The 54,669-nt window shown below is 70.4% G+C and carries 58 protein-coding genes (2 of these 58 cut by a window edge); 25 read left to right on the top strand and 33 right to left on the bottom strand.

Going from position 1 to position 54,669, the window contains the following annotated elements:
* The 5 genes from BMH31_RS03835 to BMH31_RS03815 form a co-directional block, all read right to left on the bottom strand.
* On the bottom strand, positions 1-246 hold the beginning of the coding sequence (locus BMH31_RS03835) for an SDR family oxidoreductase (RefSeq protein WP_099724368.1). Its footprint begins 405 nt before the window's first position; only the first 246 of its 651 coding nucleotides appear in the window; the start codon lies at positions 244-246; the stop codon falls past the left edge of the window.
* Between the two features lie 74 nt (positions 247-320).
* Positions 321-884 (bottom strand): dihydrofolate reductase family protein, encoded by a 564-nt coding sequence (locus BMH31_RS03830; RefSeq protein WP_099724369.1) that lies wholly within the window; start codon positions 882-884, stop codon positions 321-323.
* Positions 885-934: 50 nt separating this feature from the next.
* Positions 935-1,540 (bottom strand): hypothetical protein, encoded by a 606-nt coding sequence (locus BMH31_RS03825; RefSeq protein WP_099724370.1) that lies wholly within the window; start codon positions 1,538-1,540, stop codon positions 935-937.
* A gap of 16 nt (positions 1,541-1,556) precedes the next feature.
* Positions 1,557-2,063, bottom strand: a complete 507-nt coding sequence (locus tag BMH31_RS03820; protein ID WP_158234945.1) for a PACE efflux transporter — start codon at positions 2,061-2,063, stop codon at positions 1,557-1,559.
* 200 nt (positions 2,064-2,263) lie between these two features.
* A complete protein-coding gene (locus BMH31_RS03815) occupies positions 2,264-4,342 on the bottom strand; it encodes an MDR family MFS transporter (RefSeq protein ID WP_241898120.1) in 2,079 nt (692 codons plus the stop codon).
* Positions 4,343-4,568: 226 nt separating this feature from the next.
* Between BMH31_RS03815 and BMH31_RS03810 the strand changes: the two genes are divergently transcribed.
* A complete protein-coding gene (locus tag BMH31_RS03810; protein WP_099724372.1) occupies positions 4,569-5,033 on the top strand; it encodes a DUF3817 domain-containing protein in 465 nt (154 codons plus the stop codon).
* A 123-nt stretch (positions 5,034-5,156) separates the two neighbouring features.
* Here BMH31_RS03810 and BMH31_RS03805 read toward each other — a convergent pair whose 3' ends face one another.
* The 3 genes from BMH31_RS03805 to BMH31_RS03795 all read right to left on the bottom strand — a co-directional run bounded on the left by BMH31_RS03805 (position 5,157) and on the right by BMH31_RS03795 (position 8,074).
* Entirely contained in the window at positions 5,157-5,396 is a 240-nt protein-coding gene (locus BMH31_RS03805) for a hypothetical protein (protein WP_099724373.1), read from the bottom strand.
* 632 nt (positions 5,397-6,028) lie between these two features.
* Positions 6,029-6,223, bottom strand: coding sequence for a hypothetical protein (locus tag BMH31_RS03800; protein ID WP_099724374.1), 195 nt, complete (start codon positions 6,221-6,223; stop codon positions 6,029-6,031).
* A gap of 69 nt (positions 6,224-6,292) precedes the next feature.
* On the bottom strand, positions 6,293-8,074 hold the full coding sequence (locus tag BMH31_RS03795; protein ID WP_099724375.1) for a 2-isopropylmalate synthase: 1,782 nt from the start codon (positions 8,072-8,074) through the stop codon (positions 6,293-6,295).
* Between the two features lie 174 nt (positions 8,075-8,248).
* On the opposite strand from BMH31_RS03795, the gene BMH31_RS03790 reads away from it, so the two are divergent.
* Both BMH31_RS03790 and BMH31_RS03785 read left to right on the top strand, forming a co-directional pair.
* Positions 8,249-8,932, top strand: a complete 684-nt coding sequence (locus BMH31_RS03790; protein WP_099724376.1) for an FCD domain-containing protein — start codon at positions 8,249-8,251, stop codon at positions 8,930-8,932.
* A 212-nt stretch (positions 8,933-9,144) separates the two neighbouring features.
* Positions 9,145-10,218, top strand: a complete 1,074-nt coding sequence (locus tag BMH31_RS03785) for an FUSC family protein (protein ID WP_099724377.1) — start codon at positions 9,145-9,147, stop codon at positions 10,216-10,218.
* Positions 10,219-10,283: 65 nt separating this feature from the next.
* On the opposite strand, the gene BMH31_RS15465 is transcribed toward BMH31_RS03785, so the two are convergent.
* Complete coding sequence (locus BMH31_RS15465) at positions 10,284-11,864, bottom strand: DUF4822 domain-containing protein (RefSeq protein ID WP_158234944.1); 1,581 nt, start codon at positions 11,862-11,864, stop codon at positions 10,284-10,286.
* A gap of 182 nt (positions 11,865-12,046) precedes the next feature.
* On the opposite strand from BMH31_RS15465, the gene BMH31_RS03770 reads away from it, so the two are divergent.
* On the top strand, positions 12,047-13,327 hold the full coding sequence (locus BMH31_RS03770) for a threonine/serine exporter family protein (RefSeq protein ID WP_199068181.1): 1,281 nt from the start codon (positions 12,047-12,049) through the stop codon (positions 13,325-13,327).
* Between the two features lie 37 nt (positions 13,328-13,364).
* Here BMH31_RS03770 and BMH31_RS03765 read toward each other — a convergent pair whose 3' ends face one another.
* Both BMH31_RS03765 and BMH31_RS03760 read right to left on the bottom strand, forming a co-directional pair.
* Complete coding sequence (locus tag BMH31_RS03765; protein WP_099724379.1) at positions 13,365-13,991, bottom strand: response regulator transcription factor; 627 nt, start codon at positions 13,989-13,991, stop codon at positions 13,365-13,367.
* Positions 13,988-15,157, bottom strand: a complete 1,170-nt coding sequence (locus tag BMH31_RS03760) for an ATP-binding protein (protein ID WP_099724380.1) — start codon at positions 15,155-15,157, stop codon at positions 13,988-13,990. Before BMH31_RS03760 ends, BMH31_RS03765 begins: the two co-directional genes overlap by 4 nt.
* Before the next feature lie 79 nt (positions 15,158-15,236).
* On the opposite strand from BMH31_RS03760, the gene BMH31_RS03755 reads away from it, so the two are divergent.
* Together BMH31_RS03755 and BMH31_RS03750 are read left to right on the top strand one after the other, a co-directional pair.
* Positions 15,237-16,052 (top strand): tyrosine-protein phosphatase, encoded by an 816-nt coding sequence (locus tag BMH31_RS03755; protein WP_099724381.1) that lies wholly within the window; start codon positions 15,237-15,239, stop codon positions 16,050-16,052.
* 85 nt (positions 16,053-16,137) lie between these two features.
* Positions 16,138-17,031, top strand: a complete 894-nt coding sequence (locus tag BMH31_RS03750) for an AfsA-related hotdog domain-containing protein (protein ID WP_099724382.1) — start codon at positions 16,138-16,140, stop codon at positions 17,029-17,031.
* Here the strand turns inward: BMH31_RS03750 and BMH31_RS03745 are convergent.
* Positions 16,962-17,660 (bottom strand): ScbR family autoregulator-binding transcription factor, encoded by a 699-nt coding sequence (locus BMH31_RS03745; RefSeq protein ID WP_158234943.1) that lies wholly within the window; start codon positions 17,658-17,660, stop codon positions 16,962-16,964. The two genes, BMH31_RS03750 and BMH31_RS03745, sit on opposite strands and share 70 nt — an antisense overlap.
* Before the next feature lie 92 nt (positions 17,661-17,752).
* On the opposite strand from BMH31_RS03745, the gene BMH31_RS03740 reads away from it, so the two are divergent.
* Positions 17,753-18,676 (top strand): NAD(P)-dependent oxidoreductase, encoded by a 924-nt coding sequence (locus tag BMH31_RS03740; protein WP_099724384.1) that lies wholly within the window; start codon positions 17,753-17,755, stop codon positions 18,674-18,676.
* A gap of 33 nt (positions 18,677-18,709) precedes the next feature.
* Here the strand turns inward: BMH31_RS03740 and kdpC are convergent, their stop codons facing one another.
* The 5 genes from kdpC to BMH31_RS03715 form a co-directional block, all read right to left on the bottom strand.
* On the bottom strand, positions 18,710-19,330 hold the full coding sequence (gene kdpC / locus BMH31_RS03735) for a potassium-transporting ATPase subunit KdpC (protein WP_099724385.1): 621 nt from the start codon (positions 19,328-19,330) through the stop codon (positions 18,710-18,712).
* A gap of 13 nt (positions 19,331-19,343) precedes the next feature.
* Positions 19,344-21,479 (bottom strand): potassium-transporting ATPase subunit KdpB, encoded by a 2,136-nt coding sequence (gene kdpB, locus BMH31_RS03730; protein WP_099724386.1) that lies wholly within the window; start codon positions 21,477-21,479, stop codon positions 19,344-19,346.
* Positions 21,476-23,149: a potassium-transporting ATPase subunit KdpA gene (kdpA, locus tag BMH31_RS03725; RefSeq protein ID WP_099724387.1), complete on the bottom strand. Its 1,674-nt coding sequence runs from the start codon at positions 23,147-23,149 to the stop codon at positions 21,476-21,478. Before kdpA ends, kdpB begins: the two co-directional genes overlap by 4 nt.
* The gene (kdpF, locus tag BMH31_RS15460) at positions 23,149-23,241 is read right to left on the bottom strand and encodes a K(+)-transporting ATPase subunit F (protein WP_158234942.1); all 93 of its coding nucleotides are present in this window, start codon (positions 23,239-23,241) and stop codon (positions 23,149-23,151) included. The genes kdpA and kdpF overlap by 1 nt, the downstream gene beginning before the upstream one ends.
* 97 nt (positions 23,242-23,338) lie before the next feature.
* The gene (locus BMH31_RS03715; RefSeq protein ID WP_241898119.1) at positions 23,339-23,920 is read right to left on the bottom strand and encodes a TetR/AcrR family transcriptional regulator; all 582 of its coding nucleotides are present in this window, start codon (positions 23,918-23,920) and stop codon (positions 23,339-23,341) included.
* A 110-nt stretch (positions 23,921-24,030) separates the two neighbouring features.
* Between BMH31_RS03715 and BMH31_RS03710 the strand changes: the two genes are divergently transcribed.
* From BMH31_RS03710 to BMH31_RS03700, 3 genes are all read left to right on the top strand, one after another.
* On the top strand, positions 24,031-25,032 hold the full coding sequence (locus BMH31_RS03710) for an SDR family NAD(P)-dependent oxidoreductase (protein WP_099724389.1): 1,002 nt from the start codon (positions 24,031-24,033) through the stop codon (positions 25,030-25,032).
* Positions 25,033-25,126: 94 nt separating this feature from the next.
* Positions 25,127-25,513 (top strand): MmcQ/YjbR family DNA-binding protein, encoded by a 387-nt coding sequence (locus BMH31_RS03705; protein WP_099724390.1) that lies wholly within the window; start codon positions 25,127-25,129, stop codon positions 25,511-25,513.
* The gene (locus BMH31_RS03700) at positions 25,510-26,100 is read left to right on the top strand and encodes a hypothetical protein (protein ID WP_099770472.1); all 591 of its coding nucleotides are present in this window, start codon (positions 25,510-25,512) and stop codon (positions 26,098-26,100) included. Before BMH31_RS03705 ends, BMH31_RS03700 begins: the two co-directional genes overlap by 4 nt.
* Here the strand turns inward: BMH31_RS03700 and BMH31_RS03695 are convergent, their stop codons facing one another.
* Positions 26,101-26,649, bottom strand: coding sequence for a hypothetical protein (locus BMH31_RS03695; protein WP_099724392.1), 549 nt, complete (start codon positions 26,647-26,649; stop codon positions 26,101-26,103).
* 69 nt (positions 26,650-26,718) lie between these two features.
* On the opposite strand from BMH31_RS03695, the gene BMH31_RS03690 reads away from it, so the two are divergent.
* Positions 26,719-27,303 carry a TetR/AcrR family transcriptional regulator gene (locus BMH31_RS03690; protein ID WP_199068183.1) on the top strand — a complete coding sequence of 195 codons (585 nt, stop codon included), beginning with the start codon at positions 26,719-26,721 and terminating at the stop codon, positions 27,301-27,303.
* 4 nt (positions 27,304-27,307) lie between these two features.
* On the opposite strand, the gene BMH31_RS03685 is transcribed toward BMH31_RS03690, so the two are convergent.
* Positions 27,308-28,420 carry a DNA alkylation repair protein gene (locus BMH31_RS03685; RefSeq protein ID WP_099724393.1) on the bottom strand — a complete coding sequence of 371 codons (1,113 nt, stop codon included), beginning with the start codon at positions 28,418-28,420 and terminating at the stop codon, positions 27,308-27,310.
* Complete coding sequence (locus BMH31_RS03680; protein WP_241898118.1) at positions 28,404-28,892, bottom strand: MarR family transcriptional regulator; 489 nt, start codon at positions 28,890-28,892, stop codon at positions 28,404-28,406. Before BMH31_RS03680 ends, BMH31_RS03685 begins: the two co-directional genes overlap by 17 nt.
* Positions 28,893-28,947: 55 nt before the next feature.
* On the opposite strand from BMH31_RS03680, the gene BMH31_RS03675 reads away from it, so the two are divergent.
* The 5 genes from BMH31_RS03675 (at position 28,948) to BMH31_RS15685 (ending at position 33,719) form a co-directional block, all read left to right on the top strand.
* The gene (locus tag BMH31_RS03675) at positions 28,948-29,673 is read left to right on the top strand and encodes a hypothetical protein (protein WP_099724395.1); all 726 of its coding nucleotides are present in this window, start codon (positions 28,948-28,950) and stop codon (positions 29,671-29,673) included.
* Positions 29,674-29,678: 5 nt separating this feature from the next.
* On the top strand, positions 29,679-30,038 hold the full coding sequence (locus BMH31_RS03670) for a Fe-S protein (RefSeq protein WP_199068185.1): 360 nt from the start codon (positions 29,679-29,681) through the stop codon (positions 30,036-30,038).
* Between the two features lie 224 nt (positions 30,039-30,262).
* Positions 30,263-31,300: a glutaminase A gene (gene glsA / locus BMH31_RS03665; RefSeq protein WP_099724396.1), complete on the top strand. Its 1,038-nt coding sequence runs from the start codon at positions 30,263-30,265 to the stop codon at positions 31,298-31,300.
* The gene (locus tag BMH31_RS03660; RefSeq protein WP_241898117.1) at positions 31,297-32,967 is read left to right on the top strand and encodes an MFS transporter; all 1,671 of its coding nucleotides are present in this window, start codon (positions 31,297-31,299) and stop codon (positions 32,965-32,967) included. Before glsA ends, BMH31_RS03660 begins: the two co-directional genes overlap by 4 nt.
* A complete protein-coding gene (locus BMH31_RS15685) occupies positions 32,964-33,719 on the top strand; it encodes an META domain-containing protein (RefSeq protein ID WP_241898116.1) in 756 nt (251 codons plus the stop codon). The genes BMH31_RS03660 and BMH31_RS15685 overlap by 4 nt, the downstream gene beginning before the upstream one ends.
* A 34-nt stretch (positions 33,720-33,753) precedes the next feature.
* On the opposite strand, the gene BMH31_RS03650 is transcribed toward BMH31_RS15685, so the two are convergent.
* The 6 genes from BMH31_RS03650 to BMH31_RS03625 form a co-directional block, all read right to left on the bottom strand.
* Complete coding sequence (locus tag BMH31_RS03650) at positions 33,754-34,353, bottom strand: hypothetical protein (RefSeq protein WP_143469787.1); 600 nt, start codon at positions 34,351-34,353, stop codon at positions 33,754-33,756.
* A gap of 61 nt (positions 34,354-34,414) precedes the next feature.
* Complete coding sequence (locus BMH31_RS03645; RefSeq protein WP_241898115.1) at positions 34,415-35,188, bottom strand: ATP-binding cassette domain-containing protein; 774 nt, start codon at positions 35,186-35,188, stop codon at positions 34,415-34,417.
* Positions 35,185-36,252 (bottom strand): iron chelate uptake ABC transporter family permease subunit, encoded by a 1,068-nt coding sequence (locus BMH31_RS03640; protein WP_241898114.1) that lies wholly within the window; start codon positions 36,250-36,252, stop codon positions 35,185-35,187. The genes BMH31_RS03645 and BMH31_RS03640 overlap by 4 nt, the downstream gene beginning before the upstream one ends.
* On the bottom strand, positions 36,245-37,231 hold the full coding sequence (locus BMH31_RS03635) for an iron chelate uptake ABC transporter family permease subunit (protein WP_099724398.1): 987 nt from the start codon (positions 37,229-37,231) through the stop codon (positions 36,245-36,247). Before BMH31_RS03635 ends, BMH31_RS03640 begins: the two co-directional genes overlap by 8 nt.
* A gap of 58 nt (positions 37,232-37,289) precedes the next feature.
* Complete coding sequence (locus BMH31_RS03630; protein WP_099724399.1) at positions 37,290-38,285, bottom strand: ABC transporter substrate-binding protein; 996 nt, start codon at positions 38,283-38,285, stop codon at positions 37,290-37,292.
* A 240-nt stretch (positions 38,286-38,525) separates the two neighbouring features.
* On the bottom strand, positions 38,526-39,449 hold the full coding sequence (locus BMH31_RS03625; protein WP_099724400.1) for a LysR family transcriptional regulator: 924 nt from the start codon (positions 39,447-39,449) through the stop codon (positions 38,526-38,528).
* Positions 39,450-39,587: 138 nt separating this feature from the next.
* Here BMH31_RS03625 and BMH31_RS03620 point away from each other — a divergent pair, with 138 nt between their 5' ends.
* Positions 39,588-40,151, top strand: a complete 564-nt coding sequence (locus BMH31_RS03620) for an HPP family protein (protein WP_241898113.1) — start codon at positions 39,588-39,590, stop codon at positions 40,149-40,151.
* A 60-nt stretch (positions 40,152-40,211) separates the two neighbouring features.
* On the opposite strand, the gene BMH31_RS03615 is transcribed toward BMH31_RS03620, so the two are convergent.
* Positions 40,212-41,153 (bottom strand): Dyp-type peroxidase, encoded by a 942-nt coding sequence (locus tag BMH31_RS03615; RefSeq protein WP_099724401.1) that lies wholly within the window; start codon positions 41,151-41,153, stop codon positions 40,212-40,214.
* 9 nt (positions 41,154-41,162) lie between these two features.
* The gene (locus BMH31_RS03610) at positions 41,163-42,404 is read right to left on the bottom strand and encodes an MFS transporter (RefSeq protein WP_099724402.1); all 1,242 of its coding nucleotides are present in this window, start codon (positions 42,402-42,404) and stop codon (positions 41,163-41,165) included.
* A gap of 103 nt (positions 42,405-42,507) precedes the next feature.
* Here BMH31_RS03610 and BMH31_RS03605 point away from each other — a divergent pair, with 103 nt between their 5' ends.
* The gene (locus tag BMH31_RS03605) at positions 42,508-43,389 is read left to right on the top strand and encodes a LysR family transcriptional regulator (RefSeq protein WP_158234941.1); all 882 of its coding nucleotides are present in this window, start codon (positions 42,508-42,510) and stop codon (positions 43,387-43,389) included.
* A gap of 24 nt (positions 43,390-43,413) precedes the next feature.
* Here BMH31_RS03605 and BMH31_RS03600 read toward each other — a convergent pair whose 3' ends face one another.
* A complete protein-coding gene (locus BMH31_RS03600) occupies positions 43,414-44,295 on the bottom strand; it encodes a 3-hydroxyacyl-CoA dehydrogenase family protein (protein ID WP_099724404.1) in 882 nt (293 codons plus the stop codon).
* 89 nt (positions 44,296-44,384) lie between these two features.
* Between BMH31_RS03600 and BMH31_RS15305 the strand changes: the two genes are divergently transcribed.
* From BMH31_RS15305 to BMH31_RS03580, 3 genes are read left to right on the top strand one after another with little or no spacing between them, the layout of a single operon-like run.
* On the top strand, positions 44,385-44,996 hold the full coding sequence (locus BMH31_RS15305; RefSeq protein ID WP_143469786.1) for a TetR/AcrR family transcriptional regulator: 612 nt from the start codon (positions 44,385-44,387) through the stop codon (positions 44,994-44,996).
* Positions 44,997-45,017: 21 nt separating this feature from the next.
* The gene (locus BMH31_RS15680) at positions 45,018-46,778 is read left to right on the top strand and encodes a 3-hydroxyacyl-CoA dehydrogenase NAD-binding domain-containing protein (RefSeq protein WP_241898112.1); all 1,761 of its coding nucleotides are present in this window, start codon (positions 45,018-45,020) and stop codon (positions 46,776-46,778) included.
* 8 nt (positions 46,779-46,786) lie between these two features.
* Entirely contained in the window at positions 46,787-47,620 is an 834-nt protein-coding gene (locus BMH31_RS03580; RefSeq protein WP_099724405.1) for an endo alpha-1,4 polygalactosaminidase, read from the top strand.
* Between the two features lie 27 nt (positions 47,621-47,647).
* On the opposite strand, the gene BMH31_RS03575 is transcribed toward BMH31_RS03580, so the two are convergent.
* Positions 47,648-48,478, bottom strand: a complete 831-nt coding sequence (locus tag BMH31_RS03575) for an ATP-binding cassette domain-containing protein (RefSeq protein ID WP_099724406.1) — start codon at positions 48,476-48,478, stop codon at positions 47,648-47,650.
* Positions 48,479-48,667: 189 nt separating this feature from the next.
* On the opposite strand from BMH31_RS03575, the gene BMH31_RS03570 reads away from it, so the two are divergent.
* Positions 48,668-50,338: an ATP-binding cassette domain-containing protein gene (locus BMH31_RS03570; protein WP_099724407.1), complete on the top strand. Its 1,671-nt coding sequence runs from the start codon at positions 48,668-48,670 to the stop codon at positions 50,336-50,338.
* A 2-nt stretch (positions 50,339-50,340) separates the two neighbouring features.
* Entirely contained in the window at positions 50,341-50,844 is a 504-nt protein-coding gene (locus tag BMH31_RS03565) for a YbaK/EbsC family protein (RefSeq protein WP_099724408.1), read from the top strand.
* Between the two features lie 146 nt (positions 50,845-50,990).
* Here the strand turns inward: BMH31_RS03565 and BMH31_RS03560 are convergent, their stop codons facing one another.
* Both BMH31_RS03560 and BMH31_RS03555 read right to left on the bottom strand, forming a co-directional pair.
* Positions 50,991-51,557, bottom strand: coding sequence for an NADPH-dependent FMN reductase (locus BMH31_RS03560; RefSeq protein WP_099724409.1), 567 nt, complete (start codon positions 51,555-51,557; stop codon positions 50,991-50,993).
* A gap of 83 nt (positions 51,558-51,640) precedes the next feature.
* Complete coding sequence (locus BMH31_RS03555) at positions 51,641-53,194, bottom strand: Ig-like domain-containing protein (protein WP_099724410.1); 1,554 nt, start codon at positions 53,192-53,194, stop codon at positions 51,641-51,643.
* A gap of 194 nt (positions 53,195-53,388) precedes the next feature.
* On the opposite strand from BMH31_RS03555, the gene BMH31_RS03550 reads away from it, so the two are divergent.
* The gene (locus tag BMH31_RS03550) at positions 53,389-53,949 is read left to right on the top strand and encodes a dihydrofolate reductase family protein (protein ID WP_099724411.1); all 561 of its coding nucleotides are present in this window, start codon (positions 53,389-53,391) and stop codon (positions 53,947-53,949) included.
* Between the two features lie 7 nt (positions 53,950-53,956).
* Here the strand turns inward: BMH31_RS03550 and BMH31_RS03545 are convergent, their stop codons facing one another.
* The gene (locus BMH31_RS03545) at positions 53,957-54,529 is read right to left on the bottom strand and encodes a TetR/AcrR family transcriptional regulator (RefSeq protein WP_099724412.1); all 573 of its coding nucleotides are present in this window, start codon (positions 54,527-54,529) and stop codon (positions 53,957-53,959) included.
* Between the two features lie 87 nt (positions 54,530-54,616).
* Here BMH31_RS03545 and BMH31_RS03540 point away from each other — a divergent pair, with 87 nt between their 5' ends.
* Positions 54,617-54,669, top strand: partial view of a siderophore-interacting protein gene (locus BMH31_RS03540; RefSeq protein WP_099724413.1) — the 5' portion only. It continues 694 nt past the right edge of the window; the window shows 53 of its 747 coding nt (coding positions 1-53); its start codon is at positions 54,617-54,619; the stop codon falls past the right edge of the window.

The raw sequence follows: 54,669 nt of genomic DNA, 5'->3' as shown, positions 1-54,669 counted from the left end.
GGGATCGCCCCCGCCCGCACCCGCGGACCACACGACGGCGTCGTTCCCCACGAGGATCTCGGCGATGCCGTGCGCGTCGAGCTGTTCCACGTCGGCCACGTGCGGGATCGCCCCCGTCGCCGCGACCTCCGTCGCGTGCTGCGGATTGCGGATCACCGCGGTGACCGTGTCGCCGCGCGCGGTCAGCAGGGGCGCCGCGAGCAGCGCGATCTTGCCGTGTCCTCCGAAAATCACGATGCGTGCCATGCCCTCACCCTACGCTCGCCGCGCGGAGCTGGGAACCGCCGTGCGCACGCTCACGGCGAACCCGCCCGAGGCGGTCAGCCCGTGATCGGCCGCACGTCGTAGACGAGCCGGGCGAACTGGCCGACCGCGCGCGCCGAACGCAGGCGCAGGCGGTCGGAGTCGAGCCGTCGCGGCAGCAGCGGGGCACCGCCGTCGAGTGCGACCGGCGCGACCGAGAGCGCGATCTCGTCGAGCGCGCCCGCATCGAGGAACTGGCCGGCGAGCTCGCCGCCACCCACCACCCAGATGTCGCCGTCGCCCGCGGCCGCGCGGATCTCGGGTAGCGCCGCGGAGACGTCGCCCGAGAGGAAGCGCACATCGGCGCCCGCGGGCACGGGGAGCTCGCGCGAGGTGAACACGAAGGTGACCTTGTCGCCGTAGAGCTCCGCCCAGCGTTCGGGCTGCTCGAGCAGCCGTTCGTGCTCGAGCACCCACTCGTAGGTGGTCGAGCCCTCGACGAGCACCTGCGCACTGGCGGGCCAGAGCCCGTCGGCGGGTGCATCGCCGTTCTCGACCGCGAAGAGCCAGTCGAGCGAGTTGTCGCGGTCCGCGATCCAGCCGTTGAGTGCGGTCGCCGTGTCGAAGATGATTCGTCCCATGAGCGCAGGGTATGCGGGACCACCGACATCCGCCCGGCCGAGGCCTCGCGTCACCGGCGCCGCGGACGCCAATCCGTGACGCGGACCCCGCGCCGCACCGCGGTTCCGCCGACGAGCCCCGCGTTCCGCAGGCGTTCGACGAGCGGCCCAGGCAGCTCGTCGATGAACGGTTCGACGCGGTTGTGCCGATAGAGCTGGCCGATCGTCCAGCGGCGGGTCCCCGCGTCGGTCGCGATGCGGATCCGCGTCGGTGCGCCGTCGTGGGCGATGAGCAGCCGGCGCAGTTCCCGGTACGGGATCGCGGTCGTGCCGCTCCTCGCGCCGCCGGACTCGCCCTCGTGTTCGGTTCCGACGCGCACCGCGTCGGGACCGAACGCGAGCTCGAGGATGCGCCTCTGGGTCCGCAACGTCGCCAGGTAGAGCACGATGCCGGTCGACGCCCCGATGAACACGGCGGTTCCGAACGCCACCGCCCAGTCCCCGCCGGGGAGGCCGATCACGAGCGCGAGCAGCAGCGTCGCGAGGAGCACCCCGGCCCAGGTCGCGAGACGGCGCGGGGCGCGCAGCACCCCGAGGTCCACCGCGCTGATCCGCAGGACGAAATCGTCTCCGCGGTCCGTCCAGGGCGCGGGCAGCTCCAGTGGGGTCGGCGTCACGCCGACCCATCGTAGTTCACGCGGCTTCGCCGCCGAGCGCGGAGGCGGGCAGACCGAAGACCCGGTCGAACGCCCAGGCGTACACGACCGTGAACACGAGGAAGAAGACCAGCATGCTGGCCTCGATGACGACGGCCTCGAGCAGGGTCACGCCCAGCACGATCGTCACGATGGGCACCGTGAACAGCAGCGCACCGCCCTCGTAGCCGATCGCGTGGATCGCGCGTGCGGCAGGTCCGCGTCCCTCGGTGCCGACGCGGCGCTCGAGGCTCTCGAAGATCGTGTTCCAGATGTAGTTCCACACGGTCGCCGTGGTCGACAGCAGGATCGCGGTGAACGTGGACTGCCCGCCGCCGTGGCCGAGCAGGCCGTTCAGCACGAGCACCGTGCAGAGCACGCTGAGGCCCTCGTAACCCGCGACGTAGACGAAGCGGCGCAGCCGCGGACGCTGCTGGAAGTAGCGCAGCCGACGGGTGGGACGGGTCGACGCCGGGGCGTCGGAGATGTGGCCGGTCGCGGTCACGGGTATCACTCCAAATGATTGCCGGCCCGCTGAGAAGTCGCTTCGGACCCGCCTCGTTGCACGCGGTTACGCCAGCCATTCGAGCATATCGCAACCGATCCGGTTGTCAAACGATGGATTCGCAACCAATATCGAAGACGATGCGCCGAGGGGCAGTGGATCCGCGATCCACTGCCCCTCGGTGCGAACCGGAGCCGGGTTCAGACGCCCTGCACCCGGATGGTCCCGGTCTCGGTCCTCCCCGCGGCGTCGGCCTGCTCCTGCAGAGCCGAGGTGCGCCGCAGCGGCGGGGCCTTGAAGAACCAGCTGAGCACGAACGCCAGCAGCAGCACGCCGAAACCGATCCAGTAGATCACGACGATCGCCTCGGTGAAGCCGACCATGAAGGGCTTGCTCAGCCGCGGGTCGGCGCCGTTGAGGAACGAGGTGTCGCTCGTCGAGGCGCTGGACCCGTTCGACCCGCCGGAGGCCTTCTTGTCGATCTCCTTCGAGAGGGTCTTCGAGAGCTGCGCGCTCCAGTAGTCGCGCTGCGAGGCATTGCTCCAGTCGACCGACACCTTGCCGTCGGCCACGCTGGCGTGCGCCTTGTCGGCGACCGCCTGCAGCGCCTGCTCTTCCGCGGCCGGGGTGGCCGCTGCGACCTGCTGATCGATGACCGTCTGCGCGGCCTCCGCGGGGATCGCTCCGGCGGAGACGCCCTGCTGCACCTTCTCGGTGACCGCCTTCGTCACGGCCTCGCCCGCGGCGGCCTTCGCCTTCGCGGAGCCCTCATCGAGCTGCGCCTGCACGTTCTTCTTGATCGGGTCGACGATCGGGTTCCACATCTGGTCCATGATCGCCCGGTTCGCCGGGGCGCTCGCCACCGTGGGGTTCAGGGCGGCATTGAGTCCGGCGTCGAGCGTGTGCCGGTCGGCGGTCGCGTGCTGGATATTGGTCGGCAGCAGCGTGAACAGCACCGACAGCATGATCGCGGTGCCGAGCGTGCCGCCGATCTGACGGAAGAAGGTCGCGGCGCTGGTCGCGACGCCCATGTCGGGCGCCTCCACCGCGTTCTGGCTCGCCATGGTCAGCGACTGCATGAGCTGGCCGAGGCCGAGGCCGACCACAAACATGCCCGTCATGAGGTACCAGACCGGAGTCGTGTCGGTGACGAACGCGAGCACCAGGAAGCCCGCCGCCGTGACGATCGTGCCGGTGCGCGGGAAGAAGCCGTACTTCCCCGTGCGCGCCGTGATCTGGCCGGCGGCCATCGAGGAGATCATGAGGCCCAGCACCATCGGCAGCATCGCGAGGCCCGACTCGGTCGGGTTCAGCCCGATGACGATCTGCATGTAGAGCGGGATCGTCATCATGGCGCCGAACATGCCGAAGCCGACGAGCACGCCGATGACGGTCGCCATCGAGAACGGGCTGGAACGGAACAGCCGCATCGGGATGATCGCGTCGTTCTTCATCGCGATCTCGATGAGGACGAAGGCGATCGCGCCGACGCCGCCGATCACGTAGCAGGCGATCGCACCCGCGGATGCCCAGCCCCACTCGCGCCCCTGCTCGGCGACGAGCAGCAGCGGCACGAGCGCGACGATGACCGCGGTCGCGCCCCACCAGTCGATCCGCGGATTGTCGTGCTTCGCGACCTTGGGCAGGTGCAGGAAGGCGATGACCATCGCGAGCGCGATGATGCCGATCGGCAGGTTGATGAGGAACACCCAGCGCCAACCGGCGATCCAGAGGATCTGGTCGGCTCCCGCGAAGAGGCCGCCGACCAGCGGGCCGATGAGCGAGGAGACGCCGAACACGGCGAAGAAGTAGCCCTGGTACTTGGCCCGCTCGCGCGGAGCCAGGATGTCGGCCATGATCGCGAGCGGCAGCGACATGAGGGCGCCCGCCCCGATGCCCTGGAAGGCTCGGAACCCGGCGAGCATGATCATCGAGGTCGAGAACGTCGACAGCACCGAGCCGAGGATGAACACCGAGATGCCGAAGATGAAGAGCGGCCGGCGTCCGAAGATGTCGGAGAGCTTGCCGTAGATCGGCACGGAGATGGTCGAGGTGATCAGGTAGGCCGTGGTCACCCAGGCCTGCTGATCGAGCCCGTGCAGGTCGTCGCCGATGGTGCGGATGGCCGTACCGACGATGGTCTGGTCGAGCGACGACAGGAACATGCCGGCCATGAGGCCGTAGATGACGAACAGGATCTGCCGGTGCGACATGATCGGCTTCGGCGCATCGGCCGCGCCGGCCTGAGCGGCCGGTGCCTGCGCTGAGGTTTCTGACATTGCCAGTCCTTCTGATGGGGGTGCGGAAACGGTCGGCGCCCGGCACCGCTGGCGCGGGACGGGCGCCGACACTGGCGTGCAATTGCTTGCGAGCGATCAATAGTGACACCGCGGTAAATGGTTGTCAAGTGTCAATCAATCGCGTGTCGAGCTTCCCAGCGGTTCGTGAGGATCGGGCGGTTCGGCGGGATAGCGTTGGGACACTGCCGAGACTCGAGGAGCCCCGTTGTTCACCGCACCAGCCCGCCTGTTCCGCTCGCTCGCGATCGCCGAGGCGATCACCTGGACCCTGCTGATCGGGGCGCTGATCTCCCGGGCCTCGGGCGTCAACCCGGTGGTGGTGACGATCGCCGGTGGCATCCACGGTTTCGTCTTCCTGTCCTACGGCGCGATGGCGATCCTCGTCGCGATCCATCAGCGCTGGAACCCGGGCGTCGCGATCCTCGCGATCGCGAGCGCAGTGATCCCCTACGCGACGATCCCCACGGAGATCTGGCTGCACCGTTCGGGCCGCCTCGCCGGCTCCTGGCGCCTGGAGCAGACCGACGATCCTCGGGACGATCGCTGGTACGACCGTCTCATGCGCTGGTTCCTGCACCGCCCGTGGGTGCTCGCGGCGCTGATCCTGCTCGCGGTCGTCGCCCTCTACGCGATCCTCCTCACCGCCGGCCCGCCCGGCGGATCGCGCTGAAACCGACACGCACCGGGCCCCCGGACGGGAACGGCGAAGGCCCGTCCGGGACCCTCGGGTTCCCGGACGGGCCTTCGCCGTTCCGGCGACGATCCTCGGCGTCGCGCCGTCGGACCGTTCGGATCAGAAGAGGTGCAGGCTCGGCGCGTAGCCGTCGCGGAGCGCCTCGTGCTCGGCCCGCGCCCGCTGCGCCGCGAGCTGAGCCTCCCGGCGCTCGAGCGCCCGGCGCCGCGCGGACTCAGCGCCCGAACAGACCTCCGGTGTCGCGGCGCCCTGCCGAGGCGGGGCGCGATCGGGTTCGACCGCTCGCGCAGCCGATTGCGGCTCAGCGGGTCGATCGGTGGTGAGAAGAGTGGAATTCACGATCGTGACTTTCTTTCGAAGAATGCGTGGAGTATTTGGAAATCGGCGCGACGAATAGACCCTTTTCGGGTCGGCGATATCGCGCAGCAGCGAATTCGCCGGAACGGATCATCGATTCGAGATTCGATCCGGGGACCCGGCGAGCCGGGTCAGGTTCCCGGCGCGGACGCCCCGATCGAGCGGGACGCCCGCGCGGTCAGCGGGAGCAAGAGCTCACCGCCGCCCGGTCCGGCGCCACCTGCACCCCGCGCGCATGCGGACGAGGAGTGCGGCGCGCACCGGAAGGTCCGGGATCACGGAACCCGACGGTTCCCAGCCGATCTCGGTGACGAGTCGCCTCGCGGCCCCGGAAGCGGAGCGGCGGCCGACCTAATCTGCCATGCGGCAGAAGGAGCCACAGGGAGCGGCGGAGCCGAAGGAGTTCCCGACGAATGGAACTTTGATATCAAACTTAGGCATCTTACGCACCTCCCTCTCGTGACTTGATTCATACAGACACTATTGAATGATCGCTCCGGCTGTCAAGCGATTCGCGCAAAAGAATGGCGATGGGCGAAATCCCCGGCACGACCCGAGAACGCAGAACACCCCCGCTCCCGAAAACGGGAGCGGGGGTGTTCGCACGATCAGGTTCAGTCGCGGAGCTGATCCTTGGCCTCGTTGCGGGCCTTCACCGAATCGCGCTCGGCCTCCGCCTTCTTCACCTCGGCCTCGGCCTTCAGTTCCTCGGCCTTGTCCTTCACCTTGTCGACGGTGTCCTCCACCGCGCGTCCGGCCTGCTTGGCCGCCTCGCCGATGGTCTCCTTGGCGTCATCGAGAATTCCCATGTTCGCCCCTCTCTGTCGGTGTTCGGGTCTTCAGCCCACCAGACGAAGCTGCGCGTCCGGTGAGTGCGCTCAGGATCCGGAGCCGACCGCATTCGCCGCTGCGATCACCGCCGCAAGGCTCGCCGAGAGAACCGATTCCGCCCGCCCACCGGCCCAGCCGGCCCCTCCGGCGTGCCGATACTCGATGAGCGTGAGCGCCTCGCTGTCGGTCCCCGAGCGCACGCTGGCCTGGTGCAATTCCAGCACCTCTAGCGCGGTTCCCCGCTCGGCGAGCGCGGATACGAGCGCCTCGACCGGACCCTCGGCAGTCCGTTCGTGAACGGAGCGGGTCTCCCCCACGCGGATCGACATCCGGGCTCGCGCCGCTCCCGCGACCTCTGCGACCTCGTACTCCTCCAGTTCGATGCCCCGGTCCGCCGCTCCCGTACCGAGATAGACCCGTTGGAAGATCCGGTGGACCTCGGCCGCGGTCACCTCGGTGCCGGTCGCGTCGGCGTGCAGCTGCACGTACCGCGCCAGGTCGATCTGCATCCGTCGCGGCAGCTCGATCCCGAACTCGGACTCGAGCAGGTGGGCGATCCCGCCCTTGCCGGACTGCGAGTTGACCCGGATGACCGCATCGTAACTGCGTCCGATGTCGGCCGGGTCGATCGGCAGGTAGGGCACCCGCCACGCGATCTCGCGCTCGGCCCGCCCCTCGGCCGCGGCCCGGGATCGGTGCTCCGCGAACCCCTTCCGGATCGCGTCCTGGTGGGTTCCGCTGAACGCCGTGTGCACCAGGTCCCCGACGTAGGGGTGCCGCGGATGCACCTCGATCCGGTTGCAGTACTCCACCGTCCGCCTGATCTCGTCGATATCCGAGAAGTCGATCATCGGATCCACACCCTGGGCGTGGAGGTTCAGCGCGAGGGTCGCGATGTCGACGTTCCCCGTGCGCTCGCCGTTCCCGAAGATGCACCCCTCGACGCGCTGCGCCCCGGCCAGCACCGCGAGCTCCGCGCAGGCGATGCCCGTGCCGCGATCGTTGTGCGGGTGCACCGACAGGATCACGCCGTCCCGGCGTGCGAGGTTCCGATGCATGTACTCGATCTGATCCGCGTACACATTCGGCGAGGCGATCTCGACCGTGGCCGGCAGGTTCAGGATCACGGGCCGCTCGGCCGTCGCGCCCCACAGCTCGGTCACCGCGTCGCAGATCTCCAGCACGTAGTCGGGTTCCGTGAGGTTGAACACCTCGGGAGAGAATTGGAACCGCACGTTCGGCAGCTCGCCCGCGAGCTCCAGCAGATCGCGCGCGCCGTCGAGGATCATGCGCTTCAACTCCGTGCGCCCCTTCCGCAGCACGGACTCCCGCCAGGTCGGCGCCGTCGCCGCGTACATATGGATCACGATCGGGTTCGAGATCCCACGGATCGACTCGACAGTGCGCTCGATGAGGTCGCGCCGCGCCGGCGTGAACACCACGACGGTCACATCGGCGGGCGCGATATCCGCATCGGCGATCAGCCGCACGAAGTCGAAGTCCGTCTGGGACGCCGAGGGGTATCCGACCTCGATCTCGGTGTACCCCATCGCCACCATCAGCTCGAAGAACCGGCGCTTGCGCTCCGGATCCATGGGCTCGGCGAGCGCTTGGTTCCCGTCGCGCAGATCCACCGGCACCCACAGGGGCGCGCGGGTGAGCCGGCGGCCCGGCCATTCGCGCTCGAGCTCGGGAACCTCGACCCTGGAATAGGCGTCGCGGTACCGATGCGAGGGCATCTGGGAACGGCGCTGCCGATTCCAGTGGGGCGCATCGGCGGGTACGGGCCCGGCGGGCGTATCGATGCGGTTGAATGTTGACGTGGACATGGCGTCTGGGCTTCCTTCTTCGATCGGTCTGGTCGATCGGCGCAGCGCATCACTCCGCAGCGGGGTGCCGATCGCACAGGTCCCCGCCGCGGCGGCGAAGAAGGAGGAACCCGTGGAACGTCATGTGCCGAGAGTAGCACAACTCCTCAGACAAGCAGAAGAGATGAGAAGATCATGGCCCAGGTGAAACGCACACCCCTGGCCGATCAGGCGGCGGAACTGCTGCTCGAACGGATCCGCTCGGGCGAATGGGCCCTCGGTGAGAAGCTCCCCGGCGAGACGACGCTCGCTCCGCAGCTGGGCGTCGGTCGATCGACCGTCCGCGAGGCGATCCGCCAGCTCGCCGGCCGCGGCGTCCTCGCCTCCCGCCAGGGATCGGGCGTGTTCGTCACCGCCCTCGACGCCCCCGAGGGCTGGGACGCCGTCGTCCGCCGCAGCGACATCATCGCGGTGATCGAAGCACGGATCGCGATCGAGGGCGAGGCGGCGGCACTCGCCGCCGAACGCCGCACCCCGGGCGAGCTCCGCGCGATCCGCCGGGCCCTCGGCCTGCGCGCGGAGCGTCGCAGCGAGCTCGCCGCGCACGTCGACGCCGACACCGGGTTCCACCGCAGCGTGGTCGCCGCCGCCCAGAATCCCATCCTCGCCGAACTCTTCGACGGATTCACGCCCCGTCTGCGGGACGCGATGATCGAGATGCTGCGCACCCGAGGAGCGTTCGGAGACGACGCGGACCACGAAGCGCACGCCCGCCTCGTCGAGGCGATCGCCGACCGCGATCCGGACCGCGCACGAGCCCTCAGCCGCGCGCACCTGCGAGCCCTGGCCGAGACGCTCGAAGGCACCACGGGGAAATAGCTCTCGAAGAGTGGTGGCCCATGCGGATATGCAGACTGGGGTCCTCGTCGCCACGCATGGGCCACCCTGCCGGAGCCCCAGGGGGGGTTGAGGCCTCACGACTGGAGATCGCCGAACCGCGATCCCAGATCCACTGTAACCGGTTACCGCCTACGACGCAAGTCGTTCCCCGTCCGGTCTTCTCGTCCGCGCGTTCACGGAAGAATGGACGGGTGAGTACGCGTCAGAAGGTCCAGAGGTGGCTCCCTCGCGCGCACGGCGCGGAGGTCGCCCTGCGCACCGCGCTCTCGCTCGGCATCGCGCTCTGCGCCCTCGCGCTCTTCGGGCGACTCGACCTCGCCTCGTACGCGATGTTCGGGTCGTTCTGCGCGGTCTTCGGGTTCAACGAGCCGTATCGGGTGCGAGCCCGGACCGTCGGTCTCGCGGGGATCGGAATCCTCGCTGCGATCAGCACGGGAATCCTGCTCTCCGCAACCGACGCACCGATCGCGGCGGTCGGTGCCGCCACGCTGATCGTGCTGGCGGTCGCGGTGCCCGCGAACGTGGTGATCGGGATGATCCCCGCTCCCCCGTTCTTCCACATCATCGCCTTGCTCGTCTGCACGGCGATCCCGGTTCCGGAGTCCGAGATCCTGCTCCGCATCGCGGTCGCGGCGGGAGCCACGGTGCTCGCCTGGCTGATCAGCCTCTCGGGCTGGGCGGTCCGGCGCGCGTGGCCGGGGCACGCGCGCGTATCGCACGCGCTGGCCCGTCCGTTCTTCAAGGACCTGAGCCGCACTCCCCGCATCGACTTCTCGGCGCTGCGCGACTCCCGAGTGTGGCGCAGCGTCGCCGAGAATCTGACCGGCGCGGTCCTCGCCTACGCCCTCGCGTCGGCGTTCGGCGGTTCACGACCCTACTGGGCGGTGCTCACGGTCGTGTGCGTGATCGCGCCCGCGCGCGCCCGACCATCGGCCGGACACGCGATCGAACGAGTGATCGGCACCGCCGTCGGGCTGGTCATCGTCTGGCTGCTCGAGCCGCTGCAGCTCGGAGCTCCCGTCGTGATCGCGATCATCGTCGTCTGCCAGTTCTTCACCCAGCTGTTCGTCGTACGGGCCTACGCCGCGGGACTGGTCTTCATCACCGTCATGGTGTTCGCCAGCCTCTCGTTCGTGATCCCCCTCGACGGACCGATCCTCGTCGAGCGGTTCGTCGAGACGGTCATCGGTTCGATCGCCGGCCTGCTGGTCATGCTCCCCGGCTGGATCCTCGACCGTCGGGCAGCTCGGCGGCCGGAAGCGTAGCCGGGCGAACGCCTCGGCCCGCTCCCCACGGACGCGATACCGGAGGAGCGGGCCGAGCACCGCGATCAGCCGCGGAGGCGCCGCATCAGGACGCGACCGCCGAGCAGCCCGCCGCCCGTGATCGCTGCGATCGCCGCCGCCACGATACCGGCGCCCCCCGACTGGCCGCCGGTCACGGCGAGGCGATCCTTCGCACCCTGCGCGCTCCCGCCCTGTCCGTTGCCGCCGCCGTTCGACCCGCCGTTCGCACCGCCATTGGCGCCGCCGTTCGCACCGCCGTTCGAACCGCCGTTCGCACCACCGTTGCTCCCGCCGTTCGAACCGCCGGTCCCGGTGCCGGGCTCGGGGTGCGCGGTCGGAGTGTGCACGATGTCGACCCACTTGCTCGCGTCCGTCGCGTCCACCACCCGGTAGGTGAACTCGGCATCGGTGAGCGCGACGATCGGAACGATCCGCTCGAACAGCACCGCACCCGCGTCGTTCTTCGCCGCGATCCAGCGCGCGAGCTTGCCGTCGACGACGCGCATTTCCCAGTCGCCGTGCATCTTCGGGCTGTCGTCCAGGTTGAACATCGTGAACGTGCCGTCGGACTTGAAGTAGGCGTTGCCGACGAAGTTCGCGGCCCGAGCGTCGTCGAGCGCGACGGGCTTCCCGTCCTGGTCGACGGCACCCGTCGTCTCCCACGGGGTCGCTGCGAGCGCTGCGGCAGCGGCCGCGAGATCGACCGTTCCGGGCTCCGCGTGGTCGGTCGGCGTGTGCACGATGTCCACGTACGCACCTCCGGCGCCGGCGACGCGGTAGGTGAACTCGGCACCGTCGAGCTTCACGATCGGGACCTCACGCTCGAACAGCACGTTGCCGTCGGCGTCCTTCGCGTTGATCCAGCGCACCAGCTGCCCGCCGACGACGCGCATCTCCCAGTCGCCGCGGAGCTTGGGCGAGTCGTCCAGGTTGAACATGGTGTACGTGCCGTCGGCCTTGAAGTACGCGTTGCCGACGAAGTTCGCCGCGCGCGGGTCGTCGAGTGCCACCGCGGCGCCGTCCTGATCCACAGAGCTCGTGGTCTCCCACGGGGTGGCGGCGAGCGCCGCGGTCGCCGCGGAGATCGTGGCCGCCTCCGTGCCCGGCTCGATATGAGTGGTGGGCGTGTGGACGATGTCGACCCACTTGCTCGCGTCCGCCGCATCGACGACCCGGTAGGTGAAGTCGGTGCCGGTGAGGGTGACGATCGGCACGGTGCGCTCGAACAGCACGTTGCCCGCAGCGTCCTTGGCGTTGATCCAGCGCGACGAGCCGTCGGCCGCGACGGTCCAGTCGCCGCGGAGCTTGGGCGAGTCGTCCAGGTTGAACATCGTGTACGTGCCGTCGGCCTTGAAGTACGCGTTGCCGACGAAGTTCGCCGCGCGCGGATCGTCGAGTGCCACCGCGACGCCGTCCTGATCCACCGCGGCCGAGGTCACCCACGGGGTCGAGGCCAGCACGTCGGAGGGCGTCGAGGCGGCGGGAGCGAGCTCCGACACCGCGGCCGTCGGCGCCGGGCCGCCGACGGCGAGCGCCGCGCCCGCGGGCAGCAGGCAGGCCGCGGCGACGGTCGCGGTCGTAGCGGCGAGCATCCATCCGCGTGAGGTCGAAATACGAGCGGTCATATGCGGGTTCCTTTGCAGATTCGGTCCGGGAGCGGGTCGGAGCCAGGGAGGGCTCTGCGACACCTTCCACGCTAGGAATCGGCACACCGACCGGGCATCAACCGATCGGTTGAAGCTCGCCCGCACCGCTAGAATCGCAGCATCGGCAGAGCCGCTGCGGCTCCGGGAGAACAGGGCTGAAGGTGGCTGAAGACATCGTGCTGGGCGAGCTCGGTGCGCTCCTCCTCGACGGAGGATCCTCCGTGACCGACGTGCGCGGTTCGCTCGAACAGGTGCAGCGACGCAGCGGCACCGGCTCGGATCTCCGCTTCGCGGTGCTGCCCGAACTCGTGCTCGTCAGCCGCGCGGGCATCTCGGCGTCCACGAGCATCGCGTACGCCGGGGCGAAACCGCTCACCTTCCGGCAGTCCGCCCACGCCAACCGGTTCGCCCGGGATCTGGAGGCCGGACGCCAGGCGCTCTCGGACGCGCCGCGACGCATCGCCGAGATCCGTTCGATCCGCGAGCGTCTGCCCGCCGCGGCGAACATCGTCGGGATCGCGATCCTCTCGATGGGTCTCGCAGCTCTCGTGCGCTGCCCGTGGTGGGCGATCCTGCTGGCGTTCTTCGTCGGCGCACTCGTCGGCACGATCACCAACGCCATGTCGCGGGTCCGGTCCGCCGCAGCCATCGCCCCGTTCGTCTCGGCGCTCGTCTCGACGGTCGCCGTCGGCGCATTCGCCGGCTGGCTGGGGCTCGGCCCGGTCCCCTTGTTCGCGGTCTGCGCCCCCATCGCCATCCTCGTGCCGGGGGCGATCATCACCAACGGTCTCCTCGAGCTGACCTCCACCGACATCGTCACGGGCGCCTCGCGTCTCGTGTACGGCCTGATCATGCTCGCGTTCATGGCCGCGGGCGTCTTCGCCGGCGCGCACCTCACCGGGCTCCGGATCGATTCCGGATCCGCTGCGCTCGTCGCCGAAGCCGCTCATTCCGTGAGCGAACGATCCGGGTGGGAGGCGCTGCCGCCGCTCTGGCTCTCCTGGATCGGGGTCGTCCTCCTCGCCGTCGGCATCGGTCTCGCGTTCGGTGCCGGGCTCCGCCTGACGCTCGTGAGCGCCGCGGTGATGACGGGGACCTACGCGGTGCTCGTGCTCCTCACTCCGGTCCTCGGAAACGCCGTCGCGACCGGATTCACCGCAGCGTTACTGTTCGTCGCGGCTCGAGCGCTCGAGCGCCTCACCCTCGCGATTCCCGCCACCGTGTCGTTCCAGTCCGCCTTCTTGCTGCTCGTACCGGGGACCGTGGGCCTCGTGGCGCTGGCGAGCTTCGACGCGTCGGCTCTCGCATCCGCGCCGATGATCTTCCTCAGCCTCTGCATCGGGACCAAGGTCGGCGCCCTCACGGCGGACCTCGCGCACATCACCCGCACGGCGCTGCGGTCCCGGCGACGAACCCCGGTGGTGCCCTCCGCCGGAGTGTGACCCTCGCCGGAGCCAGACGCCCGGGGCCGGAACCGGCTCAGATCCGGATCAGCCCGCGCTTCACGGCCGTGGCGATCGCGGCCTGCCGGTTCTCGGCTCCGAGCTTCGTGAAGGCATGGTGCAGGTGGGTCTTGACCGTCGCCTCGCTGACCACCAGCGCCTGCGCGAGCTCCCGGTTCGAGAGCCCCGACGCCGCGAGCGCGAGCACTTCGAGCTCGCGCGCGGTGAGGATGTCGTCGGGGTGCCTGCTGCGATCGCGCAGCCGCTCCGAGATCCGGCCCGCGAGCGCGCCTTCCCCGGCGGCCGCGGATCGGATCGCCCGGAAGAGTTCGGCCGGACGGCTGTCCTTGACCAGATAGCCGGCGGCTCCCGCGTCGATCGCGCGCACGATGTCGGCGTCGGAGTCGTACGCGGTGAACACGAGCACGTGCGTCCCCGGACTCGCGCGCAGAATGCCGCGGGTGGCCGCGATCCCGTCGGGGAGGTCATCGCCGAGGTCGAGGTCGACGAGCGCGACATCGATCTCGGCTCGGCCCGCGAGGTCGACGGCCTCGTCCGCCGAGCCCGCGTCCGCAGCGATCTCGAAGTCGGGCTGCGTGCCGAGCAGCGCGCTCAGTCCGTGGCGGAGCACCGGATGATCGTCGAGCAGCAGGATCCGGATCATGATGGAGTTCCTCCGGACGGGGTCGGCAGGATCGCGGCGACGACCGTTCCCCGCTCGGGCCCGGATTCGATCGTGAGCGTTCCGCCGAGGCTCTCCGCGCGCCAGGTCATCGCGCGGAGCCCGAAGCCGTCGCCGCCCCCGCCCGCGTCGAAGCCTTCACCGTCGTCCGAAACGTCCACGCCGACCTCGCCGGCGAAGTAGGTGAGCGTCACCCGCACGGTGCGCGCGGATGCATGCTTCCTCGCGTTGATCAGCGCTTCCTGAACGATCCGCTGCAGCGCGTGCGCCACCGCCTCCGGCACCGCCCGTTCGTCCCCGACGACTCCGAATCCGGCGCCCGAGGCGTTCGCCTGCGCGCTCAACGCGGCAGTGAGCGAGGCCGCGGTCTCGCGGGGGTCCGCCAGCCCATGCAGCAGCTGCCGGGTCTCGACCAGCGCCTCGCGCAGCGTCTCCCGAGCCTCCTCGACCGATGAAGATGAGCCCTCGGGCCGCAACCCGTCGGTCTCGAGCAGCAGGAGGGCGCTCGCGGTCCGCTGCACGACGGTGTCGTGCAGCTCGCTCGCGACCCTTCCGCGCTCGGCCAGCGCGCCGGCCTCGCGCTCGCTGCGCGCGAGTCTTTCGCGAGCCTCGATCAGTTCGCGGTTGAGGCGGCGCTGCTCCGACAGCGCGCGATCGAGCGCGGCGTAGGCCGATGCGAGCACGAGCCCGCCGAAGAACGGGCCGAGCACGAGACCCGGATCCTGCCCGTTCGACATGATGAGCAGGCCGAGACTCACCGCGATGACGATCACTGCCGAGAGCCACCGCGCCGCCCGGCCCCGCAGCACACGATGGACCGCGACGAACAGTGCGAACGCGCACCAGCCGAACGACGGGGCGACGATCGTCAGCGGCAGCCAGAAGCCCGTGGCGAGCAGGAGCCCCGCTGACTGGCGCGCCCCGGTGCCTCCGCGCCCGAGGACCGCGGCCGCGTAGCTCACGCCGGTGCCGATCGCGAGCAGCAGCACGAAGGTCCCCTCACCGGCGAGCTCGTGCCGGGAGAAGTAGCGCAGGCCGCAGACCAGGAGGAGCAGTGCGAAGCCGACGTCGACCGCGCGATCGACGCCCCTCCGTTGAACGGGCAACGGTTCGACTGTTCGGTACCCCGGCCGCTTGGTTTCGGTCATGATGGGCTCAAGTATCTCCGATCCCCCGCGGCTCGAGCCTCAATCGATAGGCTGAGTTCAGCGACGAAAGCTGGTGCACATGAACCTCACAGACGTTCTTCCGGTCACCCACAATGCCCGCGGCCTCGGTGGTCTCTCGACCGAGCACGGCGGACGGATCGCCCCGGTCATCTTTCGCGCCGACGCACTCGCCGGGCTCACCGACACCGGCCTCATCGGTCTCGCGGAGCTCGGCATCGGCACCGTCGTCGATCTGCGTACCGACCATGAGCGCGCCCGCTCGGCCGATACGCTGCCGGACGACGGCAGCGTCGCGTTCGTCGCGCTCCCGGTGCTCGGCGGCGCCATGGACGAGATGGCCAAGAGCCTGATGCCCGCCGAGGGACTGCCGAACGGCGCGGGCATCGATCCCGAGCGGCTGACCGCGCTGCTCGACGCGGTCCCGACGCTCGACGAGCTCTATCTATCGATCCTCACCAGCAGCCCCGCGCAGTTCGCGACCCTGGCCCGCGCCGTCGTCGATGCCGCGGGCACCGACCGGCCGGGCGTGCTCTTCCACTGCACGGCAGGCAAGGACCGCACGGGCCTCGCCGCGGCGCTGCTGCTCTCGGTCGCGGGCGCTTCGCGCGAGACGATCGTGGCCGATTACGTGCTCACCGAGCACAATCTCGCCGGGCCGTTCGCTCAGACGCTGCTGGGATACATCTCCGCCACCGGGATCCCGCTGACTCCGAAGCTCGAGGAGCTCGCCACGAAATCACCCGAGCGCGCGATCACCGCTGCCCTCGATTGGATCGAGCACGAGCACGGCGACGCCGGAGCGTACCTGCGGTCCGGTGGGCTCTCGGAGGACGAGCTGCTGCGGCTCCGCGGTGCGCTCGTCGCGACTTCCTGATTCATCGCACCGGAGATCCGGTGGTTCCCACGCACCATCTCGAGCCAGACGAACCGCGGGAACCCATTCACCGAGGACGGCACTCATGTCTTTCGCTTCCCGATCCGGCCCCGTCTCGCCAGACCTGGTCCACAAGCACAGACCCGATGGCGTCCTCTTCTCGGAATACCGCCTCCCGCCGGATGGTGATCCGCTGAGCCTGACCCCGCACCGACGGTGGGACGCGGACGAGCACTGGACCTCGCGCGCCGACGCGGGGCTGCACACGGCCGAGGCGCTTCGCCAGGCGGTGATCGCCTACGCGCATCTCGCTCACGCCGTTCCGCACGGCACGGCCTTCATCATGGATCGGATGGTGCTCGAAGCGGGACTGGGCCGTGTCCGATCCGCCTCGTCCGTCGAGGTCATCACTCGAACGCTGCAGGCTCGCGGCGAACGCCTCTCCTCGCTGATCGCCGAAGTCAGATTCATCGGGCCCGAAGGCGAGGAACTCACGGTCGGCGAGGGGCATCTGCGCGTGGTCCAGGAGTCGGTCTACCAGCGGATGCGCCGCGACCGCGCACGTTCCGATGCGCTCCCACGGGTTTCACTCCCCCGCGGTTTCGAGGTCGTGCCCGCGAGCGAGCGCACGAGCCTGCTCCGCTACGGCACCGTGGATCCGCTGTTCTTCGATCACCCGGTGGATCACGTGCCCGGCATGCTGCTCATCGCTGCCGGGCTCCGCACCTACTTCGCGGACGACCGAGCTGCCGGGGAACGGTTCCGCATCGACGCGAGATTCGGCGGGTTCCTCGACCTGGACGAGTCGCGCACGGTCTTCATGCGCGTCGTCGAGGACGAAACGCACCGCGGGGGCGGCCTCCGCACCGAATTCGGTGCGGAGGCCGACCCCGCGGCAGTGATCGAGCTCTATGCCCCTTCGATGACGGAGGACGATTCGGCCTCCGCAGGAGTCTCGGCGACGATGAGGCCGGCATGACGATCGAGCAGTTCCTGCACCACCGGCGTGCTGTAGTCGGCGTCGACCACCTGCGAGAACAGGATCGGCCACAGCTTCGCCAGCCGCTCGGGCAGGTCCTGGCTGCCCGAGACCGCGGACGACATGAACTGGGTCCCGGTGAAGGCCGAGTTGATGACCTCTGCGAAGTGCTCGAGGTTCACGCCCTCGGCGACCTCGCCGGCCGCCCGCGCCTTCTCGAGCAGATGGATGCACTGCCGTGTCCAGTCGAGGTAGGGCTGGGCCGAGCTGATGCCGAGATCGTCGACGGACTCGGTGCTCAGTCGGAGCCCGGCCCGCACCGTGGGGTTCGTCGAGATGAGATTCGCCAGCTTCGCCGACACCACGATGATGTCGTCGATACCGCTGGGCGAGTTCATCTCTTCGACCGCGGTGGCCGCCTCCATGACGATGCGATGCTGCTGCTCGATGACCGCGTTCGCGATATCGGTCTTCGCCGGGAAGTGGAAGAGCAGGGTGCCGAGCGCGGCCCCGGCACGTTCGGCGACGTCGGCGACACGGGTCGCCCGGTAGCCGCTCTCGGAGAAACACTCGCCGGCCGCGGCGATGATACGGGCGCGAGTCCTGATCGCGCGCTGCTGTCGTGCCACGGGTTCCTTCCCAGGGGTCCAGGCGGTTCCGATCGGAACCGCGTGATGCAATCCAGACGAGTCTATCCATCACAGCCGGAAAAGGAACGAGTATGAGGATTCTTGTCACCGGGGGCACGGGTTTCCTCGGTTCCCACGCCGTCGCGGAGCTCTCGGCACGCGGGCACGAGGTCGTCTCGCTATCGCGATCCGACGCCGCCCACCCCCGCACGGCCGCCGGCGACGACAGGGTCGAGCACGTCTCGGCCGATCTCTCCGGCGAGCTCCCGGTCGCGCGCATGGGAGCCGACGTCTACCTGCTCTGCGCCGCGTACGTCGGCGCCGACGCACGCACCGCCGAAGCGGTGAATGCCGGCGGTGCCGAGCGGCTGGTACGGGCCGCGCGGACGCACGGCGCCCCCGTCGTCGCGCTCAGCACGCTCTCGATCTACGGATCGGGACCCCACCGGGGCCAGGCCGAGGGCGCGCTCGAACCGCATCCGGAGTCCGTCGCCTCGCGCACCCGGGTCGCGGCGGAGGAGATCGTGCGCGCGTCCGGCGGCGCGGTGCTGCGCACCGCGCTCACCACGGGCGCGGGCGACCGCTGGGTGGTCCCGACCCTGTCGAGGGTCGCGTCGCGGCTCGGCGCACCCGACGAACTGCGCGCCGTGCGCAGCTCCGTGATCGCGGCACCCGCGCTCGCCCGGGCCGCGGCGGGAGCCGCCATCCGGTTCGCCGAGGAACCCGATGGGGCGTTCCGCGCGCGGACCTTCCACCTCGCCCACCCGGATCCCGTGAACCTGATCGAGCTCTGCGAGCGTTTGACCGGGATCGAAGTGCCCCGTGTCTCGTCCGAAGCGTTCGCGCGTGGAGTGGAAGGGCTGGGTCTCAGTCCGCACCAGACGCGCCTGCTCACCGACGATCACTGGTACGAATCCTCGGCCATCTGGGCGGCTCTGGGCGAGGATCCCGGTCCGGCCACCGACGCGAGTCCCGACGCGGTCGCCTGGTACCGGGAGCGCCTCGCCGAGCCGTGACCCACGGCCCGGGTCGTCGTCCCCGCGCTCCCGCTACGGCTGCTCGGCCTCGTCGAGCGCGAGGTTGAGCTCGACCACGTGGACTCGCGCCTCGCCGATGAACCCGAGGTCGGGCCCGGACGTGTGCCGGGCGACCAGCCGCTCCACCTCGGCCTGCGGCAGCCCGCGGGCCTCGGCCACGCGCCGCACCTGCAATCGCGCGTACGCGGAGCTGATGTCCGGGTCGAGACCGGAACCCGATGCCGTGACCGCGTCGACGGGCACCCGGGATTCCGGTACGCCGTTGAACTCCGCCACCTGCGCCTTCCGCTCGCCGATCAGCTGCACCAGCTCCGGACTCTCGGGTCCGAGGTTCGAGCCGCCCGACTGAGCGGCATCGTAGCCGTTCCCCGCCGCGGAGGGGCGCGGTTGGAAGTACTGCCGCAGCGGTTTCCCGTCGGCGTCCGAGAAGCTCTGTCCGAGCAGCGCCGAGCCGACGACGCGGTCGTCCTCGCCGCCGCGCAACGGCGAGCCGTTCGCCTGCCACGGGAATGCGAGCTGGCCGATCCCCGTGACGAGGAGCGGGTAGGCGACGCCGAGCAGCACCGTGAAGATCAGCATGAGGCGCAGCGCGATCCAGGTGCCGCGCGCGGCGCGGTTGATCGGTCGTGGCATATCCGGTCCCCTCTCAGTATCCCGGCAGCAGGCTGACGACGAGGTCGATGAGCTTGATGCCGATGATCGGCACCAGCAGGCCGCTGAGCCCGCAGTAGATCAGGTTGCGGGTCAGTGCGGAACGCAGGTTCTCGGTGCGGTACGGCACACCGATGAGCGCGAGCGGGATCAGGACGCCCATGACGAGACTGCTGAAGATCACGGTCGACAGGATCGCCGATGCCGGCGAGTGGAGGCGCAGGATGTTGAGCGCGTCGAGGCCCGGGAAGGTGCCGACGAAGAGCGCCGGGAAGAGCGTGAAGTACCGCACCGCGTCGTTCGCGAAGTTGAAGGTCATGAGCGCGCCGCGGGTCGCCATCTGTCGGCGTCCCACCTTGATGATGTCGACGAGGTGCGTGGGGTCGTCGTCGAGGATCACCATGTTGGCCGAGGACTTCGCGGCGGCCGTCGCGGTGTTCATCGCGATCCCGATGTCGGCCTGGGCCAGCGCGGGCGCGTCGTTGATGCCGTCGCCGCTCATCGCGACGACGTGCCCGTCCTCCTGCTCCCGCTGGATGAGGGCGAGCTTGTCCTCCGGCGTGGAATCCCCGACGTACTCGTCGATCCCCGCCTCGGCGGCGATCGCCTTCGCCGTGAGCCGATGGTCGCCCGTCACCATCACGGTGCGGACCCCGAGGGCGTGCAGCGTCGAGATCTTCTTCGGCACCGAGTCCTTGACCACGTCCTGCAGGTGGATGAGCCCGAGCGCGTGGCCGATGCCCGACGCCGGCTTGACCGCGACGACGAGCGGCGTGCCGCCCGACTGCGCGATGCGCTTCGTACCCGCCTTCAGATCGAGGATGATCTGCCGCTGCGGCTGGGTCCCCTGCTGCTTCAGCCACGCCACGACCGCCGAGACCGCGCCCTTGCGGATGCTCGTCCCGTCGGGCAGGTCGATGCCCGAGATCCGCGTCGCCGCACTGAAGTGCACGGTGCGCCCTCCGGCAGCCTCGTCGGCGGCGATCCGCACCCCCTCCTCCTCGGCCAGGCGCACGGTCGAGGCACCCTCGGGAGTCGGGTCGCCGATCGAGGCGAGGGCGGCGGCGCGCATCAGCTGCTCGAGGTCGGTGCCGCCGACCGGCACGAACGCGATCGCGCTGCGGCTGCCCCGGGTCACGGTTCCGGTCTTGTCGAGCAGCACGGTCGTGATGTCGCCCGCGGTCTCGAGCGATTTCGCAGAGGTGACGAGCACGCCGCGCTGGAGCAGCTGCGACATCCCGGCGATGCCGGTCACCGACATGAGCGCGGCGATCTCGGTCGGGATCAGGCAGACGACGAGGGCGACGAGGACCGGGATCGAGACCGGCTCGGCGACCGGCGAGACGACCGAGTTGAGCGTGAGCACGAGCAGGACGAACGAGATGGAGAACGAGGCGAGCAACGTGCTGAAGGCCACCTCGATCGGCGACTTCTTGCGCCGCGACTTGCTGGCCAGGCTGATGGTGCGAGCCGCCGCGCTGTCGTCGCGCGGCGCGCTGATCCGGACCACCAGCCGATCCGACAGCCCGCGGCTGCCGCCCATGACCGACGTGCGGTCTCCGCCTGCCTCGCGGATCACCGCGCCCGGACGCCCGGTGATCTCGGATTCGTCGACCTCGGCCGCACCCCACAGCACCTCCCCATCGGAGGGGATCGTCTCGCCCGCCTCGACGACCACGACGTCGCCCGTGCGGAGCGCTCGCGAGTCGACCAGCTCGACCCCGGTGCGCCGGACCGCCGGATCCTTCGACCGGCTGTAGCCGGCGACCCGGCGCGCCGTATCGGTCGCGTTCGATCGGCGGAGCGACTCCGTCTGCTGACGGCCGTGCCCCTCGGCGATCGATTCCGCCAGGGTCGCCGTGAACAGGCAGGCCCAGAATCCGCCGGCGAGCGCCCAGGTGAACCCGAAGGGCATCTGCGTGCCGCCGGAGGCCTGCTCGGTGCCCGCGATGGAGTCGAGGACCGCGATCACCGTGGTGAGCGCGGCACCCACTTCCGTGAGGAGCAGCACGGGATTGTGCCAGAGATAGCGCGGGTCGAACTTGCGCAGGGCGTCGAGCAGCACCGGCCCGAGCGTGCGCAGGGCGATGACCGCGTTCCGCCGCTTCTCGCGGGCGAGTTGGGAACTCATCCGTTCAGCCCCTCGGCGAGCGGGCCGGCGAGCATGATCGGGACGAACATCGGCACGGTGATGAAGATGATGAGGCTCACGAGCAGCACGATGAACTGCGGCCGATGCAGGGGCATCTCGACGGTGGTGGCGACCTTGCCCTGCGCCGCGAGCGACCCGGCGAGGGCGAGCACGAGCACGATGGGGAGGAACCTGCCGAGCATGATCACGACGCCGAGGGTGATGTTCAGCAGCGGGGTGTTCGCGTAGAGGCCGGCGAACGCCGATCCGTTGTTGATGGCCGCCGAGATGAAGGCGTAGAGCACCTCGGAGAGGCCGTGCGATCCCGCGTTGCCGGTGCTCGCGATGATCTCGTCGTGCACGGCGGGGATCGCGAACCCGACCGCCATGCCGCCGATCGCGAGCGTCGGCATCACGAGGATCGAGATGCTCACGATCTTGAGCTCCCGCACCCCGAGGCGTTTGCCGAGGTAGACGGGCGAGCGCCCGAGCAGCAGCGTGGTGAGGAACACCGCGATGACGAGCAGCACGAGTATCGCATAGAGGCCCGAGCCCGCTCCGCCCGGCGCGACCTCGCCGAGCATCATGTCGAACATGAGCATGAGGCCGCCGAGCGCGGTGTAGGAGCCGTGCATCGAGTTCACCGCGCCGCCGGTGGTGCCGGTCGTCGCGGTCGCGAACAGCGTCGACCCGATGATCCCGAAGCGCTGCTCCTTGCCCTCCATCGCGCCGCCGGCGAGTTCGGGGGCCGTACCGACGCCTGCGAACTCGAATGCCGTCAGCGGAATGTAGACGAGCACGAACAGCACGGCCATCGTGAGCAGGAGCGCGTAGCCGGCCCGCTGGTCGCCGACCATGGTGCCGAAGGTCCGCGGCATCGCGAACGGGATCAGCAGTAGGAGGATCGTCTGGAGGATGTTGGTCCAGGGGGTCGGGTTCTCGAAGGGGTGCGCGGAGTTCGCGTTGAAGAAGCCGCCGCCGTTGGTGCCGATCATCTTGATCGCCTCCTGCGAGGCGACGGGCCCGCCCGGGATCGTCTGCCCGGCCCCGGCGACAGTCGTGATGTCGGTGAAGCCCGCGAAGTTCTGGATCACGCCGCCGGCGATCAGCACGACCGCCGCGACGATCGAGAGGGGTAGCAGGATGCGGATGTTGGCCCGCACGAGGTCGACCCAGAAGTTGCCGAGCCCGCTGCGCCGTCCGCGCGAAGCGAAGCCGCGGATGAGCGCGACGGCCACGGCCATGCTCACCCCGGCCGAGACGAAGTTCTGCACGGCGAGTCCGCCCATCTGGGCGGCGTAGCCGAGCGTGTGCTCGGGCGAGTAGGACTGCCAGTTGGTGTTGCCCACGAATGAGATCGCCGTGTTGAACGCGAGGTCCGGACTCATGGGCGGCAGCCCGAGCGAGAACGGCAGCACCGGCTGCAACCGCAGGATGAGGTAGAGCAGCGCGAAGCCGATGGCCGAGAACAGCAGCACCGCGGCGAGGTACCGCCGCCAGGTCTGCTGACGGTCGGGATCGATACCCGACAAGCGGTAGACGAGCCGTTCGACCCCCCAGTGCCGATCGGAGGTGAACACCCAGGCCATGTAGTCGCCGAGGGGACGGTAGAGCAGACCGAGAACGACGATGACGGTGAGTAGCGCGACCGCCGCGAGGATCCACTCCATCAGAAGCGGTCCGCTTTGAGCAGGGCGTACACCAGATAGACGAGCGCCGCGACGCCGATGATCACGGCGACGATCTCGATGATGCCCAACAACTCCGACTCCCTTGCGAGGACTGCCCGTTGAGCATAGTGCCGGAATCTCCGCGCCGCGAACCGGTCGTCCCGTCGGCGGGATCCCGGCTCCGCGCGGTCAGTCGGCAGCGATGCCGCGCAGCACGGTGCGGACCGTCGCACGCACCTCAGCACGCCCGAGGACCCGGCCCGAGAGCGCCGCGTACGCGGAGACCGCGATGAGCTGGTCCGCCAGCAGGGCTCCGTCCACGTCCGCACGGACGCGCCCCGCACGCTTCGCCTGCTCGACCCGCGCGGAGATCCCCGCGCGGATCGGCCCGGCGAGCCGTTCGTTGAGCGCCGCCCCGACCTCGGGGTCGCTCGCCGTCACGGCGATCAGCGCACGGGTGAGACCGAGCCCTTCCGAGCCCGCCAGGTGCTCCGCCGCGCGGTCGAGCCAGGCCGTCAGCTCGTCGGCGAGATCCGTTCCACCCGCCGTCTCCGGCAGTTCGGGGAGCGCGTTCGGCAGTTCCTCGTCGAGCAGCGCTTCACCGAGGATCGCTGCTTTGGAGGGCCACCAGCGGTAGATGGTCTGCTTCGAGGTGCCCGCGGCCTCCGCGAGCCCCTCGATGGTCAGCGCCTCGTACCCCTCCGCCGCGATGGCACGGCGCATCGCCTCGAGCACGGCTCTGCGCGCCTGTTCGCTGCGGGGTCTCGGCATGCGTTCAGCGTATCGGGGCGCTTCGGGGCGTATGATCCCGAATACATGGACGCACCGTTGCGAAACGTGTTGGACCGAGCATCGGCGTCCGTCGAGACGAAGGAGCACTCATGTCACTCACCGCGCAATCCACCATCGGCACCTGGCTCGAGGATCCGGTCGGCGGCGATCTGATCCGCGGGCTGCTCACGCAGTCGGGCGCCGACCCCAGCAGCCTGACCCCCGTCCTCGGACTCCCGCTGCAGCAGCTCGTGGCGATGAGTCAGGGCGCCATGCCGCAGTCGGTCGTCGACGACCTCGTGCGCGCCGCGAACGACGGCCGAATCCCCGAGGACGACGCCCCCGTCGGCTGGGCGGAGCGGATCACGCCCGGCCGCTTCGCGGGCAGGACCGTGATCGTGACGGGCGCCGCGTCCGGCATCGGACGCGCCACCGCCTCCCGCATCGCCCGCGAGGGCGGCCGGGTCGTCGCCTGCGACATCGCAGCGGACAAGCTCGACGCCTTCCGCGCGGAGCTCCCGGACGCCGACATCGTCACGGTGGCAGGCGACCTCACGCAGCAGGACGCGATCGACCGGGTCGTCGCCGCGGCCGGCGAGCGGATCGACGGTCTGGCGAACATCGCCGGCATCAACGACGACTTCTCCCCCGCCGGAGAAACCCCCGACGCGGTGTGGGATCGCGTGATCGCCATCAACCTGACGGCGCCGTTCAAGCTCATGCGCGCCGTGATCCCGGCGATGGTCGTGTCCGGACGCGGCGCGATCCTCAACGTGTCGAGCGAGGCGGGTCTGCGTGGCAACGCCTCGGGCAACGCCTACACCGCGAGCAAGCACGGCATCGTCGGGGTCACGAAGTCGGCGGCGTTCATGTACGGGCCGCTCGGCATCCGCGTGAACTCGGTCGCACCGGGCGGCGTCGCCACGGGGATCCCGATGCCGCCGCACATGTCGGAGTACGGCTCGGGCCGCCTCGGGCCGTTCCAGCAGTCGATCCCCACCATCGCGACCGCCGAGCACCTCGCGGCGTCGATCTCGTTCCTCCTGTCCGACGACGCCGTCAACATCAACGGCGCGATCCTGGCCTCCGACGGCGGCTGGTCGGTGCAGTAGACGACTCCGAGGAGGCCGCCCGCCGCGGGCGGCCTCCCGCAGGGGTCCGGGCCGCAATACACTGAGCCCGGATCCTGATCCGGGAGGAGGCGCGATGCGCGACGACGTACTGCAGCAGTGGGCGAGCGACCGCGCCGAGGAGCTTCCCGGTGCGCACGTCGAGTACCCGTTCGGCCCCGACTTCGAGGTGTACCGCGTGCGCGACCTCATGTTCATGGCGCACACCGTCAGAACCGGCGCTCCGATCGTGATCCTCAAGGCGAGGCCCGCCGACGCCGAGGTGCTGCGCGAGGTGTTCGCCGAGATCACGCCGGGGTATCACATGAACAAGAAGCACTGGATCACCCTCAACCCGGGCGGCCGGCTCGAACGGCAGCTCGTCGAGGACCTCGTGACCGAGTCCTACCTCCTCGTCGTCGAGAAGCTGCCCCGTGCCCAGCGGCCCGTCGACCCCGCGACTTTCGGGCAGCGTCCCGCATGAATCCCGGGGACGAGCCGAGCGGCCTGTGCGTCGTGCGTTTCGTCGCCGCGCTCGATCCGGCCGCGCCGCCGCAGGAACTCCCGCTGCCCCGCCGGCTGGGCGGCCTCGGACGCGCGATCCTGGCACTCGTGTTCGCCGCGGCGACCGCGCTCGGCACCGTCGGCGCCGTCGAGCTGTGGACGATGCCGACGCCCGGCACCTGGTTCTCGGTCCTCTTCACGGTGTTCATCGCGGCGCTCGTCGCGGCCGCCTGGTTCGCGTTCGCGACCGCGTTCCGGCGGGCGCGGCGGGAACGGGACGCTTCGGCCCGGTGGCTGCGGGAGCTCGGGAGCGTGATCGCCGAGGACGGCCGCATCGTCGACCGCTTCGTGAATCTCGGCGACGACGGCGACGTGGCCGCGTTCGAGGTGACGGTCGAGATCGCGGGCTCCGCTGCGGCGTCGGCCCAGTGGGAACCCCTCGCCGGTCTGCGGAAGCTGCTCCAACCGCAGCTGCCGGGGGTCGGATCCCGAGTGCTCGTCTGGCGCGCACCGGGATCGCCGAGGCTCGTCGTCGACGTGCTCGATCCGACGCGCGTCGACGACTGATCAGGCGCGCTGCACGGCCTCCGCCGGAGCCTGCTTCGGCCAGATCGTGTAGCTGATCGCCCAGATCACATCGATGCCCAGGATGATGCCGAGGATCCGGTAGGTGTCGCCGAGCGCGGCGACCTGGGCGGGGTCCGGGGCGATCGCCGTGAGCAGCCAGAGGAGCCCAGCGGCGATGCCGACCGCGAGCAGCGTGAACGGGACGTCCTTCCAGCACTTGAGCGTGTAGGCCGAGCCGCTCAGCCGGACCGGTGCGGGGCCTCCGGCGAAGCGGTGCGCGAAGCGGATGTCGGCCCACTTGACCATGCGGTGCCCGTAGGCGACGGAGAACCCCAGGTAGATCGCGGCCAGGGTGTGGGCGAAGTCCGCACGTCCGCCGCCGCGCAGATCGATCGCGGCGGCCGCGAGCAGGATGAGATCGACCACCGGGGTGAGCACGAGCAGCGCGGCGCCGAGGCGCGGCCGGCGCAGCAGATACCGAGCGGCGAGGCCCGCGGCGATGAGCACCCAGAACGCGATTTCGCAGCCGATGATGATTGCATAGATCATGCGGAAGACTCCCTTGGTCTGAATCTCCGCAATCCTAATACACTCGTATTAATCTGGACAAGGAGTCCCGTGAGCCGCCGTTCGACACCCGAGGAGAGGCGCGAGCACATCGCGCAGGCCGTCTGGGCCGTCATGTCCGAGCGCGGACTCAGCGCGGTATCGGTACGCAGTGTCGCAGGCGAGGCACAGGTCTCGGTCGGCTCCCTCCAGCACATCTTCCCCACTCGCGCCGACCTGCTCATCTACTCGGCCGAACTCATGATCGACCGCGTGGTCCGACGCATCGCCGCGGAGGACCACGGCGGCGACCCGATCGACGCGACGCTTCGCATCTTCGCCCACCTGCTGCCGCTCACGCCCGAGAGCCGAGTCGAGATGGACGTCAACGTCGCGCTCATCGCCGAGAGCCGCGCGCTCCCCCAGCTCGAAAAGGTCCGGGACGAAGCCCACCGCGCGCTCGCCGAGGGCTGCCTTCGGGCGGTCGAGCGGGTCGCGCCCGACCTCACCACCGACGAGACCGCGCGGGCCGCAGCCCGGCTGCACGCGCTGACGGACGGGATCGCGCTGCACCTGCTGCACGCTCCGGCCGGCGCCGATCGCTCCTGGGCCATCGCGATGCTGCGCCGCGAGCTGGAGGACCTGGCCCGAGCCTGAGCCGTCAGGCCGGCGCGGGCGCCTCCCGCACCGCGAACGCCGCCCGCTCGAAGGCGACGCCGTTGACCTGCAGCGCGACCGCGTAGTCGCCCGGGTAGTAGCTCCGGGTGGTCAGCGCTCGGAACGACCGCGACGCGTCGACGCGGGTTCGTTCGCCCGGCGCGAGCGTCCGCCGCCCGAGCTTGAACACCTTCGTGCGCTCCCTCCCGCGCGCGTCCGGGAAGAACAGCGCATAGTCGATCACGAGCTCGGCGCGCTCCGCGCCGACGTTCTCGATCTCGACGCCGAAGCTCACCGCACCGCCCAGCTCGATCTCCGCCGAGACGAACTCGATGGGCGAGACTTCGACCTCGGCGGCGCGGAACCCCAGCAGCGCGAGGGCGTCCCCGTCGCCGCGCTTGACCAGGGTGCGCAGCGCGTGGCTCGCGGTGCGGGCGACGTGCGGGCCGCCGCGCTGCTGCCAGCCGCGGACGACCTCGACCGCGTACCCCGGGTGCGCCCGGCTGTGGTCGTTGAGGTGATTCGCCACCGAGCGCCGCACCACCTCGTCCGGGTCGTCGTGCAGGGCGTCGAGGATCCCGCGGGTGAGGCCCGGATCCTCGACGAGGCCCGGCACGCGTTCGCCCCAGGGCAGCAGCGGCCGGGTGCCCTCGGAGGCGAGCCTCCGCACGTGCGGGTCGGGGTCGGAGGTCCAGTCCGCCATCGTTCGGAGCGCCCGGCGCAGGTCGTGCCGCAGCATCAGCCGTACCGAGAACTCCGAGGTCATGCGCGGCGTCAGCTCGCGCAGCAGTGCGAGCCCGTCGTCGAACGCCGCGTCGCTCCCGTCGTCGATCGCTCGGCGTCCGACCGCGAGGCCGACGCCCCAGAGCATCCAGCCGGCGAATCCCGGATCCGCCAGGGCGCTGCGGACCACCGCGTTGAGCCGGTCCGCTCCTCCGTCGAGATCCGCGTCCAGCGCATCCGCGAGCGCGCGAGCCCGGGCGCTGAGCGTCAGTTCACCCAGTCGCGCCGCTACCGCACGCAGCTCCGCGAATTCCACGGCGGGTTCGACTGCGGCGAGCGCCGCGATCAGCGCCTCCGCGTCTTCGGCACCGAGCAGTTCATCCGCGAGCGGCATCGCCCGAACCCTTCCCGCCGTATCCGACGTGCACGTCGGGATCCAGGCCGTGGGCCGCGGCGAGTTTTGCCACGAGCGCCGAGAACGCTTCGCGCTCCTCGGGTTCGAGCGGTTCGAGGATGTCGCGGCTCTGCGTCTCGGCGGCCGTGCGCAGGGTGCCGAGCACCCGTCGTCCGGCGTCGGTCGCATCCAGTCGGTGGTGGCGGCGATCCGCAGGGTCTCGAGTGCGGGAGACGAGACCCGCGCCCTCGAGCGAGTCGACCAGGACCACCACCCGGCTGGGGACCGATCCGAGGCGAGTGGCGAGTTCGCGCTGGCTGAGTCCGGGGTCCGTCGCGATGATGCGGAGCACGCCCGCGGTGGCCGGGGTGAGCCCGACCGGCTTGATCAACTCGGCGAATCGGGCGGCCGCGAAACCGCCCAGCTGCGAGACGAGGAACCCGGTTCGGGGCGGGCGTCGGGATGGGATCACGGAACCATCATATCCCTCGTTGACAGAATCATTCACACTATGCATGATTAACGCCATGACTGATTACGCCTCCGCCCCTCGCCCGCACCGCCGTGCCGGCGGCCCACCTCTCGCGCCGCTCGCATTCGTCTCGTTCGCGCTGACCGTCGCAGCGGTCTCGACGCTCATCGCCGGCTCCGGTTCGACTCCTGCGCCGTTCGCGTCTCCCGCGGAAGTCTCCGCGTGGTACGCCGCGAACCCCGTCGCCGTCCGCGTCGGAGCCATGCTCCAGTTCGGGTCCGCGGTCCCCCTCGGGATCCTCACGGCGTCGGTGTACGCACGCCAGCTCCGTCTCGGAGTGCGGGTCCCCGGCCCCGCGATCGGCCTCTTCGGAGGCATCGCGGCCTCCATCGCGCTCGCGACCTCCGCCCTGGTCACCTGGGCGCTGAGCTTCCCCGATGCGCTCGGCTCGCCCGACGCGGCGGCCCTGATCGCCCGCTTCTCCTTCGGTCTCGGCGGTGTCGCCTACGCCACCGGTCTCGGCCTGCTCATCGCCGGCATCGCCGTGCCGGCCCTGATCCTCCGGTTCGTGCCGCGCTGGCTCGCCGTCGCCGGCCTCGTGCTCGGTGCCGCAGGCGAACTCTCGTTCCTCTCGCTCGCGCTCGAACCGTTGCAGGCGCTGCTCCCGATCGTGCGCTTCGGCGGCGGGGTCTGGCTCATCGCCGCCGCGGCCCTGCTGCCCCGCTCCCGCCCACGCCGGGATCCGGGCGAGCCCCGTCACGAGCACCGAGCCGAGGGGTGATCGCCATGGATCCCGTGCTCGTCCTCCGCGAACTCGTCGTGCTCGTGCACCTCGTCGGTTTCGCCCTGCTCTTCGGCGGCTGGGCCGCGCAGGCGGCCCGCGGGCGCACTACCACGACCACGCTGTTCCGCACCGGCCTCGGCATCATGATCATCTCCGGACTCGTGCTCGCGATCCCCTTCCCCGCGGGCATCGAGCTGGACTACGTCAAACTCGCCGTCAAGCTCGTGATCGCCTTCACGATCGGCGGCGCCTTCGGCGTCGTCATCACGCGCGAACGCGCCGGCCGTCCGACGAAGGCGCCGTTCTGGACCATCGGAGCGCTGTCGCTGCTGAACGCCGGCATCGCGGTGCTCTGGCGCTGAGCGGTACCGCGGCGGGGCTCAGATCAGCGAGAACTCGTCGCCATCCGGATCGAGCAGGATCCGCCCGAACACCGGCTCGGTCCCGAGATCGGCCGCGTCGAAGGTCAGGGCGTGCAGTTCGGACGGCATTCGGGCTCCTTCGCTATGCCCCCACGATAGGGAGTTTGTGAATTCTCCGTCCCCAATCACTCGAACATCGTCCCGGGAAGCGGGATGATGAGGACATGTTCGAAGCAGACGTGAAAGACATCGCGCAGCGCAGCTCGACGGGAGCGCTGCCGCAGCACGACCGCGTCGGCGACCTCGTCGCCCATGCGCACGGGCGCTACGCGGGCATCGACGACGGCACGGTGGCGGACTACATCCCCGTGCTCGCGGAGGCCGATCCCGCCTGGTTCGGGCTCTCGCTCACGAGCATCGACGGCCGATGCCACTCGGCCGGCGACACCGGAATCGGATTCTCGATCCAGTCGATCTCGAAGGCGTTCGTCTTCGCCCTCGTCTGCGACGCCATCGGGCACGACGAGATCCGCAGGGTCGTCGGCGTCGACAACACCGGCATGGCGTTCAACTCGGTCGTCGCGATCGAGCTCAACGGCGGCAGCCCGATGAACTCGATGGTCAACGCGGGTGCGATCGCGACCACCGCGCTCATGCCCGCCACGAGCGCGGACGAGCGGTGGGCGCGGATCCGCGACGGTCTGAGCCGCTTCGCCGGCCGCCCGCTCCTGCTCGACGGCGAGGTGTACCGCTCGGAATCGTTCACGAACCACCGGAACCAGGCGCTCGCCCGCCTGCTGCAGAGCTACGACCGGCTCGCCATCGGCCCGAGGGAGGCCGTCGACATCTACACGCGGCAGTGCTCGCTCTCGGTGACCGCGGACGACCTCGCCGTGATGGGAGCCACCCTGGCCGACGGCGGCGTCAACCCGATCACGGGCGAGCAGGTCGTCTCGGCGGAGACGAGCCGCGACACGCTCGCTCTGCTCGCCGCTTGCGGCATGTACGAACGCTCGGGCGAGTGGCTCTTCGAGATCGGGATCCCCGCGAAGTCCGGTGTCGCGGGCGGCATCGTCGCCATCGCCCCGGGCAAGGGCGCGGTCGGAGCGTTCTCGCCCCGGCTCGACAGCGCGGGCAACAGCGTCCGCGGGCAGCGGGCCTGCGCCTACCTGTCGCGGGCGCTCGGCCTCAACCTCTTCGCGTCGGCCCCGCACGGGGTCGGCTCCGACATCGATACAACCACCGAAGGAGTCCTCCGATGACCACACGCACGGATTCCGGACGGAGCGACGGCTCCGCCAAGGCGCCCTCGGCCGGCGCCGAGGAGCGCCGGTCCTGGGCGCCGATGATCGGCCTGTTCCTCGCCCAGGTCCTCATGTCGTTCAACGTCGCGGCCCTGCCGATCTCGCTCGGCGGCATGGTCGAGGACTTCGGCGTCCCGCCGACGACGGCGAGCACGACCATCGTGGTCTACGGCCTGGCGGTGGCCGCGCTCGTCATGACCGGCGCCAAGCTCGGCCAACGCATCGGCTGGGTGCTGATCTTCCGGATCGTGATCGCGGTGTTCGCCGTGTCCTCGCTGATGATGATCCTCTCCCGCAGCATCGGCTGGGCGATCGGCGGGCAGGTCCTCGCCGGCGCCTCGGCCGCCATCATCGTGCCGGCGCTCGTCGCGCTCATCGCCGAGAATTACCGCGGCGCGCAGCAGGCCACCGCCGTGGGCTCCCTCGGTTCGGCACGCGCCTTCTCGGGCATCAGCGCGTTCCTCATCGGCGGCACGCTCGGCACGCTGGTCGGGTGGCGCCCCATCTTCTTCATCACCCTGGGGCTCGCCGCCATCGTCTTCGCGCTGAGCTTCCGGCTCCGCAGCGACCGGGGCAACCCGAGCATCCGCATCGATCTGGTCGCCTCCGCCCTCATCGGCGCCGCGATCGTGCTGCTGACCCTCGGCTTCAACAATCTGAACGCCTGGGGAATCCTGCTCGCCGAGCCCGGAGCCCCGTTCTCGGTGCTCGGGCTCTCCCCCGCACCCGTGTTCGTGGTGCTCGGCGTCGTGTTCGGCCAGGCCTTCTTCATGTGGACCCGCCGCCGCATGCGCCTCGGCAAGGTCCCCCTCGTCGACCTCGGCGTGCTCGCGCAGCCGACCGAACGCGCCGCGATCTACGCGATGTTCATCATCGTCTCGATGGAGGCCGCCGTGAACTTCACCGTGCCGACCTACATCCAGGTCGTGCAGGGCCGCACCCCGTTCGATACCTCGCTCGCGATGATGCCGTTCAACCTCACGGTGTTCGTGACCGCGACGCTCATCGTCCGGTTCTACAACCGGTACAGCCCGCGCACGATCGCGCTCTTCTCCTTCGCCCTCACCACGGCAGCGCTCGTCTGGCTCGCGTTCGTCGTGACCAACAACTGGGAGACGCTGCCCACGATCCTCGGTCTCGTGGTCTTCGGCATCGGTCAGGGCGCCCTCGTCACCCTCGTGTTCAACGTGCTCGTCACCGCCGCCCCGAAGGAGCTCGCGGGCGACGTCGGCTCGATCCGCGGCACCACGCAGAACCTCGCGAGCGCCGTCGGTACCGCGGTCATGGGCGCACTGCTCGTCACCGTACTGAGCCTCGGGTTCACCCAGGCGGTCACCGAGCACGACGATCTTCCGAAGTCCCTCGCGGAGGAGGTGCAGCTCGACCAGGTGAACTTCATCAGCAACGACGAGCTGCGCACCAAGTTCGAGGAGACGAGCGCGACCCCCGCGCAGATCGACGCAGCGGTCGCGATCAACGAGGAGCAGCGCCTGCGCACCCTCAAGATCGGCTTCCTCGTGCTCGCCGGGCTGAGCGCGATCGCCGCGCTCCCGGCATCCCGCCTGCCCCGCTATCGTCCTGAAGAGATCCCCGCCCCCGCGAACATCGAAGGAACCGCATCATGACCCGACCCACCCCCGCCCCGCACTCGACCGGTCGGCGCATCGGGCTCGCCGCTGCGGTCGCCGCCATGGCGAGCGCAGCCCTGCTCCTCGCCGGCTGCGCCGGCTCATCCAGCACGGACCAGACGCCGAAGCCGACCGCCACGTCGAAGCCCTCGGACGTGACCGGATCCTGGGGCGACGCCGCGAAGGAGTCCGCCCCCGCCATCGAGCTCGCCGGGGACGGCACGCTGACCGGCACCGACGGCTGCAATCGGCTCACCGGCAGTTGGAAGCTCGAAGGGGACACCATCGCATTCGGAGAACTCGCGTCGACGAAGATGGCCTGCATCGGCGTCGACACCTGGCTCTCCGGCGCGCGGACCGCGACCGTCTCCGGTTCCACCATGACCGTGCTCGGCGAGGGCGGAGCGGAGCTCGGCACGCTCGACCGAGCGAGCACGGACACGAAGGATCCCGCCTCCGAGGCCTTCCTCGGTTCCTGGGGATCGACCGACCAGGGAAAGCCGAACCTGTCGATCTCGGGCGACGGCCGCTTCACGGGGAACGACGGCTGCAACGGACTCAGCGGCAGCTGGAAGTCTGAGCACGCCGACGCGATCACGTTCTCGGAGGCCGTGAGCACACTCATGGCATGCCCCGGGATCGACGCGAAGCTCGGGCAGCTCGCCTCCGCGAAGGTCTCGGGCGACACCCTGACGGTGCTCGATGCCAAAGGCACGGAGCTCGCGAAGCTCGAGCGGAGCCGCGGCTAGATCGGCGTGCGGATCAGTCTCGGCGGGCCGGGCGTCAGCGCCCGGCCCGCCGCGTCACTGCGCCGATCACCGACAGCACGAGCAGGAACGCCGCGAGCAACGGGCAGACCACCGCGCAGAAGACCAGGATGGTGCCCACCGCGAAGTCGTTCCCGCCGGTGCGCCCGAGACCGATCGATCCGGATCCGAAGCTGTCCCCGGCGATCAGGAAGCCGCCGCCGTACACGCCCATCCGGTCGACGCAACGTACCTCGACCGCACCCGCACTCGGAGCGGTGAACGCACGCACCTGCTCGAATCCGCTGCGCGGCGTCGCCCACCAGAGGGCGTCGTCCCACGAGAGCGCCGGCGCACGGCGCAGGCCGATCTCACCCCCGCGCTCGTCGATCGCCGTGCACTCGAGGGTCTCGAGCGCAGCGGCTGCGCTGTCGGTCCAGATCCCGGCGCGCTCCCCCGATTCGAGCGTCACCGCGATGGGCTCGCCCAGCACCTGCGGGTGCGCGTCGCGGACTGAGCCGCTGATCGGCAGCGCCCAGAGCAGCCACACCAGCGTGCCGATGATCGCGGAGATCGCCGCGATCGGCAGCATCCTGCGCGGGTTCATCCGATCGGATCGCGCGGTGGGAGCTCGCATGGGAGGCCCATGCTACCGATTCGCGATCCAGTTCCGGTAATTGCGCAGCGCCCCAGGACACTCAGTAGTAGACGGCGAGCGGCCCCGCCGGGCCCTCGATCACGCGCACCTCGGTGTCGAACACTCGGCTCAGCACTTCGTCGGTCATGATCTCCGCAGGCGTCCCGAACTCGATCACCGCGCCGTTCTTCATCGCGCAGATCCGGTCGGCGTAGTGGCCGGCGAAGTTGATGTCGTGCAGCACGATCACGATCGTCCGCCCCAGCTCCTCCGCCGCGCGGTGCAGGTGCTTCATCATCTGCACCGAGTGCTTCATGTCGAGGTTGTTGAGCGGCTCGTCGAGCAGCACCACCTCGGTGTCCTGCGCGAGCACCATCGCGACGTACGCGCGCTGCCGCTGCCCTCCCGAGAGCTCGTCGAGGTATCGGCCCTCGAGCTCGCCGAGCTCGAGGAAGTCGATCGCCCGGCTCACGATCTCCTCATCGGCGGTCGTGAGCCGGCCCCGCGAGTGCGGGAAGCGTCCGAACCCGACCAGCTGCCGCACCGTCAGGCGGGTCACGAAGTGGTTCTCCTGCCGCAGCACGGAGACGACCTTCGCGAGATCCCTGGACTTCGTCCGCGCGACGTCGAACCCGGCCACCTCGATCGTCCCGTCGTCCATCCCGAGCAGCCGCCCCATCATGGTGAGCAGGGTCGACTTGCCGGCGCCGTTCGGCCCGACGAGCGCGGTGATCCCTCCCCCCGGGACGCTGAGGTCGAGCGGACCGATCGCGACCTCGTCCGAGTACTGCTTGCGGACGCCCCTCACGAGCACGGCCGGAGTCTTGCGGGTCACAGGCGTCCCTTTCTCAGGATGACGATCAGGAAGAGCGTGCCGCCGACGACCTCGATGATGATCGACACGACGCCCTGCGCGCTGAAGACGTGCTTCATGATGAAGTAGGCGCCGCCGAGCACGACGAAGGCGGTGAGCGCCGCGATCGGGAGCACGACCCGGTGGTCGTAGGTGTCGGCGAGCTGGTAGGCCAGCGCCGCGACGAGGAAGCCGAGGAACACCATCGGCCCGACGAGGGCGGTCGAGGTCGCGATCAGGATCGCGACGAAGAACAGCGTGCGCATCAGCTCCCGCCGGTGCTGCAGGCCGAGGCTGTTCGCGACGTCCCGCCCCATCGCCATCACGTTGAGGCGGCGCGACCCGCTCCAGAGCACCGCCGTCGAGATCACGACCAGCGGGATCGCGTAGGGCAGACTGTCGGCCGAGGCGTTCGAGATGCTCCCGAAGAGCCGTGCCGCGAGCACGTCGAACTCGCTCGGCGTGAGCATGCGCTGCATGAAGGTGGAGACGGCCCCGAGTCCCCCGCCGATCACGATGCCGACGAGCAGCATGATCTGCAGATTGCCCCGCTTGCCGCTGAGCAGCCAGCCGTAGAGCAGCACGGCGAGCCCGACCATGAGCCCGATCTGCAGCAGGAACTGCACGGGACCGGCGAGGAGCGCGATCCCGGCGATGCCGAAGAGGTATACCGAGGTGGTGTGCACCGCGGTGTAGAGCGCGTCGAAGCCCATGATCGACGGGGTGATGATCCGGTTGTTCGCGACGGTCTGGAACGCGACGGTGGCGGTGGCCTGCGCGACGGCGACGACCGCGATCACGAGCACGCTCTGCTGCCGCCGCTCGGCGATGAGCCAGAAGCCCTCGCTGCCCGGCGGCATCGGGTTGCCGTGGGCGAGCAGCCCGAAGACGATGAGTCCCGAGAGCAGCAGGAGCGCCGAGATCACCACGACGGTGCGCCGGGAGGATCCGTGCCCGGCGAACGGGCCCGAACTGCGCGGGGCGGTTCCCGGCAGCCGTCGTGCGCCGCCGCGGAGCGGGGTCCGGCGCTGCGCGGACTCAAGCACGGCGCCTCCGTCCGACGAGCAGCAGCACGAAGGCGACCGCGCCGACGACCCCGAGGATCAGCGATACCGGGACCTCGAAGGGCATGATGATCGTGCGCCCGATGAGGTCGCACGCCGTGACGATCCCGATGCCCGTGAGGCACACCCACGGCAGGTTGCTGCGCAGGTCGTCGCCGCGGATCAGCGACACGAGGTTCGGCACGATGAGTCCGAGGAAGGGCAGGTTGCCCACGACCACGGTCACCACGCCCGTGGCGACCGCGATGAGCACCGTGCCGAGGAGCATCACGCGCTGGTAGTCGACGCCGATGCCGGTCGCGACCTCCTGCCCCAGGCCCGCGACCGTGAAGCGGTCCGCGGCGATGAAGACGGCGACGGCGACGATCGCGACGATCCAGAGCAGTTCGTACTGCCCCCGCAGCACCGTGGTGAAGCTGCCGGCGAACCAGACGCCGAGGTTCTGCAGGGTGTCGGTCTGCAGCGCGATGAAGGTCGTGACTGCGCCGACGACGGCGCCGAGCATGATGCCGACGATCGGCACGATGAGCGAGGACCGCAGCGAGACCCGTCGCAGGAAGAGGAAGAACACCATCGTGCCCGCGAAGGCGGCGACGACCGCGACGAGCATGCGCACGGCGATGGGCGCCTGCGGCGCGACGATCATGGTGAGGAGCAGCCCGAGTCCGGCCCACTCGGTGGTGCCGGTGGTCGTGGGCTCGACGAAGCGGTTCTGGGTGAGCAGCTGCATCACGAGCCCCGACATCGCCATGGCGGCGCCGGCGAGCATGAGCGCCGCGGTGCGCGGGACCCGCGTGATCGCGAACATCTCGGCGCCGTCCGCGCCGCCCGCGATGTCGTACACCCCGGTGAAGAGCGACAGGACGAGCAGCCCCGCGACGACGAGCACGCCGATCGCGAGGGCGGGGTCGATCAGGCGTCCGCGCGAGCGGGCGGACGTCTGGGCGGTGGTGGTGGTCATGGTGCGGATGGGGCGGGCCGCGACTCCGGGAGTCGCGGCCCGCCCGTCCCGATCTCGATCAGGCCTTCGACTTCTCCAGGGCATCGGCGAAGTCGTTCAGGAACTCGGTGTAGGTCTGGATGCCCTCGTTCAGGTAGGTGTCGGTGGGCATGTAGACGATGTGCTGGTTGGCGACGGCCTTCACGTTCTTGAGCGCATCGTTCTTCTCGAGGATCTCGGCCGCCGGCTTGTAGTCCGCACCGCGCTCGGCCTTGTCGAACGACGAATCGCGATCCATGACGAGGATCCAGTCGGGGTTCGCGGAGGCGATCGCCTCGACCGAGATCTCATCGCCCTTGTGCCCCTCGGAGGACTTGTCCACCTTGAGCGCCGGGGTCAGACCGATCAGGTCGTAGACGGGGCCGAGCGTGCGGCCCACGGTGGGCGCGATGTTGCCGATGGCACCGCCCGAGGTGTTCACCGCGAGCACCGTGTCGGAGCTCTTGTAGGCCTTCTTGGCACGATCGGCCGCCTTGTCGAAGTCGGCGACGAGCTGCTTCGCCTCGGCCTGCTTGCCGAACACCTCGCCGAGCACGGTGACCTGGCGCTTCAGCTCGCTGTCGAAGGGCTCGCCGTCGCGCGGGTCGAGCTCCAGCACGGTGGCGTCGGGCGCGAGCTTCACGATCTCGTCGTGGAAGCTCTGGTAGCGCTGCCCGTTGATGATCAGATCGGGCTTCGCGGCGACCAGCAGCTCGAGGTTCGGTTCGCGGTGGGTGCCGAGATCGACGAGGCCCTTCTGCGTCTTGTACGACACCGTGTCGGGCATCAGCGAAACGGCGGCGGCCGAGAGTTCGACGCCCCAGTCGCTCAGCGTCTGGAAGGTGCGGTTGTCGGTCGCGACGACCGACTTCGGCGGGGTCTGGACGGTGTGCTTGCCGGTGTTGTCCTCGACCGTCACGCTCTGGGCCGCGGGCTTCTCGGCCTCGGCGGCGGGTTTCGCGCCGGAGCATCCGGTGATCGCGAGAACGGCGGCGACGCCCAGGGTCGAGACGGCGAGCAGACGGGGCACGGACATGGTGAGGCTCCTTGTTCGGGTGCGGTGCGCGGGCGCCGGCCGGCGTGGCCGGCGCGCAGGTCGGCGCCAATATTAGGCGACCCTTACCTACGTCAGATCAACCTAGCACACACGTTTTCCCTCTCCAGCCCACGCCGCTTCCGAGCACGCGAGAACCGCATCATGCGCACAAAAAATCCCTGGAGGCGCGGCTTTCCAGGGATATGCAGAAGATTCGGGACGACGCAGAGCCGACCCGGTTCAGGCGCGGGACCGCGACTCGCGGGCCGCGCGCAGCAGCTCGCGGGCCGGCCGCGAAGCGGGTTCCTGTCCCGCTTTCCAGACCGCGCTCAGCTCCCGGTGGAACGCGATGCGCCCCACCCCGATCCGCACCAGCCGGCCGTCGTCGAGGTAGGGCTGCGCCGGCCGGGTGCTGATGACCGCGGGCGCGACGTTCGCCGCGGCCGCCTCGAGCACCGCGGTGTTGCTCGGCAGTTCAAGCGCCGGGGCCGCGAATCGCTCACGTTCGACGCCGTGCGCGAGCAGCGTCGCGAGCAGCACCGACCGGCATCCCGACCCGGCCTCCCGCGTGACGAGCGGGGTCGACGCCAGCGTCCAGGGACTCACCCGGCGGCCGCGGGCCCACTCGTGCGCGGGCGACACATAGACGGCCAGCTCGTCAGCGGCGAGGAACGCGTGACGCAGCCCGGGCGGCGGCTCGCTGCCCTCGACGAATCCCAGGTCGGCCTCGCCGTCCGACACCAGGCGCACGACCTCGCGCGTGTTCGTCGCGCGCACTCGCACGGAGCCGACCTCGTTGCCGTTGCGCACGTAGGACATGATCCACTGCGGGAGGAAGTGCTCGGCGACCGTCAGGCTGGCCGCGACCGCGACCCGCTCCTCGACATCGAGCAGGAGTCCCAGCGCCTCGTCCATCGCGGCGGCCGCCGCGATCACCGGCTGCGCGATACCGAGGATGGCCGACCCGTCCCCCGTGAGGCGCGACGAGCGCGACGACCGCACCACGAGCTCGCGTCCGACCCGCTGCTCGAGCCGCCGCAGGCGCAGCGACGCGGCCTGCTGGGTGACGCCGAGCTCGGCCGCCGCGAGCGTGATCGATCCGGTGCGGGCGATCGCTTCGAGCAGCTCGAGCGCCCGCAGGTCGGGCAGGCGGGGACTGTACACGTCGCCAGTGTACGCACAACCAGGCGTTGTATTGCGGCAATCCCTGGTTCGTGGTCCGCGGCATCCTGCGGCCGTAGCGTAGTCGAGGGGGGCGCCGCGAGCGGCCGCACCCCGTCCGCGCACCGACCAAAGGATCCCGTGACCGACACCGCGTCTCTCCCGATCGCACCCGCCCGAACCCGGCGCCACCGCCCTTCGCTCTGGTCCCGGATCCGCCCCACTCAGCCGTCGATCCCCTGGCACACCATCGCCGGCGCCTCGGTCGCCGGGGCGCTGACGATCGCCGTGCTCGGGATGACCGGGGACCTCGCGGGCACCCCGATCCTGATCACTGCGTTCGGCTCCTCGTGCGTGCTCGTGTTCCTGCTACCCGACGCCCCGCTCTCGCGGCCGATCAACGTGATCGGCGGGCACTTCCTCTCGGCGCTCTGCGGGCTCGCGATCCACTCGGTGCTGCCGACTGCATGGTGGAGCTTCGGCCTCTCGGTCGGCATGGCGATGGCGGTGATGGCCGCAGCACGGGTCGTGCATCCGCCCGCCGGAGGCACCCCGATCGCCATCCTGATGACGCACGAGGGATGGGAGTACCTGTTCACGCCCGTCCTCGCCGGCGCGCTCGTACTGACCACGTGCGCGCTCGCCTACCGGCTCCTGCTGCGTCGGCTCGAACGGCGGCCCGGCGCTCGAGCGCCGCGCGGCTGAACCGATCCGGACGGCGCTTGAGCCGCCCAGCGGGACGGATCGCGTCGACCCGTGCGCCTCTCAGTCGCCGAGCGCGGCCAGCATCTCGGGGGTCGGCACGAAGTACGCGCTGCCCGTCGCGGCGGTCGAGAAATCCAGCAGCCGGTCGTGCTTACCCGCGGGCTCTCCGACGAACATGCGCTCCAGCATGCGCTCGATCACCCAGAGGTGCCGCGAGTAGCCGATGAAGTAGGTGCCGTACTCACCCGCACCCGGGCGTGCGAACGGCATGTTGTCCCGAACGATGTCGTGCTCGCCGTGCTCGTCCTCGATTGTCGCGAGCGACTTGTGCGCCTGCTGCTCGCCGTCCGGCGCGTCGTCGAGCTCGATGTTGTCGGACTTGGTCCGCCCGATGATCGCCTCCTGGTCTCCGGTGCTCAGCCCCTGCCAGGCGTCCAGGTCGTGCAGGTACTTCTGCACGACGACGTAGCTGCCTCCGGCGAAGCCGGGATCCTCGTCCCCCACCAGCGCCGAAGCGGGCAGGTCCGGCCCGATCGGGTTCGCGGTGCCGTCGACGAATCCGAGCAGGTCCCGCGAGTCGAAGTACCGGAACCCCGACACCTCGTCGACGACTGAGACGGCCGAGCCGAGCCGCGTAAGCAGGAGACGCGCGAACTCGACCGCCAGATCCTCGCGATCCGCCCGGATGTGGAACAGCAGGTCGCCCGGTGTCGCGACCGCCGTGTGCACGGCGCCGGCGATCTCGCGGAACGGACGCAGCTCGGCGGGCCGATCCTCGCCGACCACCGCGGCCCAGACGCGGGCACCGATCCCGACCGTGCACGAGAGCCGCGCCCGCGGGGCTCGGAACCCGACCGTCTTGACGAGGTCCTCGAGCCCGGCGAGCACGGCGCGCACGGTGTCCACCGCTGCGCGGCCGTCGCCCACGCGCGCCACGAGGAAGATCGCGTTCAGTGTCAGCGGCCCCTCGACGTGCTGCGTGCGGTACTCGCTCTGCTCCATGCGCCAACGCTAACAGCGTGCGGCCCGGACGGGTGCGGCCGAACCACGCGCGGTCGAACCGACCCGGAGCAGGAGCACGATGAGCACCGCGGAGAGTCCGGTCATCGCGATCGTCGCGGGCATGAAGGTCACTGCGAGTCCGATCGCGAGCGCGGGCACGATCAGCCCGACGTAGGACAGGAGGAACAGTCCCGCGAGCGCGGCACCCCGCCCGTCCTCCGGGGTGGAGGCGACGACGGTGCCCACCGCCGTCTTGAAGAGGATCCCGGCCGCGGCGCCCGCGAGGACTCCGCCGATCAAGAAACCGGGCAGGCTGCCGAGCGCCATCCCAGCGACCAGGACGACGAGTCCGAGCATCTCCCCCGCGATCCCCAGACGAAGGCGTGTGTTCGCGCCGAGCCGACCCGTCGCCGTCTGAGCGATCGCCGCGGCGCCGAACACCGCGAACACCACGGCTCCCGCGAGCAGTCGGCTCGTCTCTCCCAGCTCCCCCGCGACGAACCCGGGGGCTACGGAGGTGAACACGCCGAAGATCGAGAAGGCCGCGAACGCCGCACCGACCGCCGTCCAGAAGGGGCGCCCCGCGCCGGCGGATCCCGGGCGCTGAGGCCGATAGGCGGGACGTACGGGGCGCAGTTCGACCGTTTCGGGGGTCGCGGCGACTGCGGCGATGGCGAGCAGGAGCAGGACGAGGAACACCGCGTAGGGCACGACGAGCGGTGCGTGCACCGTCTCCGCGAGCGCCCCTGCGACGAGGGGTCCGATGCCGAGGCCGCCGATGTTGGCCGCGGTGGAGACCGCCTCGAACCTGCCCGGGCCGCTCTCGGGGCGGTGCCGTCGATGGAGCTCGTGCAGATGGGCGGTCGCTGTCGCGGTCAGCATGCCGACGCCGAGCCCGTTGACGAAGCGGCCGAGCAGCAGTCCCGGCAGATCCGGCCAGAGCAGGAAGATCACCGCGGCGAGCGCTTCGACGGCGAGCGCGGGGATCATGATCCGCTTGCGGCCGACCCAGTCGGAGATGTGCCCGGCGAGCACGAGGCTGACGACCACACCGAGCGAGTAGACCGCGAAGACCACGGTGATGACGAACGGCGAGAACCCATCCCGCTGCGCGTACAGGGGGTACAGCGGGGTCGGCACGGTCGAGAAGGCCATTCCGACGAGGAAGGCGAACGCGACGAGCCAGAACCCGGCCCCGTGTCGGCGGGATCCGGTGTTCTGGTCGGTCGGAAGTGCGAGGGGCGCGGTCATCGGGACTCCGTTTCGTTGAACGCCTCCACTCTCGACGCCGCGCACTCATCGTGTCCAACGACTAATCTGCATAATTCTTATCGGGATCACCGATAATATGAATATGGACCTGCGTCAGCTCGAGTACTTCATCGCCGTCGCCGAGCTCGGCGGCTTCACCCGAGCCTCCGAAAAGCTCCACGTCGTGCAATCGACCGTCTCGGCGGGAGTGCGATCGCTCGAACGCGAACTCGGCGCCCCGCTCATCGTGCGCACCACCCGACGATCGCAGCTCACCGCGGCGGGCGTGGAGCTGCTCGCTCGCGGAAGGGAACTGCTGGCGGCCGAACGAGCGGCGGTTGCGGCGGTTCGGGCGGCGACCGGCGCCGTCGGCGGCCTGCTGCGCGTCGGGATCCTCGCGGCCGAGCTGCCGTTCGACCTTCCGGAGCTGCTCGGCCGGTTCCGATACGAGCATCCGGCGGTGGATCTGCGCCTGCTCACCTCCCCGACCGGTTCGGAGGGGCTGCTGCGCGATCTCCTCGAGGATCGGCTCGACGCGACGTTCACCTCGACCGCTTCGGGTCACCCCGAGCTGCGGGAACTGCAGCTCCCGGGCGCCCCGGTCGACCTCGTCGTGGCCGCTTCCCACCGGCTGGCCTCGCGCGCCTCCGTCTCGCTGGCCGAGATCGCGGACGAACCGTTCGTCGACTTCGCGACGGGCTTCGGACAACGGAGCGATTCCGACGAGGCGTTCCGATCCGCGGGTTTCACGAGGCGCGTCTCGACGGAGACCACGACCGCCGGAATGGCGGTCTCGTTCGTCCGAGCCGGCCTCGGCGTGGCACTGCTCCCCAGGCCGGCCGTGCCCGCGGAGGAGGGCGTCGTGCGCGTCGCCGTCGATCCCGAGCTCCCGGCCTGGCGGATCTCCTTCGTGCACCACGCGAAGCGATGGCGGTCTCCCGCACTCGATGCGCTCGCGGATCTCCTGGGCGGCGTCGCCGTCTGAGCGGCGCGACCCGAACGGTGCGAGCTAGGCCGCGTCCGCTCCGTACGAGTAGAAGCCCTCGCCGCTCTTGCGCCCCAGCTTGCCCGCGTCGACGTACGACTTCACGAGATCCCGCGACTCCGTCGGCAGCCAGGGATAGGCCGCGAGGTAGTGCTCCTCGATGTCGAGCACCACGTCGAGGCCGACCTGATCCATGAGTTGGAACGGCCCGGCGGCCAGGCCCATGTTCGCTCGCATGATGCCGTCGACGTCCTCCGGGGTGCTGACGCCTTCGGCGACGACCGCCAGCGACCCGCGCTTGATCGCCGCCCAGATGCGGTTGAAGATGAAGCCGACGCTCTCGCGCTGCGCGATGAACGGCAGCAGTCCGAACACTCGCAGCTCGCGATCGAGCAGGTCCAGCACTCCGTCAGCCGTCGCACCGTCGCCCATGAGCTCGACCGCCATGCTCGCGGGCGGCATCGCGAAGTGCATGTTGAGCACGCGCTCCGGGTGATCGACCTCGGCGAGCAGCTCGCTCGACGCGTACGAAGAGGAGTTCGTCGCGAGGAGCGCGTCAGCATCGGCGATGCGGTCGAGCCGGCCGAACAGCGGCACCTTGATGTCGAGCCGCTCGGGCACCGCTTCGATCACGAGCCAGGCTCCGGGCACGGCGTCCTCGGCCGTCGCGAAGGTCTCGAACGGGCGTACCGCGCGCACCGCGGCGGGATCGAGCTTCGCCCGCAGCTCCTCGGTCGTGGCCTCGACGTACTCGGCGGCGGCGGAGCGCTGCTCGGGCGAGAGATCGACGAGCCGGACGGGCGCGCCGCCGCTGCGGAACACCGCGGCGATGCGGCGCCCCAGGGTACCGCCCCCGATCACGACGACGGGACGGTCGGCGATGCCGGACGGAAGCGCGAAACTCATGATGCCTACTCCACTCAAATCGGGTACATTATGTATTGAACCCAGTATGACACCGATTCCGACGGTGCGCGAGGGCGACGGAGGCGAAGATGAGCGAGCAGCTGCGACGGCGCGTGAACACCCGAGCGCGCCTCATCGAGGCGGCCGCCGAGCTCACCGCCGAGACCGGCACGACCCGCCTCGCGATCGACGAGGTCTGCCGCAGGGCGAGCTTCACCCGCGGCGCCTTCTACTCGAACTTCGCGTCGATCGACGAGCTGCTCTTCGCGCTGTACGAAGCGAAGACGGAGGAGCTGCTGGCCGCCATCGGAACGCTGGACCCGGCGCCCGTCGACGAGGGCGTCGAGGACGCGGTCGACCGATTCCTCACCGCGGTGCCGGCCGACGCCCACTGGTACTCTCTGCGCGCGGCCTTCGCCCTGCGCGCGCCGCACGACGGCGCCGTGGCCGACGCGCTGCACGAGCACGCCGAAGACATGCGCCGGCGCCTGACCCCCTACGTCGTCCGGATGGCCGGCCCCGACGGCGAGCTCGTCGACGCCGACGAGGCGACCCGCGTGGTCATCGCCGCGCACGTCGGCAGCGTGCTGCAGGGCGCCCTCGTCGACGACCCGGATCGGCTGCGCCGCGACACCGTGCTCGCCGCGGTGCGGGGCCTCCCCCGCCGAGCAGGCGGAGGGCCCGAAGGTCGAGCCCACTGACCCATTGAAGAAGGAGCGAACATGGCACGCGCAGCGATCATCGGAGCCGGAGTCATCGGCCTGTCCTGGGCCGAGCTGTTCCATCGAGCAGGCTGGGAGGTCGCCATCTTCGACGTCTCCCCCGACGCCGTGCCGCAGGACGCGCCCTACCGCGTGGCGCACGACATCGCGGACGCCGTGCGCGGCGCCGCCTTCGTGCAGGAAAACGGCCCCGAGTGCCTGGAGGTCAAGCGTTCGCTGCTCGCCGAGATCGCCGCGGCCGCGAACGACGACGCCGTGATCTCCTCCTCCACCTCCTCCCTGCTGCCGTCCCTGCTCGCCGAGGGCAATGCGCGGGCCGAGCAGATCGTCGTCGGGCACCCCTACAACCCGCCGGCGATCATGCCCCTGGTCGAGGTCGTCCCGGCACCGGCCACCCGGCCCGAGATCGTACGGCGCGCGGTCGAGGTCTACCGGGCGCTCGGCAAGCGCCCCGTCGCCCTCGCGCGCGAGATCCCCGGCTTCGTCGGCAACCGGGTACAGAAAGCGGTGCTCGACGAGGCCATGTGGCTCGTGCAGCAGGGCATCGTCGACCCTGCCGACTTCGACACGATCGTGCAGCACTCGCTCGGCCTGCGCTGGGCGTCCATCGGCGTGTTCGAGGCGAGTCACCTCGGTGGCGGACCCGGCGGGCTCCGCCACATCATGGAGCACGTCGGCACCGCCCTGAACGACATCGCGCTCGAGCGGCCGAGCGGCGATCCCGCCGACCTCTCCCGACTGGTCGAAGCCGTCGAAGCGAGCTACGGCTCGGCCGACACCTATGCGGCCCGCGCAGCGCGCCGGGATCGCATCACCGCCGCCGTCGCGGAGACGGTGGAGCACGAGCAACGGGCTCCCGAGCTGCTCGCTCTGACGCTGCAGCCGGGCGGCGTCCACCGCGTCGATCCGGCCTCGGGCGAGGTCACGAGCATCGCCGACCTCGCCGACGAGTGCCCGGACGGCATCGTCGTGATCCCCGGGCAGGACGAGGTCGCGGTGACGCTCATGGGACGCCCTGATCCGGACTCCGCGCCCGGTCGCGAGCCGAGCTTCGAGCAGCGCAACGGTTCGCTGCACGCGGTCCCGCTGTCGGGCGGAACCCCGCGGGAGCTCGTCGCCCGCGGAGCGTTCACCACCGGCAAGCAGCTGACGCGGGATCCGGGCACCGGCCGCCTCTACTGGTCGGATCGCGAGGGCCGTGGCATCTCCCGCTGCGAGGCCGATGGATCGGGTCTCACCGCGCTCGTGCGCACGGACGGCACCGGTCCGTCCGCCGCGGAGGAGCCCTGCGTCGGCATCGCCGTCGATCCGGTCGGCGGCTTCCTCTACTGGACGCAGAAGGGCCCGGCGAAGGGCGGGCTCGGTCGGATCCTCCGTGCGGGACTCGAACTCCCCGACGGCGCGGATGCGGGCTCCCGCACCGACATCGAGACGCTCTGGCATCACCTGCCCGAGCCCATCGACCTCGAGCTGGACCTCGCCGCCGGCATGCTCTACTGGACCGATCGCGGCGCAGCACCCGACGGAAACACGCTGAACCGGGCACCGATCCCGGCGGTCGGACAGCACGGTGAAGCCCCGCAGATCCTCGCGCGCGGGTTCCAGGAGGCGATCGGACTCGCCGTCGACCGCGCCCGCGCGGTCGTGTACGTCGCCGACCTGTCGGGTCGGATCAGCGCCGTCGATCTCGCGAGCGGTGCGGTCGACGAGGTCGCGGTGCTGCCGGGCCCCGTGACCGGCATCGCGCTCGCCGAGCAGTAGGAGTCCCGATGCTCGGACGGCGCTTCGCGAGCGCGCCCCGGATCGCACTCGCGGTCGTTGCGACGGCCGCGGTGCTGGGCGCGGTCGGATGCGCCGCGACCGCCCATGAGGTGCGCCCGCCCGATCCGTCGGCGGGATTCGACTACCAGCTCGGCGGCCCCTACGACCCGCCGTCCGGGGCGACCACGATCGCCCGCGACCGCACGGCGGAGCCCGCCGGCGCGGGCTACGACATCTGCTACGTGAACGGCTTCCAGACCCAGCCCGATGCGTCGCAGCGGTTCGCCGCCGAGCACCCGGAGCTGCTGGTGCAGCACGGCGGCGGCCCGCTCGCCGACCCGGGCTGGCCCGACGAGTACCTCTTCGACACGTCGACCGCGGCGAAGCGTCAGGCGCTCTCGGACCTCGTGGGCGCGTGGATCGTCGGCTGCGCCGACGCCGGCTACGACGCCGTGGAGATCGATAACCTCGACTCGTACACCCGATCGGAGGGCGCCCTGCGGCAGGACGACAACCTCGCACTCGCGGCCGAGTACGCGCGCATCGCGCACGACGCAGGTCTCGCCATCGGCCAGAAGAACACTGCGGATCAGTCGAGGCGCCTGCGCGAGCTCGGCTACGACTTCGCGGTAACGGAGTCGTGCGCGGAGTTCGACGAGTGCGGCGCGTACACCGCGGTCTACGACGCCGTGCTCGACATCGAATACACCGACGAGCTCGGCGAGGCCGGCTTCGACGACGCGTGCGCGAGCGCCGACCGGCCGCCGACCATGATCCTGCGCGACCACGACCTCACGACGCCGGGCTCGGCCGACTACGCGTACCGCAGCTGCACCGACTGATCCGCGCGTCCCCGCCTGCCGCCGCGATCAGCTCGCGGCGCGTTCCCGCCGCCTGGCGCGCGCACCCCAGCGCCCGCCCTCGCGCGTCACCTCGATCGGGTGCTCGAACGCCCGCGAGATGACCTCCGTCGTGACGACCTCCGCAGCAGCACCGGCCGAGACGATCGCCCCGTGCGCGATCACCACCGCGTGAGTGGTCGATGCCGGGAGCTCCTCGAGGTGGTGGGTGACGAGCACCGTCGTGAGCTCGGGATGGTGCTCGGAGAGATCGTCGAGCGTTTCGAGGAACTGCTCCCGCGCCGCGACATCGAGGCCCGTGGTGGGCTCGTCGAGCAGCAGCAGCCGCGGATCCGACACGAGTGCGCGCGCGATCAGCGCACGACCCCGCTCGCCCTGCGACATCGTGGGCCAGACCACCTCGCGGCGGTTCTCGAGCCCGACGAGCTCCAGCATCTCGTCGGCGCGCTCGACCTGGTCGGGCTCCGGAGTCCACCGCATGACGCGCTCGACCGTCCCAGTGATCCCCGTCAGCACGACCTCGCGCGCGGTGATCGCCGAGCGGACCGCGTGCCGAGGATTCACGTGGCCGATCTCCCGACGCAGCGCCTGCAGCTCGACCCGGCCGATCCGCCTCCCCAGCACGTCGACCGTGCCGCTCGTCGGGTGCTCGACCGCGCCGCAGAAGCCGAGGATCGTGCTCTTGCCCGCCCCGTTCGGGCCGAGCAGCGCCCAGCGCTCACCCGGGTCGACCCGCAGGTCGATGCCGTGCAGGATCTCGGTGCCCTCGCGGCGGAACGTGACGTCGTGCAGGTCGAGCACCGCGTGCGGATCCGGTTCCCGACCTCGGTCGTGCGACATTGCGGTGCTCCTCCCCTCACGCCGACGCGCAAGATCTCCCACGCTAGCATCGAATCACGGGAAGTCCTCACCTTCTCTGAGGAGTAGGCCGCGGGAGGCGCCCGGCTTCGTCGTCCTGCGACGTCCCACCGGTGCGATGTTGTCGCGATCCACGATCCGCGATCCCGTCCCGCTTGCTAGCGTGGTCGGATGGCCCATCTCGATCTCTCCGGCATCAGCTACGGACTCCCCGACGGCCGCCCGCTGCTCAACGACGTCTCGCTGCGCGTCGGCGCCGGTCAGCGCGTCGCGCTCATCGGCGCGAACGGCGCGGGCAAGTCGACCCTGCTGCGCATCGCCCTGGGCGAACTCGAACCCGACGAGGGTGCCGTCGCGCGATCCGGCGGCCTCGGCGTGATGCGCCAGTTCATCACCGGCTCCTCGGTCCGCGAGCTCCTGCTCGGCGTCTCCTCCCCGCGCGTCCGCGAAGCCGCCGACCGAGTGGACCGCGCCGAGCGGAACATGCTCGAGAAGGGCACCGAGACCTCGCAGATGACCTACGCGAACGCGCTCGCCGCCTGGGGCGAGGCCGGCGGCTACGACGCCGAGGTGTTCTGGGACGTCTGCACGACCGCGGCGCTCGGAATCCCCTACGATCGGGCCGCGGCGCGACCGATCGAGACGCTCTCGGGCGGCGAGCAGAAGCGGCTCGTGCTCGAGGCGCTGCTGCGCGGGCCCGACGAGCTGATCGTGCTCGACGAGCCCGACAACTTCCTCGACGTGCCCGGCAAGCGCTGGCTCGAGGACCAGCTGCGCGCCTCCGACAAGAGCGTGCTGTTCGTGAGCCACGACCGCGAACTCCTGGCGCGTTCGGCCACCGCGATCGCGACGCTCGAGCTCGGAGCGCTCGGCAGCACCGCCTGGATCCATCCGGGCAGCTTCGCGAGCTACCACGCGGCGCGCGAAGCCCGATTCGCCCGACTCGATGAGCTGCGCAAACGCTGGGACGAGGATCACGCCAAGCTCCGGGCGCTCGTGCTCATGTACAAGGAGAAGGCCGCGTACAACTCCGACATGACCTCGCGCTACCGGGCGGCGCAGACGCGGCTCGCGCGCTTCGAGGCGGCGGGACCCCCGCACGAGCAGCCGCGCGAGCAGCGGCTCGACATGCGGCTCGCGGGCGGACGCACCGGCAAGCGCGCGGTCGTCTGCGAGCAGCTCGAGCTCACGAATCTCATGTTCCCGTTCGACGCCGAGGCCTGGTACGGCGATCGCATCGCGGTGCTCGGCGCGAACGGCTCGGGCAAGTCGCACTTCCTGCGCCTGCTGGCCGCGGGCGGCACAGATCCCGATCTCGAGCACGAGCCCGTCGGTGATCTGCCGATCGAGCCCGTCGCCCACGAGGGGCTCGCCCGCCTCGGCGCACGCGTGCGCCCGGGATGGTTCGCACAGACCCAGCGCCGCCCCGATCTGGCAGGACGCACGCTGCTCGAGATCCTGCACCGCGGCGACGAGCACCGCGCCGGCCGCGACCGCGAGGCCGCCGCGCGGGCGCTGGCGCGCTACGAGCTCGCGCAGGCCGCCGAGCAGACCTTCGAGTCGCTCTCGGGCGGCCAGCAGGCGCGGTTCCAGATCCTGCTGCTGGAACTCGGCGGCGCGACGCTCCTCCTGCTCGACGAGCCCACCGACCACCTCGACCTCGAATCGGCCGAGGCGCTGCAGCAGGCGCTCGGCGCGTTCGACGGCACCGTCATCGCGGTGACGCACGACCGCTGGTTCGCCCGCGACTTCGATCGTTTCTGGGTGTTCCAGGAGGACGGCGAGGTCGTGGAGTCCCCCGTCGCCGTGTGGGACGAGGGCCGCGTGGTGCGGGAGCGGTGAGCATGGATACCGCACGCGTGCGCGCACACCTGGACGCCCGCGGCTTCACCGGCGCGATCGTCGAGACGACCGGTTCGAGCGCGACGGTCGAGCTGGCCGCCGAGCAGCTCGGCACCGAGCCGGCGCGCATCGCGAAGACGCTGGGGTTCACCGATCCGACCGACCCGAGCCGGGCCGTGCTCGTCGTCGCCGCGGGCGACGCGAAGGTCAATGGCGGCCGGTTCAAGCGCCGATTCGGCGGCAAGGCCCGCATGCTGCGCGGCGACGAAGTGCCGGAGCTGACCGGGCACCCGATCGGCGGCGTCTGCCCGTTCGCCGCGAACGATCGCGCGCGGATCTTCCTCGACGCCTCGCTGCGCCGGTTCGACCGCGTCTATCCGGCCGCGGGCACGCCGAGTTCGATGGTCGAGATCCCGATCGACGAGCTGCAGCGCCTGAGCGGCGCCGAGGACTGGGTGGACGTCACGACCGGCTGGCAGGGCGACGACGCGATTCCCCGCGGCTGAGACCCGGCCGCCGCGAGTTCACCGCAGGCCGAGCGCCGCGATCGCACCCGCACCGCCGAGGCGCATGCGGGCTCCCGAAAACGCGTTCGGGCCCGGAACCGCGCGGTTCCGGGCCCGAACGACCGAGCGCGTGGGCGCTCGACCGGTCAGCTGACCGGGCTGAGCGTCTTCGCGGTGTGCGTGTGCAGCGCCTTCAGCCACGAGAGCAGGAAGTCCGCGGTCGACTCGTTGGTCACCTCGCCGTCCTCGGTGATGAGGCCCTCGGTCATGTGCAGGTACGCCTCGGGCTGAGCGAGCTCGGGCGAAGCGAGGAACGAGAGGATCGAGCGCAGGTGCTGCTGGGCGACCGCGGTGCCGATCGCACCGATCGATGTGCCGATGACCGCGGACGGCTTCCCGGCGAAGCTGTTCTGTCCCCAGGGGCGGCTCGCCGTATCGAGCGCGTTCTTCAGCACACCGGGCACCGAACGGTTGTACTCGGGGGTGATCACGATGATCGCGTCGGACGCCTCGATCTGGCGCTTGAAGTCCGCGGCCTCGGCCGGGATCGCGGCGTCGTGGTCGGCCGAGTAGAACGGCAGACCGGCGATCGGGATCTCGGTGAGATTCAGATCGGCCTGCGGCGCGAGCTTCACGAGCGCCTTCGAGAGGCGACGGTTGATCGAGGTCGAGGAGATGCTGCCGACGAGGAACCCGACGTTGTACGTGGTCATAGGATGACGATCCTTCCGAGATTTCTATCCAGATGCATACAAGGCAACGGGGTCCCCCGCGGCGGCATTCCCGATCCGGTGAACTATTTTTCCGAGCGCAGACGCCGGCGCAGCGCGAACCCGGTCGCGCCCAGGCCGAGCGCGACCGCCGCCGCTCCCGCGATCCAGAACGAGATCAGCGCGTCACCGCCCGTGGTCGCGAGCTTCGGCGTTGCGGGCGGGGTCGAGGCGGTGGGCGGCACCGTCGTGGGCGGCACCGTCGGAACCGGCGGAGTGGGTGTGGGCGGCACGACCGGGTTCGCGAGGTTCGTCAGCACGAGCTCGACTCCCGCGGTCGTCCCCGGAGTCACCTCGTAGGCGCCGCCGTCGACCGGCCGCACCCCGGTTCCCGTGAGCACGGGAGTCCCCCAGGCGACACCGTCGATCTTCGGCAGATCGACCTCCTCGATCACGAAGGTCGATCCGAGGGGAGCACGGTCGCTCTTCACCGGCTGACCGGGTCGAAGCGTCATGGTCTTGGGGGCATCGTTCGCCCCCTTGACCGAGTACTTCACGCTGAAGGCCTGATCCTGCGCGGCGGCCGCCTGCGCCCCGTCGAGACGCTTGACGATGGTGAAACGGGTGAACTGCTTGCCGCTCGCGGTCCCGCCGCCCTCGTTCTTGACGGTGAACTTCGACGAGGTGGTCGTGTCCTGCACGGTCGCGGTGTTGCCGAAGACGTCGCCCTCGAGCACCTGCCCGTCGGCCTGGGTGAAGTAGTTGAGGCGGTAGCTGAAGCCGTCCGCGGGCAGTCCCTGCGCCGAGAACTCGAACGACTTGTTGTCGGGCGCGAACTTCACCGAGTAGCGGGCGGGATCCACGGGCGTCCACTCGCCCACGAACTGACCGTTCTGCACGGGGCGCTGGTTGAGCTGCACCTCACCCGTGTAGCTGTGGTTCTCCTGCTTCGGATCGAGGGCGTCCTTCACCGTGAACGCCCCCGCGGCGACCGAGCTGCGCGGAATCCCGATGACCCACTCGATGCGTCCCTCCTTCGCGGTGGCACCGCCGAACTTGTAGGGCTGATCCGGCTCGGTGAGATCCTCGGGCGTGATCCCGCCCCCGCCGGGCAGGTCGACGATCTCGACTTTCCCGCCGACCTCGAACTCGACCGTCTCGCTGGTGGTCGACTGCGTCGCGACCCCCTGCATCCAGAAGCCGCCGCCGACGCTCTCGAGGCCGTTCACCGCCGAGGTCAGCGTGCACACGACCTGCGGGCCGGAGCCGTCGCTCGCCTGGCAGGTCGCCATCACGGTGCCGGTCGACGGATCCGCGAGCTCGAAGGAGCCCGTTCCGTACCGGCTGAACTCTTGCGGCAGCGCCATGCCGAACGTCTCGCCGGCCTGCGCGCCGTTCGGCACGGCCCAGTCGGCCGAGATCCGCACCTGCTCCCACTGGCTCAGCGAGCCGGAGCCGCCGCTGTCCTTCGCGATCGAGATGTTCGAGATCGCGTTCGGGTAGGTCACGGTCGGTGAGGCCGCTGCGACCGGCGCCGCGATGGCCGGCGCCGACACCCCCAGCAGCCCTGCGGCGAGCGCGAGCGCCCCCGCGAGGCCGCTCAGCCGGCGGAATCCGCCTTCCCCTGTTCCGTTCCCCACTGTTCGTCGCGTGTTCCGTCGTTCGTACTGCATCGTTCCCCCTGATGAGTCCTGTTCGGGCATACGGAGGTAACACGGATATCGGCCCCGATCGTGACGCGACTCCGCTCCATCTCCCAGCGGGCACTCAGGATTCGACCGCGCGGGCGTCCGTTCCGGTTGCGCACGAACCGCAGCGGGCGCACCATCGAGGAATGCTGACCATCTCGATGAGCGTCTCGCTCGACGGATTCATCTCCGATCGTGCGGGCAGTCTCGACTGGGGCGCGCCGGGTCCGGAGCTCTTCGCGTTCCAGCTCGACCACGTGCGTTCGCTCGATGCCTACCTGCTCGGCAGGCGCCTGTACGAGACGATGCGCGTCTGGGAGACCGATCCCGGCATGCGTTCGACTCCCGCGAGCGCCGAGTTCGCGGATGTCTGGGCTGCGCTACCGAAGACCGTGTTCAGCCGCGGCGGGGTCCGGGTCGAAGGCGCAGCGCGGCTCGCGGACGCCCCGCTCCCCGCAGAGGTCGAGCGCGCGCAGGGCGAGGACGGTGCCCGGACGGTGTCGATCGGTGGTGCCGATCTGGCCGGCCAGGCGTTGCGCCTCGGCCTGGTCGACGAGGTCCGCCTGCTCCGGTGCCCGGTGATCCTCGGCGGCGGGGCCGCGCTCTTCCCGGAGCTCGCGTCGCCGGTCCGCGCGGAGCTCGCCGAGATCCGGCGGTTCGAACCCGGCATCGTGTTCGAGCGGTACCGCCTGCCGCGCGGGGCCTGATCCGCGGCTACCGAGCGAGGAAGCGTGCAGCCATGCGCTGCAGCTCGGCGCGCTCGGCGGTGCGGCCCTCGGCGAGGATCCGGTATACGAGCGGCCCGACGAGCTCGGCGACGAGGGCGTCGGTGTCCGGTTCGGCGGCGAGCGCTCCGTGCGCCCGAGCGCTGCCGATGACCGCCCGCGCGGCGTCTCCCAGCACGTCGGTTCCGCTCAGCAGCTCGGCCACCTTCCGGTCGTGCTGGGCCTCACCGAGCAGTGCGCGGTAGGCGAGGCCCGCGTCGGACCGGGTGAGGAAGGTCGTCAGTGCGACGAGGAACGCGGTCACCTCGGACTCGGCGTCCGTACCGGTGCGCACGGTCAGCTCGCGCGCCGCGTCGGCAGCGCTCGCCTCGAGCAGGATCTCGGCCTTCGAGGACCACCATCGGTAGACGGTCTGGCGACCGACCCCCGCGCGTTCGGCGATGCCCTTCATGGTCATGGCCGCGTAGCCTTCCTCGACGAGCATGTCGTCGACGGCTCGGAGCACGGCGAGGCGGGCGTCTTCGCTGCGCGGGCGGCCGAGTGGGCGGGTGCGTTCGGTCATGCCCCGACCCTAGCACTTTCGGTGCTTGATGTTCCGAAAAGGTCGAGCTACTGTTGCAATACACCTTGCCTCGAAAAGGAGTTCCGCATGCCCTCCGCACCCGCGAACGCGACGCGACCCGCGCGCCGCCCCACCGTCTC

It is taken from the genome of Leucobacter sp. OLIS6, from assembly GCF_002752355.1.
Taxonomy (GTDB): domain Bacteria; phylum Actinomycetota; class Actinomycetes; order Actinomycetales; family Microbacteriaceae; genus Leucobacter.
This window is presented reverse-complemented; position numbering and strand designations above follow the sequence as displayed.

What these genes read in the sequence shown, in the direction of transcription:
- BMH31_RS03830 (WP_099724369.1), bottom strand. Translation starts at nt 884, where the DNA reads ATGGGACGAATCATCTTCGACACGGCGACCGCACTCAACGGCTGGATC.
- BMH31_RS03815 (WP_241898120.1), bottom strand. Translation starts at nt 4,342, where the DNA reads ATGTCAGAAACCTCAGCGCAGGCACCGGCCGCTCAGGCCGGCGCGGCC.
- BMH31_RS03800 (WP_099724374.1), bottom strand. Translation starts at nt 6,223, where the DNA reads ATGGGAATTCTCGATGACGCCAAGGAGACCATCGGCGAGGCGGCCAAG.
- BMH31_RS03795 (WP_099724375.1), bottom strand. Translation starts at nt 8,074, where the DNA reads ATGTCCACGTCAACATTCAACCGCATCGATACGCCCGCCGGGCCCGTA.
- BMH31_RS03790 (WP_099724376.1), top strand. Translation starts at nt 8,249, where the DNA reads ATGGCCCAGGTGAAACGCACACCCCTGGCCGATCAGGCGGCGGAACTG.
- BMH31_RS15465 (WP_158234944.1), bottom strand. Translation starts at nt 11,864, where the DNA reads ATGACCGCTCGTATTTCGACCTCACGCGGATGGATGCTCGCCGCTACG.
- BMH31_RS03765 (WP_099724379.1), bottom strand. Translation starts at nt 13,991, where the DNA reads ATGATCCGGATCCTGCTGCTCGACGATCATCCGGTGCTCCGCCACGGA.
- BMH31_RS03760 (WP_099724380.1), bottom strand. Translation starts at nt 15,157, where the DNA reads ATGACCGAAACCAAGCGGCCGGGGTACCGAACAGTCGAACCGTTGCCC.
- BMH31_RS03755 (WP_099724381.1), top strand. Translation starts at nt 15,237, where the DNA reads ATGAACCTCACAGACGTTCTTCCGGTCACCCACAATGCCCGCGGCCTC.
- BMH31_RS03750 (WP_099724382.1), top strand. Translation starts at nt 16,138, where the DNA reads ATGTCTTTCGCTTCCCGATCCGGCCCCGTCTCGCCAGACCTGGTCCAC.
- BMH31_RS03740 (WP_099724384.1), top strand. Translation starts at nt 17,753, where the DNA reads ATGAGGATTCTTGTCACCGGGGGCACGGGTTTCCTCGGTTCCCACGCC.
- kdpC (WP_099724385.1), bottom strand. Translation starts at nt 19,330, where the DNA reads ATGCCACGACCGATCAACCGCGCCGCGCGCGGCACCTGGATCGCGCTG.
- kdpB (WP_099724386.1), bottom strand. Translation starts at nt 21,479, where the DNA reads ATGAGTTCCCAACTCGCCCGCGAGAAGCGGCGGAACGCGGTCATCGCC.
- kdpA (WP_099724387.1), bottom strand. Translation starts at nt 23,149, where the DNA reads ATGGAGTGGATCCTCGCGGCGGTCGCGCTACTCACCGTCATCGTCGTT.
- BMH31_RS03715 (WP_241898119.1), bottom strand. Translation starts at nt 23,920, where the DNA reads ATGCCGAGACCCCGCAGCGAACAGGCGCGCAGAGCCGTGCTCGAGGCG.
- BMH31_RS03710 (WP_099724389.1), top strand. Translation starts at nt 24,031, where the DNA reads ATGTCACTCACCGCGCAATCCACCATCGGCACCTGGCTCGAGGATCCG.
- BMH31_RS03705 (WP_099724390.1), top strand. Translation starts at nt 25,127, where the DNA reads ATGCGCGACGACGTACTGCAGCAGTGGGCGAGCGACCGCGCCGAGGAG.
- BMH31_RS03700 (WP_099770472.1), top strand. Translation starts at nt 25,510, where the DNA reads ATGAATCCCGGGGACGAGCCGAGCGGCCTGTGCGTCGTGCGTTTCGTC.
- BMH31_RS03695 (WP_099724392.1), bottom strand. Translation starts at nt 26,649, where the DNA reads ATGATCTATGCAATCATCATCGGCTGCGAAATCGCGTTCTGGGTGCTC.
- BMH31_RS03685 (WP_099724393.1), bottom strand. Translation starts at nt 28,420, where the DNA reads ATGCCGCTCGCGGATGAACTGCTCGGTGCCGAAGACGCGGAGGCGCTG.
- BMH31_RS03675 (WP_099724395.1), top strand. Translation starts at nt 28,948, where the DNA reads ATGACTGATTACGCCTCCGCCCCTCGCCCGCACCGCCGTGCCGGCGGC.
- BMH31_RS03670 (WP_199068185.1), top strand. Translation starts at nt 29,679, where the DNA reads ATGGATCCCGTGCTCGTCCTCCGCGAACTCGTCGTGCTCGTGCACCTC.
- glsA (WP_099724396.1), top strand. Translation starts at nt 30,263, where the DNA reads ATGTTCGAAGCAGACGTGAAAGACATCGCGCAGCGCAGCTCGACGGGA.
- BMH31_RS03660 (WP_241898117.1), top strand. Translation starts at nt 31,297, where the DNA reads ATGACCACACGCACGGATTCCGGACGGAGCGACGGCTCCGCCAAGGCG.
- BMH31_RS15685 (WP_241898116.1), top strand. Translation starts at nt 32,964, where the DNA reads ATGACCCGACCCACCCCCGCCCCGCACTCGACCGGTCGGCGCATCGGG.
- BMH31_RS03650 (WP_143469787.1), bottom strand. Translation starts at nt 34,353, where the DNA reads ATGCGAGCTCCCACCGCGCGATCCGATCGGATGAACCCGCGCAGGATG.
- BMH31_RS03635 (WP_099724398.1), bottom strand. Translation starts at nt 37,231, where the DNA reads ATGACCACCACCACCGCCCAGACGTCCGCCCGCTCGCGCGGACGCCTG.
- BMH31_RS03630 (WP_099724399.1), bottom strand. Translation starts at nt 38,285, where the DNA reads ATGTCCGTGCCCCGTCTGCTCGCCGTCTCGACCCTGGGCGTCGCCGCC.
- BMH31_RS03615 (WP_099724401.1), bottom strand. Translation starts at nt 41,153, where the DNA reads ATGGAGCAGAGCGAGTACCGCACGCAGCACGTCGAGGGGCCGCTGACA.
- BMH31_RS03610 (WP_099724402.1), bottom strand. Translation starts at nt 42,404, where the DNA reads ATGACCGCGCCCCTCGCACTTCCGACCGACCAGAACACCGGATCCCGC.
- BMH31_RS03605 (WP_158234941.1), top strand. Translation starts at nt 42,508, where the DNA reads ATGGACCTGCGTCAGCTCGAGTACTTCATCGCCGTCGCCGAGCTCGGC.
- BMH31_RS03600 (WP_099724404.1), bottom strand. Translation starts at nt 44,295, where the DNA reads ATGAGTTTCGCGCTTCCGTCCGGCATCGCCGACCGTCCCGTCGTCGTG.
- BMH31_RS15305 (WP_143469786.1), top strand. Translation starts at nt 44,385, where the DNA reads ATGAGCGAGCAGCTGCGACGGCGCGTGAACACCCGAGCGCGCCTCATC.
- BMH31_RS15680 (WP_241898112.1), top strand. Translation starts at nt 45,018, where the DNA reads ATGGCACGCGCAGCGATCATCGGAGCCGGAGTCATCGGCCTGTCCTGG.
- BMH31_RS03580 (WP_099724405.1), top strand. Translation starts at nt 46,787, where the DNA reads ATGCTCGGACGGCGCTTCGCGAGCGCGCCCCGGATCGCACTCGCGGTC.
- BMH31_RS03575 (WP_099724406.1), bottom strand. Translation starts at nt 48,478, where the DNA reads ATGTCGCACGACCGAGGTCGGGAACCGGATCCGCACGCGGTGCTCGAC.
- BMH31_RS03570 (WP_099724407.1), top strand. Translation starts at nt 48,668, where the DNA reads ATGGCCCATCTCGATCTCTCCGGCATCAGCTACGGACTCCCCGACGGC.
- BMH31_RS03565 (WP_099724408.1), top strand. Translation starts at nt 50,341, where the DNA reads ATGGATACCGCACGCGTGCGCGCACACCTGGACGCCCGCGGCTTCACC.
- BMH31_RS03560 (WP_099724409.1), bottom strand. Translation starts at nt 51,557, where the DNA reads ATGACCACGTACAACGTCGGGTTCCTCGTCGGCAGCATCTCCTCGACC.
- BMH31_RS03550 (WP_099724411.1), top strand. Translation starts at nt 53,389, where the DNA reads ATGCTGACCATCTCGATGAGCGTCTCGCTCGACGGATTCATCTCCGAT.
- BMH31_RS03545 (WP_099724412.1), bottom strand. Translation starts at nt 54,529, where the DNA reads ATGACCGAACGCACCCGCCCACTCGGCCGCCCGCGCAGCGAAGACGCC.